We start from the raw sequence: 56225 nt of genomic DNA on the forward strand, positions 1-56225 counted from the left end.
GGCCGGCGGGGTCGGTGCCCAGCGGTGGGAGGGTGCGCAGGGCTGCAGCGGCTTCGGGAGAGAGGTGTGCGAGTTGCCATCGCACCTCTGCGGCACGGGCGTCGGATGCACGGGCGTCGGGGGCGTCCGGGTGTGCCCGCTCGACGGCCCGCGCGGCGTAGGCGGCTGCCCCGAGAGCATGCGCACCCATGTGCGCGACCCCTGCGGCCTGTGCCGCGGAGCGGGCGGCGGCGGTGCCGGCAGGGGTCACGGCGCTGCGAGCAGCCCTGCCCGCGACGAAGCGACGACGGATCTCGCCCGCAGCCGTGAGCTCGCCCCGCGCGAAGGCGCGCGTCCTGGCGATGGCATCGCGCGCACGGTCGTCGTCCGGGGCCTCGGTCTCGAACAGCGGCAGCACGCGCTCGGCGCAGTCGGCCGCCCACACCGCGACGATCCGACGGTCGGTCTCGGTCATGCCCTGAAGAGTCATGCCCTGCGGAGTCGACATGGGGTTCACCTCGTCCGTCGTCCGGTGCGAGCGCGCGCGGCCTCGTGCGCCTCGCGGAGAAGGGCGAGCACGGCACCCTCCGTCGCCGCTGCGGGGTTGATCACGCACACCCAGCCGGCGGTGCCGTACAACGGGTGAGGCTGGAAGACGTCGACCGCCGTCGGGTCGGTGTCGCCGCCCGTGAGAGACCCCGCCGCGATGATCGACTCCGCGATGATCGAGTCCGCGCGCTCGCGTCCGACGTGGATGTTCACCCGGAAGCGCCCTGGAGCGTCCAGCGCGGAGGACGTGTCGTCGGGATAGTCCTTCGTGATGATCGTCCCGTACGGCTGCGTGCGCTCCGGCATCCGGCCGTCGGGCGCGTGGTAGAAGTATGCGTCTCCCCATGACAGTTCGGGGAAGTCGCTGCCTGCCTCCGGGGCGACGACGAGCACGCCGTCGAACGAGCGGACCTCTTCGATGATCTCCTGCATTTCCATCCTTCAATGCTGAGGCTGATGTGCTTATGTGGGCTCAAGGGCAGGAAAGACAAGGAGGCACGTGCAGAACCCTCAAGAGCAGGTGATGACCACTGCGGCGCTCGGACGGCTGGTCGGCTACTCGACGCAGCAGGTGCGCGACCTCGAGCGACTCGGTGTGCTCCCCGCCGCGGAGCGCGGTGCGAACGGGTACCGGCGGTATCGGATGCCGCATGTCCTGGCGCTGCACGCCTATCGGGCGTTGGCGACGGCGCTCGGTCCGGTGCCCGCGCGTCGACTGATGCCCGCTCTCATCGGCGGATCGGTCGAGCAGGCGGCGGAGCGGATCGACACCCTGCACGCGGATCTCGCCCTCGAACGCTCACGGGTGCGCGCGGCCCTGCGCGGACTCGAGGACGCGGTGGCGGAGGCCGACGACCCGTTCGTCGAGGACGATGCCATGGCCATCGGCGAACTCGCCCAGGCGCTCGGCGTCCGCTCCTCCGCACTGCGGCACTGGGAGCGCGAGGGGCTCGTGCGCCCCCTTCGGCGTGCAGGATCGGTCCGCTCCTACGACTCCGCTGGGATCACCGAGGCGCGGATCGCCGCCGCCCTGCGTTCGGGCGGCTACGGCATCCCCGCCGTTTCGCGGATCATCGACGAGGTGCGCGCGCACGGTGACACCGCGCAGGTGCAGCGCATCCTCGCGGAGCGATTGGGCGACCTCACGCGCCGCAGCGTCACGCTCCTCGCGGCGGCAGGAGACGTGCACGCCCTACTGACGGAACACCTCGCGGGGGCCGGATCGGACGGACCATCCTTCACGTCCGAGCGCTGATGTCAGATTAGCCAGCGGCCACGGGCTCGCGACATGATCACGCGCGTGGCTGACTGCTCCCACCTACAGACACGGAGCTTGCGGGTCGGCGAAGCTATAGCTTCCAGTTACTCAGGGAGATAGCTCATGACGAAGAAGTTCTTGACAGTATCGTCACGCGGGGCGAAGGCACTGATAGCCGAGGACGGTCACCAGATCGAAAGTGATACATTTCATTTATGATGGTGTGGATCGTGTACTTGGAAGAAACTCCTGGTTTCATCGGCGTCTTTGACGTCGAAAGCGACGCGTACGAATTCCAGGAAAAGTATGCGGCTGATAGCGGACTCTCAGTTCTGCTTACCCCCGTCTCTGTGCCTTATCGGGTCGCGGGAACAGATGGGCCTCTTTATTCGCAGTAGACGCTACGACTCCCCTACCGCGCGTCGAGCGGCTCGAGTGTCTAGCGGAAGTTTTAGTTGACTAGAAATAGGTATTCAAAGATGAGACACCGTCACCACCACAAGTTCGGTTTTATTTTCGCTGGATCATTGATCCTCGGGATCGTAGCAGCCGGCGGCAGCCCGGCTTACGCGGCATCATCAGGGAACGACGCGCCCGACCTCCCGCCACTCACAGCGGTGAGCTCGGCGGACGTTCCCGACGAGTACCTCGTCTACCCGGATGGAACACCGCTTCCTGCCGATGCGGTGGTGATGACGGACGCGGAGATGGATGCACTTGGGTCGGACACGAGCATCGGCGCTCCTGAATCGACGCCAGGTGCGACCACGAGAGCGACGGTAGTAGGAAATTGTCATTTTGCGGTGGGACAAATGTGGAAGAGATCATCCGGACAAGGATTCCCCTCCGGTTCAGTGGGCGCGAAGCCAGCAATCTCTAGTTGTTGGGGAGCCGTCACCAAGACGTACATCAGGTCCATCGTTTTCATGCATAACGGGTGGCTCTGGGTTCCCGTTACTGAAGCCTTCGAGAGTTTTGGCACGTGGAACATGGTGCAAAAAAGTGTCCAGTACAAATGCAATGGGACCGGGCAGCACACGTTCCGCGTTGTCTCGTATTTCAAAGCCTCTGGGGCCAAGGATGTCACCGCTGCGTCAGCTCAGCTCAGCTCCGGCGATTACAAGCTCCAGTGCGGCTAAAGACTGTCTGATCTCATGACGCGGTGAGCAATCGCTGCACTGAACCGCGAGCTGGCCCGTCACCCTCGAACCCGTCACCGTCATCTCGGACTACGAACGACGACTGCTCTCGAACAAGACGCTCGTCCACGCACTCGAGTCCGCATCAGTGGAAGTCGAGCGAGGCAATTCGTTAAGGGCTCGTGCGCCCCCTTCGGCGTGCAGGATCGGTCCGCTCCTACGACTCCGCTGGGATCACCGAGGCGCGGATCGCCGCCGCCCTGCGTTCGGGCGGCTACGGCATCCCCGCCGTTTCGCGGATCATCGACGAGGTGCGCGCGCACGGTGACACCGCGCAGGTGCAGCGCATCCTCGCGGAGCGATTGGGCGACCTCACGCGCCGCAGCGTCACGCTCCTCGCGGCGGCAGGAGACGTGCACGCCCTACTGACGGAACACCTCGCGGAGGAGGAGGGGTCGTCGCTCACGTCCGCGCCGGGATCTGCGCCAGGACCTCGGGGATCAGCGGATTCTCGTCGAGGGGGTCGGTGATGACCGCGGCGATCGCCTCGAACGGCAGTACCGGGTAGCGCGAGGCGGCGCCGATCTTCTCGTCGCTGGCCAGCACGATGGTCGCGGCGCATCGGGAGGCGATCGCCCGCTTGGTGACGGCATCGTCGAGTTCGCCCGTCGTGAGACCGTGTCGGGGGTCGACGCCCGTGACGCCGACGAAGAACACGTCGGCAGCGAGGTGCTGGATCGCCTCCATCGCGAGTCCTCCGCCGGCGACGAGAGAGTGTCGGGCGAGCTCGCCGCCGATCATGATCACGCGCGCATCCGAGTGCTCGGCGACGGCCAGGGCGACGGCAGGACTCGGGGTGATGACCGTGATGTCGGTGCCGGAGGGAAGCAGTCGCGCCATCGCGAGCGTGGTGGTGCCGGCATCCAGCACGATCGTCGATCCGGGGAGGATGGTCGTGACCGCCTGGCGGGCGACCCGCTCCTTGCTCTGGGTCGCCAGATCGTGGCGCTCGCGCACCGGGCGATCGGCCGCGGCGATGGGCAGCGCGCCGCCGTACACGCGCTGGAGCCTTCCCTCGTCGGCGAGCTCGCGGAGGTCGCGACGGATGGCGTCTTCCGATACTCCGAGTTCATCGGCCGCAGCCTTCGCCACGACCCGTCCCTCGCGGGTGAGCACGTCGAGCAGGTGGTCCTTGCGCTGAGCAGCGAGCATACGTTTCCTCACGAAGTTGCACGTTTATGCATGATTCAGACTACAGTCATCTCCATGATGAAGCCACTCCTGATCCTGATCGCCGGCCCCTACCGTTCCGGCACGAACGGCGACCCCGCCCTGATCGCTCGCAATCTCGCGCGCTTGGAGGAGGCGTCCGGTCCGATCTTCCGCCTCGGCCACGTGCCGATGATCGGGGAGTGGGTCGCATTGCCGGTCCTGCGCACCCTCGAGCCGGGCGACTCCGGCGAGGGCGACGTCATGTACGAGACCGCCCGCCGACTGCTCCTGCACTGCGACGCGGTGCTGCGGCTGCCGGGGGAGTCGTCCGGCGCCGACAAGGACGTCGAGATCGCCCACGAGCTCGGGCTGCCCGTGTACCGGTCGCTCGACGAGATTCCTGCAGCTTCGACTCCGTAGGCTGGAGGCATGACCAAGAACCTCTGGACCATCCTCGGCGTCATCCTCGCCGTCGTGATCGCGTGGTGGATCGTGAGCGCGTTGTTCTCGGTCCTCGCTTTCATCTTCAAGCTCGGGATCGTCGCGGTCGTGGCCGTGGTGGTCTTCCTCGTGCTGCGAGGGATCTTCAGCCGCAGCGACGACTGACCAGACGTCACCGCGGGTAGGTCACGCCGCTCAGCTGCTCCGAGAGGTCCCAGCTGCGCGCGGCATCCGCCGTGCTCCGCAGCGGACGGTACAGGGCCTGCTCGGCCGGAGCGCCGCCCATGTGGCCAGGACCGCGCGGGCCGTACAGGCGGCCGGGCAGAGCGGACGACGACGCTGCCGCGAACAGGGCGGGCAACGCGGCGCTCTCGGCCGTGCCGACGATCAGCCCGCGCTGGGACGCCCACCGGATCACCCTCACCTCGACGGTGTCGTCGGCGCGACCGAGTTCCGGACGGGCGGCGAGCAGGCTCGTGGGGGCGACTCCGGGGTGGGACAGGTTCGACGTGATGCCCCATCCGAGCGCCTGGCTGCGCCGGTCGAGTTCGAGGCCGAACAACCCGAGCGCGATCTTCGACTGCCGGTAAGCCCGCATCCCGTCGTACGACTGCTCCCCGTTCGGATCCTGCCAGTCGATCGTTCCGCGGGCCGCGGCCACGCTCACCTGGGAGGTCACGCGCGCCTGCCCCGCGCTGAGCACGGGAAGAAGGTGTGCGACCAGGGCGAAGTGCCCGAGATGATTCGTCCCGTACTGCACCTCGAACCCGTCGACGGTCGTCTGACGGTCAGGCGGGGTCATCACCCCGGCGTTGTTGATGAGCAGATGCACGGGGCTGCCGTCCCTCCGCATCGCCTCGCCGAACTCCGCCACGGAGTCGAGCGATGAGAGGTCGAGCGGCGCGGTCTGCACCTGCGCACCCGCCGCGGTGTCCCTGATGGTCGCGGCGGCGGCATCCCCCTTCCGCGGATTGCGCACGGGGAGCACGATCTCGGCTCCGGCACGGGCGAGACGCGTGGCGATGTGCAGGCCGATGCCGTCGCTCCCTCCCGTCACCACCGCACGGCGGCCGGCGAGAGAGGGGATGCGGATGTCGGGGATGCGCGGGCTCATGATGTGCTCCTTCGGGTCTTCCTCCAGCGTGCGTGCTGGGCGTCGCCGCAACCAGGACTCCCCATGCAGTGGATACCGGCACGGACGGATGCGAGGATCGGGGCGTCGGGAGGAGGGCCGGATGGCCATCGACAGGACGGCGCTCGCGGGGTTCCTGCGACTGCGGCGAGACAGTCTGCAACCGGAGGACGTGGGGTTGGCGCGGGGGGCGCGACGGCGCACCGAGGGGCTCCGTCGCGAGGAGGTGGCCGCGCTCAGCCACATGTCGGCCGACTACTACGCGCGACTCGAACGCGGCGACGGGCCGCTGCCCTCGGAGCAGATGCTCGCCGCGATCGCCCAGGGGCTGCACCTCACGATCGACGAGCGCGACCACCTGTTCCGCCTCGCCGGACATCAACCGCCCGCACGGGGCGGAGTCGGCGACCACATCGGACCGGGGATGCTGCGGATCCTCGACCGGCTGCAGGACACTCCGGCCGAGATCGTGAGCGAACTCGGAGAGACCCTGCGGCAGACGCCCCTCGGCGTAGCGCTCACCGGCGACACGGCACACCTCACCGGCATGGAGCGGAGCCTCTGTTATCGCTGGTTCCGCGAGCCATCCACGCGGGACCTGTACGACCCCGCCGAGCACGAGTTCCTGTCGCGGCTGTGGGTGTCTGGTCTGCGGGAGGTCATCGCCCGGCGGGGCCCCTCATCGCGCGCTGCCCGCATGGCCGACGCGCTGCAGGAGCACAGCGCGGAGTTCCGCGAGATCTGGGAGCGTCATGAGGTCGGCCTCCGGCCCCGCGAGACGAAGCGCTTCGTGCATCCCAGCCTCGGGCCGCTCGAGCTGACGTGTCAGAGTCTCGTCGATCCCGAGCAGTCGCAGTTCCTTCTCGTCTACACCGCGATCCCGGGGTCGGAGAGCTACGAGAAGCTCGCTCTGCTGTCGACCCTGGCTCCCCGGGTCTTCGTGTAGGGGACTTTCGAATCGCGCAGATGGTGGGGAAACGGCGTCCGCAGCACCCGTTTGCGCGATTCGAAGGCGAGAGGGCTACGCCTTCGCGAAGGAGCCGACGCGGTACTTCGCTGCGCGGTGCGTGTCCTGCACGCGGTCGCCGCGGCCGTGGAGCTTGTTGCGGAGCGTGCCGGGCGCATATTCCTCCGGGTAGGCGCCACGCGCGCGCAGCACCGGGATCACGTGCTCGATGATGTCCTGCCACGTGCCGGGCGTGACCGCATAGGCGAGGTTGAAGCCGTCGATGTCGGTCTCGTCGACCCAGGACTGCAGCTCGTCGGCGATCTCCTCGCCCGAGCCGACGATCGTGGGGCCGAGGCCGCCGATCGCGTTGTGGCGCCCGAAGTCGCCGACAGTCCACTCGCGACCGAGGTCGGCCTCTTCCTTCAGGTGCTGCAGCACCGACTGGATCGCGTTCGACTCGACGTTCCCGACCGGCTCGTCCTCCGCGTACTGGGACAGGTCGACGCCCATCCACCCCGACATGAAGGTGAGTGCGCCCTCCGGGCTGGCGTAGGAGAGGTACTCGGCGTGCTTCGCGGTCGCCTCTTCGCTCGTCGCGGCGGTGATCACGGTGAGCAGCGTGTAGATGCGGGCGTCGTGGCGGTCGCGCCCCGCGGCTTCCAGGGCGTCGCGGATGCGCTTCACCGTGCCGGCGAGCACCTCCTTCGAGGGGGCGGCGACGAAGATGGCCTCGGCGTTCTCGGCGGCGAACTTCACCCCGCGCGGGCTCGCGCCGGCCTGGTAGATCACCGGTGTGCGCTGTGGTGACGGCTCGGAGATGTGGATGCCGGGAACGCTGAAGTGCTTCCCCTCATGCCCGATCGGGTGCACCTTGCCGGGGTCGGTGAAGATGCCGCGCTCGCGGTCTTCGACCACGGCGTCGTCTTCCCAGGAGCCCTCCCAGAGCTTGTAGAGCACCTCGACGTACTCGTCGGCGTGGTCGTAGCGGTCGTCGTGCGCGAGCTGGTCCTCCTGGCCCATGTTGCGCGCGGCGCTGGGCAGGTAACCGGTCACGACGTTCCAGCCGACGCGGCCCTGCGTGAGGTGGTCGAGCGTGCTCAACCGGCGCGCGAACGGGTAGGGGTGCTCGAACGCGGTACCCGCTGTGATGCCGAAGCCCAGGTTCTCGGTGACCGCGGCCATCGCGCTCACCAGCAGGATCGGGTCGTTCACCGGCACCTGGGCGCCGTTGCGGATGGCGGCCTCGTTCGTGCCGCCGTACACGTCGTAGGTGCCGAGCACGTCGGCGATGAAGATGCCGTCGAAGGTCGCACTCTCCAGCAGCTTCGCCAGGTCGGTCCAGTACGAGATGGTGTTGTACTGCCGCGACCGGTCGTCGGGGTGGCGCCACAGCCCGGACGACTGGTGGGCGACGCAGTTCATGTCGAAGGCGTTGAAGCGGATCTGACGGGTCATGGGCTCCATGAAAGGCGAACCGCGCCGGGGAATCCAGGGTCGCCGACACGCGCCGACACATTCGAGGGCAGGCTCGCGGGAGAGCTCAGCGTCCGTAGACGTCCCGGCGGTGGCCGAGCGTGACGACCGCGATGACGAGCACATCGTCGTCGATCGTGTAGATGATCCGATAGTTCCCGACTCGGACTCGGAGCCCATCGCGCCCCTGCAGCGCCTTCGCGCCGGGAGGGCGCGGGTTCTCCCCGAGCAGGGCGATAGCTCCGCGAATGCGGTCGCGATCCTGATGGTCGATCTTCTTCAGGGCTCGAACCGCGGCCGGACGCAGCTCGATCCGGTAGCTCACGTCCAGCCCAGGTCGGCCTTCACCTGATCCCAGGGGAGGTCGGGACCTTCCTCCGCCATCGCCTCGTCGAACGCGGCCACGTCCTCGGCGTCCTCGAGAGCTTCCTGCATTCGCTCGTACTGCTCCGGGCTGACGATCACGGCTGCACGCTGACCGCGACGTTCGATGAACACCGCTTCCTCCTGAGAACGGGCGATGACCGTGGAGAGGTTGTTGCGGGCGTCGGCGACGCTGACAGTGGACATCCCACTATTGTACATCTGGCTCAGTGTGATGTACATGGAAAGGGCGATGCTCCACCCCGGCGGGCTCTACCCTTGACTGGTGACCGACGAGACCGCGACAGCCCAACGTCTGGTGCGGCGCTTCGCCCGCGAGACCAACCTGCTCGTGGCCGGTCGGGATTTCTCCGTCGTCGGGACGGATGGTGTGGCCGACGAGCTGCGTCGACTGCTCCCCGCGTTCGGCGCGCATCTCGGCGACGCTGGCACGGTCGGCCACGGAGTCGTCTTCGCACCGGGTGCGACGCCCGAGATCCTGCTCGACGGCAAGGCTCTCCCTGCGCGTGAGACGGCTCACGACCGTGTCGATGCGGCCGGACGTCACATGCCCGTCGCCACCGATCGCGCGCGACGCCTGCGCGAGGCCGGCACGGTGAAGGGAGTGCGGATCGGCATCGCGATGGTGCTGGAGCCGAAGACCGCCCAGCTCGCCCTGCTGCTGCGGGATGCCGGAGCGACGGTCGCCGTCTACGCCCACCCGGATGAGATCGATGTCGAGGTCGCCCAGGTGCTGCGATCCCGCGGAATCCCCGTCGACGGTGACCCGGCCCTGTCGGCAGCTGCGGAGCGCGCCGCTGCCGTGGCCTTCCTGCGCCGCGGCTTCGACCTGCTGCTCGACGACGGCTCCCACCTGATCCGTCTCGCGCACGAGGAGGGTCTCGCAGCCGCGTTGCGTGGGGCGGCGGAGGAGACCACGAGTGGACTCACGCCCCTGCGGCTCATGGAGCGCGAAGGAGTGCTCGAGATCCCGGTCATCGCGGTGAACGACGCCCAGACCAAGACCTCTTTCGACAACCGCTACGGCACCGGCCAGTCGTGCGTCTTCGCGATCGCCGACGCCCTGGACGACGCCGGCATCGACCTTCGCGACCAGCGGGCCGTGGTCGTGGGCTACGGGCCCGTAGGAGAGGGCGTCGCCGCCCACCTGCGGGCGCTGGGCGTGCAGGTCGGCGTCACCGAGACCGACCCGGTGCGCGCACTTCGCGCCGCGCACGACGGCTACCGCATCGGGCGTCTGCACGACCTCGCCCCCGGAGCGCTCGTCGTCTCGGCCACCGGTGCGCCGCACACGGTCGATGCCGAGGTGCTGCGCACGGCGGCGATCGTCGCGGTCGCCGGCGGTGTTCCGCACGAGGTCGACTTCGATGTGTCGACGTTGCAGTCGTACGCAGGAGCGGACGGGCAGAGATCGCCGTTCGTCGAGCGTGCGGGAGACGGCGCGCTCGTGATCGCGAGGGCCGGATGCGTGAACCTCGCAGCCGGCGAGGGCAACCCGATCGAGATCATGGATCTGTCGTTCGCCGTGCAGTTGTACGCCGTCGAGCACCTGCTCTCGCTCGCGCTGCCCGTCGGAGTGCATGCCCTTCCCGCCGAGGCCGACACCGCCATCGGCACGGCCGCTCTCGCCCTGCGCGGAGAGCGCATCGACCAGCGCAGCGCCGCCCAGATCGACGCGCTGCGCGAATGGCGCTCGCCGCGTTTCCGAGGAGAGTCCGCATGACCGCCGTGACCGTCTACTCCGCGGGGCTCGTCGTGCCGATCACCGCCCCACCGATCGTCGACGGTGCGGTCGCCGTGCGCGACGGACGGATCATGCACGTGGGCGAACGCGAGTGGGTGCTGCGGTCGCTCTCGGAACGCGGGATCGAGGCGGAGGAGGTGCACTGGCACGGCGTGCTCACCCCCGGTCTCGTGAACGCGCACACCCACCTGCAGTACACGGGCATGGCCTCGGTCGGGCGCGGGCAGTACGACGGCTTCGACGACTGGGTGCGCGCGTTCGATCCGGTCTACGAAGGTGGGCGCGACTGGGCGGCGGACGCGGCCGACGGTGCCGCACAGGCACTGCGTTTCGGCACGACGGCCGTTGCGGATGTCGTGACCGACAGGGCGGCAGCGACCGCATTGCACGACGCCCGCCTGCACGGCATCACCTACTGGGAGGTGATGAGCTGGACCAACGCCGACTGGGCTCGCACCGGGCGCGAGCAGGTGGAGCAGGCGCTCGACGCGCTGCCGACGCCGCCGGGGACGGGCCTCTCACCCCACGCTCCCTACTCGCTCGACATCGAGCCGCTGCTGGAGATCCCCGACATCGTGCGCGAGCGCGGCGGACGCATCCACATCCACCTCGGCGAGGCTGCTTTCGAGAGCGAGTTCGCGCACGAGCACCCGCAGGCCTGGCACACGGCAGGGCTCGCGAGCTTCCAGGAGCTGCGCAAGGCCGGATTCGGCACCAGCGCCACCGAGTTCGTCGATCAGCTCGGCGTGCTCGGACCGGACTGCCACATCGCGCACGGGGTGTACATGAGCGCCAGGGACCGTGCCATTCTCCGGGAGCGCCGCACCACCGTGGCGCTGTGCCCGCGATCGAACGCCGTCATCGGGCTCGAGGAACCCCCGATCGCCGCGTACCTGCGCGAGGGCAGCCCGATCGCCGTCGGCACCGACTCGTTGTCGTCGAGCCCCTCGCTCGATGTGCTGGCCGATGTGGCCGAGCTCGCGCGCATCGCCCGCTCGCAGGGGTACACCGACCGCGACCTGCACGCCCGCCTGCTGGGTGCGGCCACCCTCGGAGGAGCGCACGCCATGGGCATCGACGTCGGTCCCGACCGCACCGGGTACCTCGCGGTGGGGGCACTCGCCGACCTCACGTTCTTCGACGTCCCGTCCGGCCCCGATGCCGTGGTCGAACTCGTCGAGCACGGGGCGGGCCGCACGGCCGCCACCATCATCTCCGGCGAGGTCCGCTACGCCGTCGACTCCTTCCCCGAAACCGGAGCACCGGCATGACACAGCGCCCCGCGACCGCCGAACGGCTCGACCTCGCCCCGCACCCCGAGGGCGGCTGGTTCCGTCGCACCTGGACGAGCCCGCTTCCCGTCGAGACGCCGAACGGTCCGCGCCCGGCGGCCACCTGCATCCACTACCTGCTGCTGCCGTCGGAACGGAGTGAGTGGCACGTCGTGACCAGCGACGAGCTGTGGCTGTGGCACGGCCCGGGGCGGCTCGAACTGAGTCTCGGTGGCGACGGCGCGGAGCCGGGGGTGGCGACCCCGGTGGTGCTCGGACCCGACGACGCGGCGCAGGTGCTCGTGCCCGCCGGTGTCTGGCAGGCCGCGCGGCCGCTCGACGCCGACGAGGTGCTGGTGTCGTGCTTCGTGTCGCCAGGTTTCGACTTCGCCGATTGGCGACTCGCCGCATCGCCTACTCTGTAGAGGCAGACCCGCCTCGACACCTGGCGGACCCGCCCTGCCCCGCGCTCTCCTCCCTACCCTTCTTCGCCCTGGAGTCATCGTGCCCTTCGCCCTCTCCCTCCGCCGCGCAGCCGCCGTCACCGCTGCGGCCGCCGCCATCGCGCTCACTCTCTCCGCATGCACCTCGCCGTCCTCCGACTCCGGCAGCGGTGACGGGTCGGGCCTCTCGACCGTGACCGAGGGCAAGCTCACGATCGCCACCGGCGAGCCCAACTACGAGCCGTGGTTCGTCGACGACGACCCCTCCAACGGCGAGGGCTTCGAGGGCGCGGTCGCGAACGCGGTCGCCGAGCAGCTCGGGTACGCGGCCGACGACATCGTCTGGGTGCGCACCACCTTCGACGGCGCCATCGCTCCCGGTCCCAAGGACTGGGACATCAACCTGCAGCAGTTCTCCATCACCGACGACCGCAAGAAGGCCGTCGACTTCTCGTCGCCGTACTACACGACCACGCAGGCCGTTGTGGCCGTGGGTGATTCACCCGCCGCATCCGCGACCACGATCGACGAGCTCAAGGCCACCAAGGTCGGCGTCGCCAGCGGCACCACCAGCTACACGGTCGCGAAGGCTCAGCTCGGCGAAGGCAACCTCAGCGTCTTCAACTCGGTCGACGACGTCGTGCTCGCGCTCAAGGGCGGTCAGATCGACGCCATGATCACCGACCTCCCCGGTGCCTTCTACGTGGTCGGCGCTCAGCTCGACGACGGCGTGGTCACCGGACAGTTCGCCGACGCGAACGGCGGAGACGACTTCGGCATCGTGCTGCCCAAGGGCTCCGCCCTCACAGCCGACGTCACCAAGGCGGTCGACGCCCTACGCGAAGACGGCACGCTCGACGAGCTGCAGCAGAAGTGGCTCAGCGACGCGGTCGACGTCCCCGTCCTGAAATGACCTCGACCTCCGTCGACGTGGAGTGGCAGCCGAGCGAGCTCGAGCTGTCACGCCGCGCTCTGCGGCGCCGGGCCACCACGCGCTCGGTCCTGATCGCCTTCGGCAGCAGCCTCGCGCTCGCCGTGGTGCTGATCGTCGTCGTTGTCAACACTCCCGGTTGGGCGATCGTCAGCCAGACGTTCTTCGACCCGCAGGTGGCGCTCGAGAGCATCGGTCCGATCTTCCAGGGGCTGCTCGTCAACCTGCTCGTGCTCGTCATCGCCGTGGTGTGCGTCGCGATCCTCGGCACGCTCCTGGCCACCCTGCGCTCTTTGCGTGGCCCCGTGTTCTTCCCGCTGCGTGCGCTCGCTGCGGCGTACACCGACTTCTTCCGCGGCATCCCGCTGCTGATCGTGCTGTACCTGGTGGGCTTCGGCATCCCCGCGCTCGGGATCTTCCCGCGCATGCCCGCGATGTTCTGGGGCACGATCGCGCTGGTCCTCACCTACTCCGCGTACGTCGCCGAGGTGCTCAGGGCCGGCATGGAGGCGGTGCACCCCTCGCAGCGCATCGCCGCGCGCTCGCTCGGACTCACGCACGGGCAGACGCTGCGGATCGTCGTGATCCCGCAGGGCGTCCGCAAGGTCGTGCCCGCACTCATGAACGACTTCGTGTCTATGCAGAAGGACGTGGGTCTGATCTCCGTCCTCGGTGCGGTCGATGCCGTCAGGGCCGCGCAGCTGATGGTCGCCGAGACCTACAACTTCACCCCCTACGTCGTGGCCGGCCTCATGTTCATCGTGCTCAGCTGGCCGATGATCCGCCTGACCGACGTCGTCACGGCGCGTCTGAACAAGCGCGAGCAGGCCGGAGGAGTCGTATGAGCGTGCCGGTGATCGAAGCCAAGGGCGTGCGCAAGCGCTTCGGCGACCACGACGTGCTGCGTGGCATCGACCTCTCGGTCGGCACGCATGAGGTCGTCGTGCTCATCGGCGCCTCCGGCTCGGGCAAGTCGACGCTCCTCAAGACCATGAACCTCATCGAGGGGATCGACGACGGGCAGATCTTCCTCTCGGGGGAGGACATCACCGACCCGCGGGTGGATGCCGACGCCGTACGGGGGCGGATCGGGGTCGTGTTCCAGCACTTCAACCTGTTCCCGCATCTCACCGTGCTCGACAACGTTACGCTCGCCGCGGTCCGCGTGCACGGGATGCGCAAGGCCGAGGCGCGGGCTAAGGCGCGCGCGCTGCTCGAGACGCTCGGGCTCGGCGCCAAGGCCGACGAGTACCCCGACCGGCTCTCGGGCGGACAGCAGCAGCGCGTCGCGATCGTGCGGGCGATCCTCACGCAGCCCGAGGTGCTGCTGCTCGACGAGATCACCAGCGCGCTCGACCCGCAGCTGGTCGGCGAGGTGCTCGACCTGGTGCGCGAGCTGAAGGTCCAGGGCGCCACGATCGTGATGGCCACCCACGAGATGTCGTTCGCCCGCGAGGTGGCCGACCGCATCGTGTTCCTCGAGCACGGCGTGGTCGTCGAGCAGGGTCCGCCCTCGCAGGTGTTCGACGCCCCGCAGCACGCAGCCACGACGGAGTTCCTGGCCCGCGTGCGGCACTGACACCCGCCAGGACCCGCACGCGCCGACTTCATCCGCTCGACGGACAGAAGCGGTACTGAGGGTGGATGTGTGCCCTCGGGCGTTCGTGTTGAGCTTGAGGTCTCCGCTGAATCCTCGAGAGGTCTCCTTTGAGCACGCCCCACAACATCCCGTCTTTCCCTGCGCAGACGGAGAACTCTTCTGTCGCAGACTCCGGCGACCGTCCGCGACACGGGGGACCCACCTCCACGGGTAGGCCCCGTATCGTCGGCGTGGATGTCGCGCGTGGACTCGCGCTGGTGGGGATGTTCGGCGCCCACCTGATGGTCGCGAGCGGTCCTGACTTCACTCTCTCGGATCCGTCGACGTGGCTGGACATCGTCAACGGGCGCTCCTCGATCCTGTTCGCCCTGCTGGCAGGGGTATCGCTCGCACTGATGACCGGCGGTGCGCAGAACGCGACTGCGGACGAGCTGCGGAAGATCCGGTTGCGCCTGGTCGGTCGAGGAGCGGCGATCTTCGTGATCGGGCTGCTGGTCGAGCTGTTGGGCTCCGGGATCGCCGTGATCCTCACGCTGTACGGCGTGCTGTACATCCTGGCGGCGTTCACGGTGCACCTTCGCACCAGGGTGCTGGTGATCGCGGGGGCGGCGCTCGGTATCCTCGGTCCTCCGCTGCTCGCTCTGATCGGCACGCTCTCGCCGGATCTGGGTGGTCCTGGGCTGTCGCTGGTGCTGTTCGGCACCTACCCGATCACGGTGTGGGCGGCGCTGCTCTGCGCAGGTCTCGTGATCGGCCGCCTCGATCTGACCCGCGTGAAGACGGCTGTGGTCATGCTCGTCTGCGGCGGCCTGGTGGCGATCGGCGGATACACGCTGGGTGGGCTGCTCACGCCGCCGCAGCAGGATGTCACGACGTCGAGCTCCGCCTCCGACTCGAGTTCGGTTTCGGGCTCGATGAGTATGGTCCCGGGTGACGAGGTCGACATCTCCGGGATGACGTGCCAGACGAGCGACGGCATCGTCGCCTGCTTCACGCCGGAGAAGGCCTCGCTGTTCGCTGGCGACGGCGGTGGTGACGGCGGTGGCGACGTCGACGGCCAGTCGTACTTCGACCGGGTGGCGTCGCAGGACCCGCCCGCGAAGATGCTAGAGGCCGTCACCAACTTCTCCGCCCACTCCGGCGGGGTGCTCGAGATCCTCGCATCCGGCGGATTCGCGGTGGCGATCCTCGGGCTGTGCCTGATCGTCACTCGCTACGCGAGGTGGGCGGTGGTACCACTGGCCGCCTATGGTGCTCTGCCCCTCACCGGCTACGTCATCCAGGCGATCCTCATCCTGGCGGGTGCGGCGACCTGGCTCCCGAACCCGGTGCTTCCCTGGATCGCGTTGTCGCTGCTGATGATGGCCGGCGCACTCGTCTGGACGCGCACGGTCGGCAAGGGTCCGCTCGAACGGCTCACGGCGCGTGCGGCCGATGTCATGGCGCTGACCGTGAAGGGGAAGAGCCGGGCCTGAGGACTGCCTCGTTTCGAGGAGGGGCGACAGCGAGGCGGAGGGGCCGGGGGAGGGCGGAGCTCAGGCGAGCTCTTCCTCCTCCGGCCGTCGGGGGCTCGGATCCGGTGGCAGGATCTCGATCGGATGCGCGGCGGTGCGTTGTGCCCGCCACCAGATCACGAACCCGATCGCGGTGAAGACGCCGTAGAAGACGTACATGAAGCCGGTTGCGTAGTAGCCGGAGCTGAACAGCAGCGGCACGCCGACCACGTCGACGGCGATCCAGATCAGCCAGAACTCGGTCCAGCCCTTGGCCATGCCGTAGGTCGCGAGCAAGGATCCGACGAACGTCCAGGCATCGGCCCACACCGGCTCCCAAGATCCGAGCAGCCGGAAGAGCGGGGTCAGGGCGACCGTGCCGACGATCATCACGAGCACCATGCCGATGCGTGCGCTCGTCGGGGCCCAGCGGGGAACCACTCGCCCGCCGTCGAGATTCCGCCAGCGGATCCAGCCGTAGATGGCCACGGCGATGAACATGATCTGCCGACCGGCCTGCCCGAGCAGGTGCGGCAGCGACGGGTCGGGGCTGAGGGCCGAGCCGAGGAAGACCGTGAGCAGCAGCAGGTTGCCGATGATGCCGACCGGCCACGCCCACACCTTGCGGCGCATCCCGCCGAGGGCGCTCGCGAGGCCGAACGCGTTGCCCACGACTTCGCGCACCAGAAGCGTCTGGCCGCCCGGGAGCATCCACTGCGAGTTGAAGGCGTCGACGAACCACTGCAGCAGGTTCATCGTCAGGATCCGGTGCGGGGTTCGGTGCCGGGTTCGGCGCGATCGTCGAGCATGAGTTGCAGCATGCTCAGATCGAGCCAGCGTCCGAACTTCGCGCCGACCTGCGGCATGCGCCCGACCTCGACGAAGCCCAGTCGCTCGTGCAGGGCGATGGAGGCCGCGTTGCCGCTCTCGACCCCCGCGATCATCACGTGCATCCCGGCCACCCTGGCACGCTCGAGGAGGGCCGTCATCAGCGTGGTGCCGATGCCCCGACCATGCTGGCCGTCCCGCACGTACACCGAGTGCTCGACCGTGTGACGGTATCCGCTGTGCGGGCGCCACTGCGCGTAGGAGGCATAGCCCAGCACCCCGGTGTCGTCGACGGCCACGATGACCGGAAAGCCACGGACGGTGCGATCGGCGAGCCAGGCGGTGCGGTCGGCGAGGTCGACAGCCTCTTCGTTCCAGATCGCGGTGGTGTGCAGCACGGCATGGTTGTGGATCGCGGTGATGGTCTCGAGATCGGTGGTCTCGGCGTCCCTGATTCGCACGGCTGTCATCGGCGGGCGGTCTCTCTTCTTCTGCGCTTCGGGTGCGCATCCTTCGGCGCTCGGGTGCGCATCGCCGACGCTAGCAGGAGGAGCGCTGTTCGGGCGTGCTGCGGCCGAATGGTTGCGGGAGGCGGGGTGCGGGTGTCGCTCTTGTCCCCCGAACGGCCTATAGACGCGCGCAAAGATCATGTCTACTGTGTAGAACGTATTGTTTTAGTAAGCGGGTGCATCGGAGGATCTCATGTCTTTGGAACACGCGCGTCGCGCAACCTGGCGCAAGAGAGTGGCCAGCGCGCTGATCGCACTCGTCCTGTCCGGTGTGGGAGTTCTCGCCTTGGCGGGCCCTGCCGCAGCCGCGCCGGGTGATTGCCCATCCGGGTACACGTGCAGTTACTCGGGTTACAACTATGGGAATGATGCATGGCAGCAGCCGTCTACGCACAAGTTCGCGAACTGTGTGGATGTCATGGCCATCGGCTGGAGGTCCTACGGCGACGTCATCTCCTCCACCTTCAACAACGGGCGCTCCCAGAACTCCTACCTCTACCGAGGTGAGAAGAAGAAGGGAACGTATCTCTTTGTCGCTCGGGGGAGCGGATTTGGCAATGTGGGGAGTTTTAACGACGACATTGAGTCCGGGTATTTTGATACCACTCGAAACAGTGTGGGTTCGGCTCTATGCCAGTGACGTCTCTGCGTGAGGGCGGCCGCCTGTTTGCGTCGGCCGCCCTCGCAGTCGTAGCTGTATTGGGTCTGGCGGGGTGTATAGCGTCCAGCAGTGAGGCCGCCGATGCCAGCCTGAAAAATCAAGCGCTCTGGACGATGCCACTTGATGAGTTCGTTGTGTATTCGCCTGAGTTGGATAACTATACAGAGCAGTTGTTGATTTCGGATTGTCTGGGTGCGCAGGGGTATGAGTGGCCCGTGCCATGGCAGGACACCGACTTCCCCCTTCCGGAAGATATGAATCAGGTCGGCCTGCGGTTGTTCACCTTGGAGCTGGCGAAGAAGTGGGGTTATCACTTCGCGCAGCTGCAGAATCCGGAGAGCGCTGAGCTGTGGCTGGAGTTCACGGAGACGGTCGATTCGTACTTTCCGAATCAGGAGTTGGATGACGCGCTCGTGGCCTGCACCGACAAGATCCGTGCGAAAGACAAGGACTCTCTCTCCAACTTCGACGGACGGAACTACATTTCTGAACTGACGACCCAGGCCATGATCATCGTGGAGCAGGATACCGATGTGGTCAAGGCGGTGAAGGCCTGGCGGGAGTGCTTGACCCCACGGGTGGATTACGCGGTGACTCAGGAGCAGCCTTGGGAAGGGCCTCCGTCCGCTGAGCAAGAGAAGTGGGGTGCGGTGACGGGGTCGTCGTCGGCGCCTTCCGCGGAGGAGCTTGCTGCGGCTGTCGCTGATGCGGAGTGTCAGGAGTCGAGTGGGTGGGCCGCGCTTTGGTATGAGCGGAATTGGGAGGAGCAGGAGAAGCTCGTCGCGGAGAACAGGGACAAGCTCGATCGGATCCGTGCGGACGCGATCGAACGGAAGAAGAAGCTGTTGACGATCGTGGCGGAGAACGCGCCAGCCGCGCCTTAGAGAGGCGGCGCGAGAGTTGGCTCAGCGAGGAGTCGTGGCCGATCAGTGAGCAATGAGAGTTCGATGGATGAAGTAGCTGTGCCGGAAACGGCGAGACGGTCCCGCTGGATCGTCGTGATCGCCGTGGTGTTGATCGCGGCGCTGATTGGGGCGGGATTCTGGTTTGCTGCGCAGTTCCAGTCTTCGGCGCAGCAGGAGGCCAATGCCAAGGCGCCCACCCCCGGGCCGGTCTTCGCGGAGGTCATGCAGGGTTCGCTGGCTGGAGAGGTTGGCTTCACTGGGCAGGCGGGGCCGTCGACGCAGACTCCGGTGACGGTGCTTCCGGTCGCGGATGCGTCGCTCACCGTCGTCACCGGACGGCCATTGGCGGCGGGTGCAACCGCTTCTTCGGGGCAGGTTCTCACCGAGGTCAATGGGCGTCCTCTCTTCGGTGTGCACTCGGCTTTCTCCTTCTACCGCGACCTGGGCGTCGGGGATCGTGGGCCGGATGTCGAGGCACTACAGGCCGCACTGGTGGCGCGGTCGTACCCTCTCAATGCTGATGGGCGGTTCGGAAGCGAGACGGCCACGGCGGTGAAGCGCTGGTATCAGGACAGCGGCTATGAAGCCCCCACTCGCAGTGCTGCTTCGGCGGACAAGACGAGCCAGGGGGAGGGCGAGAAGTCGGCGGATCCGAGCGCGAAGGTGCCGGCTGCCGAGGGGTATGTCCCGGTCGCCGAGATTCTGGCGATGCCTTCGGCGTCCGCGCAGGTCGTGCAGGGCGTTCAGGTCGGACAGCGTCTGGCGGCGGAGGGCGTGCCGGACTTCATCCTCGGGTCGGCGGATCTGGTGGTCACGATCACGGTTCCCGTCACCGATCTCGGGGATGTGGTCGCAGGAGACGCGGCTGTGATCTCGATCGGTGGCACTGAGGTCGAGGGCACCGTGGGAGACATCCGCCCCTCCGGCTCGGCCGAAGGCTCAGGGGGATCGGGCTCGGAAGGGGACGCGGAACAGGCCGCACCCGAGGTCACTTTCGCCGTGATCCCGAAAACAGCACTGCCGGGGTCGGCGGGGCGGACGCGGGTGACGGTGACGAAGCAGATCGTGGCCGAGGACGCGTTGATCGTCCCGGTTCTCGCGGTGTCGGACCGAGGGCCTGACAAGAATGTTGTGACGAAGCAGCAGGCGGACGGAACGCTGGTCGAGGTGCCGGTCGCGGTTCTGGGCACACTGCAGGGCGAGGTCGCCGTCGAGCCGCTCGACGAAGGTGCCCTGAAGGCCGGCGACCTGGTTCGAGTCGGTTGACGTGACGCTGATTCAGTTACGGGGAGTGCGTCGGACGTACTCGTCGGCAGGTCGGCCCGATGTCGATGCACTGCGCGGTATCGACCTGGAGATCGATCAGGGGGAGTTCGTTGCGATCGTCGGGCCATCGGGCGGTGGCAAGACGACGCTGATGAACATTCTGGGGCTCCTCGACGACCCGACGGCGGGTAGCTATGTTCTGGATGGCGAGGAGGCTCGTGCCGGCGACGGCCGCCGTGCCGCCGGTGTACGGGCACGGACGATCGGATTCGTGTTCCAGGCCTTCCATCTTCTCGAGGCCAGACCAGCCGTCGACAGCGTCGAGCTGAACCTGCTCTACCGGGGCGTGCCGCGTGTCGAGCGGCGTGAGAGTGTCCTCCGCGCCATCGACTCTGTCGGGCTCGCGGAACGCGCGTTCCAGAGCACCTCGACGCTGTCGGGCGGGCAGCGTCAACGCATCGCGATCGCCCGGGCGATCGCCGGGGACGCGAAACTGATCCTTGCCGACGAGCCGACCGGAAACCTCGACTCGGTAAACGCCGCTCGTGTTCTGGACGAGCTCGAACGCATCAATCGCGACGGGGCGACGGTCGTCGTCGTCACTCATTCGGCTGAGGTCGCGGCCCGGGCGCGTCGTGTGGTCCGCATCGCCGACGGGGCGATCGTGTCCGACGAGCGACAGCCCGGCACCGGAGCGGATCCGGCACCCAAAGAGTCCGGGGATAGGTCGCTGGCTTCTGCAGTCGACGAGGGGCCCTTCCCTGTTCCGGGCGACGACGAGCAGGCGCAGCTCACCGGGCGCATCCGATTCGCCGACATACTGCGCGACGCCTGGGCGTCGGTGATGTCGAGAAAGTACCCATCGATCGGACAGGGGCTCGCCGTCGCCATTGCCGTGGCATTGACGATCACCACCCTCGGGCTTTCGGCATCGGCACGGGCCCAAGTGTCCGCCACGTTCGATGCTCACCTGAACCGCGAGGTCTCGGCGACGTGGTCGACGGGAGCCAAGCACTCGCTTCCGCCCGAGGAGGTTCCGCGGGCGATCGAGCGACTCAGCGGAGTGGATGCGGCCGCGGTCGTCATCGATCTCAATGTCAGCACGGTCTCGACGTTCGCCGAGGCACGCCAGATCCGGCCGCACGTCGCCATCGGAGACATCGTCGGCGCTGCGCGTCTCACCGTCGACGAGGCACCCTGGCATGAGGGCCCCCTGGCTGCCGGCGAGGCCTACGTCGGAGATCTTCTCGCGAAGGACATGCAACTCAGCAGCATCGATGGCGCTCCCACGATCTCGGTTGATGGCGTCGCCTATGTCGTCGCCGGCATCATCACCACGTCCTCGCGCCTCCCCCTGCTCCGCGGTGAAGTGGTCGTCGGACCCCGCGACGACATCACGGCGAAAGGGGCCGTCGATGTGACGATGTTGGCCGTGACGTCCTCCGGCGCAGCGCAGCAGGTCGCCAAGCAGTTGCCTTCGGCACTGAACCCGTACGAGCCGGACCGGATCGTCGTCGCTGCGCCGACCGATTCTGCACAGTTGAGAGGACAGGTCGAACAAGGGGTGCAGGCCACCCTCACCGCGTTCACGCTGCTCGCGCTGATCGTCGCGATCGCCGCACTCATGAACGCCACGCTCCTCGCTGTCAACGCACGCCGGGGTGAGATCGGCATGCGCAAAGCGCTCGGAGCCCGAGACCGACAGATCGGGGAACTCATCACCCTCGAATCCGCAATCGTCGGTGTCGTCGGAGGGGCCGCAGGTCTCGTGCTCGGCATGGCGGCAATCCTCGTCGTCACAGTGAGCCAACGATGGGCGCCCGTGTTCCATATCGTGCTGCTTCCCATCGCCATTGCCGTCGGCCTGATCGTCGGTGCCGGAGGAGGTGGATTGGCCTCCATCCGCGCCGCGCGACTGCGCCCCGCCGAGAATCTCCGCAGCTGACATCCCTGCTGGACGTCGTGCGGGCGCGCTGCGGCCGAACAGTTACGAGGAGCGGCGCGCCGGTGTCGTGCTGACGGCCTCGCGCACGAGGATCGCTCGCCGCATGTCGGCCATGATCGGGTCGAAGAACCGCTCCCGGTAGCGTGCCTCGCTCACGGCGGAGAACACGAAGGGGAGGGCGGCGATCACGGCGAGCAGAGTGGCGGCCTTGAGCAGGTTGACGGTGAGCGGCAGCTTCGCCCCGAAGAACTCCAGGGGCTGCACCGCGAGCGGCTGGGCTGCGCTGCCCGGACCGAGCCAGATGCCGACGACGCCCTGGGGGATCGCGATGCCTCCGATCACGATCAGCAGCGCCGCGAGGAGCCCGGCGAAGAACAGCGCCTGCACGAGTTGCGCGACGGTCATCGCGAGCAGGATGTTGATGCGCTGCGGAGCGTGCAGGCGCCCCGGCCGCCCGGGTGCGGGACGCCCCTCCGCCGGGGTGCCGACGAGCAGGGCGGCTCGCTGCTCCGCGGTCGGCTCGTGCGCGTGGTCATCGATCTCCGACGCGCTGACGCGCAGCACGACGATGCCGGCGAGCACCGCGACGACGAGGCCGACGAGGGCGATCGATCCCCATGACAGCGCGGAGGCCATCTGCCAGACCTCGGCAGAGAAGAACGAGAAAACCACCAGCATGAGGATCACGGGCAGCGCGATCGACGCCATGTGCCCGATCGCCGACGCATTGCGCACCGCCAGGCGCGAGGCCCAGGAGATCATGGCACCGCCGCCCATGCCGGTCACCAGGATGCAGAGGGCGAGCACGAGCGCCGTGCGGAGGACCGGCCCCACGGTTGAATTCGGGTGGGTGCTGTAGTCGTAGACGATCGTGAAGGCGAGGCTGACGGCGATCAGGACGAGGGCGACCGCCGTGCCGATCCCCGCAGGGAGACGCCGCAGCAGGGCTCGGACGAGGAAGTAGGCGGCCCAGGCGAGGCCCACCGCCAGCAGGAAGATCGTGAGGGCCAGGGGGACGATCAGGAGCTCCCACCCGATCGAGTCGTCGTCGAGGGCGAAGTCGAACACCACCTCGATCCCGTCCTGGAAGAGGTAGGCAGCCACCGCGACCCAGGCGATGAGCGGTGCGACGCGACGGGGGAGGTCGGTGAACCAGCGCCGCAACGGCACGAAGGTCGGAAGCCCCTGCTCGCGGAACCAGCGGTCGGCGTCGCGCTTCGTGCTGCGGGACTTCGGCGACGGCGAGGTGGCGGACATGGCGATGAGACTACGGCACGGCGGCGCATCGACTTATCCACACCCCTCCAATATATCGAAGATATGTTCTAAACTGAGGGCATGACGAACCCGCATCTGAGCCCCCTCCTCGAGGCCGTGGGGTGCCTCGAAGACGTGTGGGCGGATGCGTCGAACGCGGCCGAGCTGACCAGAGCACAGCTGCTCGAGGCGCATCGCACGATGGGGCTGGTGCAGCGTCGACTCGACGGCATCCACGCCGAGATCGCGGCGAGCATCGCGCGGGAGTCGCGCCCCGAGCTGGGAGCGGCGAGCCTGGCGAAGGAGCAGGGGTTCCGCAGCCCTGCGACCATGATCGCGGCGACGACCGGCGGATCGACGGGAGATGCGGTGCGCCTGGTGAAGGTGGGGGAGGCTACGGCTCCCCGGGCGAACCTCCTGGGCGAACCGCTGCCGCCGCGTTATCCCGCGGTGCAACAGGCGATCGGCGCGGGCGCGCTGAGCGCCGCAGCAGCAGCGTCGATCGTGACCCTGCTCGATCGGGCCCGGCTGAAGGTCGGTCTGGAGCGGATCATCGAGGCCGAGCGACTGCTCGTCGAACGCGCCGCGGAGCTGTCGCTCGACGACGTGCGCAAGCTGGTCGTGCACGCCGAGGCCTGGCTCGATCCCGACGGTGTGGCTCCGCGCGAAGACGAGGCTCGTTCACGGCGCTCGCTGACGATGTTCGAGCGCGACGGGTCGCTGCACCTGACGCTGCAGACCGATGTCGCCTCCGGCGCGCCGGTGAAAGCGGCGATCCAGGCCTACGTCACTGCGACGTTCCAGGCCAGGGCGCACGTGCTCGATCCCGAGGCGCCCGATGCCGATCGACGCACGGTCGCGATGCTGCAGGCCGATGCGCTCGTCGAGATCTGCGCACACGCGAGCGGATGCGACAACGGCGGTCTCCCCGTGTCCGGAGCGACGGTCGTCGTGCGGGTGGGGCTCGACGAGCTGACCGGCGGTACCGGGTTCGCGACGGTCGACGGCCTCGGTGGGCCCGTCAGCATCGCCGCCTGTCGTCGGATGGCGGCGGGCGGCGGCATCATCCCCGTCGTGCTCGGCGGTGGAGGCGAGATCCTCGACTGGGGTCGTGAGAAGCGGCTGTTCACCCGTGCTCAGCGCCTCGCGCTGGTGGAGCGTGACGGCGGCTGTGTGATGTGCGGGCTCGCGCCGCAGCTGACCAGGGCGCATCACCTGCGTTGGTGGCAGCGGGATGCCGGGCCGACCGACCTCGACAACGGGGTGCTGCTCTGCGAGAGCTGTCACCACCGCATCCACGACAACGACTGGGAGATCAGGATCGAGGGGGTCGGGGTCGCGGCACGGGTGTGGCTCATCCCACCGCCCAACGTCGATCCGGAACGCAGACCGAGACTCGGGGGTCGAGCGCGCTACGACATCGCAGCGTGACTGCGTGCCGCGCGGGTGTGTGCGTGGAATGAGGCGCGGGCGCGCGGGGTGGGTGTCTTCGGTGGTCGGGGTGGGTGTCTTCGGTGGTCGGGTGCGGTCGGCGAGCTCAGCTGGCCGAGGTTGACGAGGTCTCGATGATCTTCAGCCGGGAGGTGATGGCGGCGAAGCCCGCCGACCAGGCGGCACCCAACGCCGCGGCTGTGGCGCTTGCGGCGCCGAGCTGTCCACCGGATTCACCGACGGCGGCGAAGACGAACCAGATTGCGGCCGCGCCGATGCCCCCGCTCGCGATGGCGGAGATCAGGCGTCGGGTCCGACGCAACTGTGTGGCGCGATCAGTTCTCATGCTCCGATCGAACCGGACTGAGCGGCACGTCGCATCCCCCGCACGGCGGATAGTCGCGAGACGGCCGACTCGGAATCAGACGTGCACATCGGCGGGGGAGGTCTCGCCCTCGTGGAAGCTGGGCGTCTTGCCGAAGAGCCGCGCGATGCCGAGTACGATCACGACGATCAGCAGTCCCAGTGCGAGGCCCGCGATCGCAGACACGAGCGTCTCGACCAGCCAGACCACGAATCCGCCGGCCGGCTCCAGGGCGTGCTCGATCCCGTGCAGCAGGTCGGTGGTGAAGTGCAGCCCCACCTCGCCCAGGTTCACGAGCACCAGGTGGCCGCCGACCCAGAGCATCGCGACCGTGCCGAGGATGCTGATGAAGCGGAACACCGCCGGCATCGAGCGCACGATCCTGGTGCCGGTGTGGCACACGCGCTGCACGGGGTTCTTCGCCATCTTCAGGCCGATGTCGTCGATCTTCACGAGCAGCGCGACCGCACCGTAGACGACGCCCGTCATGAGAAGAGCGATCACGGCGAGGATGGCCAGCGTCGCCCACATGTCGAGCCCCTTCTCGAGGCTCGCGAGCGAGATGAGCATGATCTCGGTGGAGAGGATCAGGTCGGTGCGCACGGCGCCCAGCACGAGCTTCCTCTCGTCGCGCGCGCCCTCGTCGGCGTGGCCGTGCTGCACGCCGAACCACTCCAGCACCTTCTCCGCGCCCTCGAAGCAGAGGTAGGCCCCACCGAGGATCAGCAGATACGGGAGCACCCACGGCGCGAACGCGGTGAGCAGCAACGCCACCGGGATGATGATCAGGAATTTGTTCGCCAGCGAGCCCAGGGCGATCTTGCCGACGACGGGCAGCTCCCTCGCCGGCGTGAGTCCCTGCACGTACTGCGGGGTCACCGCGGCATCGTCGATCACGACGCCCGCCGCCTTCGCCGACGCCTTCATCGCGGCGCTCAGGATGTCGTCGACGACGGCCAGAAGTCCAACGGACATGCGTGGGTTCCCCTCGTGAAGAGTGCAGTGCGGAGGCAACTCTATCGAGGAGGAGGGCCTCCACCGCGTCGCGCGGGGGCTCCGCCTGTGACCTCAGCCCTGAGCGTCACCCGCGGCACTCGCGAGCACGCGCTGCAGCGGCTCGTAGTGCTCGACGACCGCCCGGCGATACCGGTCGACGTCGCCGGAGCGCGCCGCTTCGAGCATGTCGCCGTGCGCCTTCGCCGTCTTGTGGATGTCATCGGGCTGCGGGATCCCCAGCTGGGGGAGCACCGCCGTGTGGACATCCCAGAAGGCGCCGACGAGCTGCCCGACCAGGCGGTTCCCGATCGTACCGAACAGGCGGGTGTGGAAGGCGCGGTCCTCCTCGAGGAAATGCTCGCCGCGCTCGGCCTTGTCGACCATGTCGGCGACCAGCGCGTCGAGCTCGGGGTCGTCATCCGCCTTGGCCGCCTCCACGATGCGTTCGGCCATCGAGAGGTCCAGCGCCAGGCGCACCTCGACGACCTCGCGCAGCGCCTGCAGCGACCCCTCCGGCGACAGCACCCCGCGGAAGACGAGGGCCTCCACCATCGGATCCAGCGACATCGGTCCGACGTACGTTCCGTGGCCGTGACGCACGTCGACGATGTCGAGGGTCGAGAGGGTGCGGATGGCCTCACGCACGGAGGATCGCGAGACGTCGAGCTCGTCGCAGAGCTCCGCCTCCGTCGGCAGCGGGTCGCCCGGGGTGAGCCCGCGCGTCAGGATGAGCTGCTTGATCTGATCCGCCGTGGTCGAGCGCCGCATGCGTGACGCCCTACTCGTGGTGGACTTCATGGGGCTCCCTCTCGTGCCTGGCAGAAACGCTCCGATCATCTCACTCTTGTGATCTGATCGAACCTGTGTTTAGAGTACATCAGACATCAGATGTCCTCAAGATGTTCCCCCCACCACCCTGGAGCACACATGAACCGACACTTCACCCGCCGTCGCGCGGGTCGATTCGCGATGGCGGTCGCCGGCACAGTCGCCGCATCCGTCGCCCTCGCGGGCTGCGGCGCCGGCACCACCGCCACCCCCGACGAGAGCGCGGCCGCGAGCGAGATCGACCCGGACGCCATCATCGAAGCGGGGATCTCGTACACGCTGAACGGCAGCTTCGACCCGATGGTCGCCTCCGGCGCCGTCACGGTCTCGGCGAACTGGCATGTCTTCGAAGGTCTCGTCGACCTCGACCCGGTCACCCAGAAGCCGGCCCCTGCGCTCGCCGCCGACCTCCCGACGAAGATCGACGACACGACATACGAGATCGACGTCCGCGAAGGCGCGACCTTCCAGAACGGCGACCCGGTCACGGCGGACGACGTCGTCTTCAGCTACGACCGCGTGCTCGACCCGGACAACAACTCGCTCTTCCTGTCGTTCGTCGACTTCATCGACACCGTCACCGCGGTCGACGAAGACACCGTGCGCATCACGACGGACTACCCCTTCTCGCTGATCAACGACCGCCTCGGCGTCGTCAAGATCGTCCCGAAGGCGGTCGTCGAGGCCGACCCCGAGGACTTCGCCGCCAACCCGGTCGGCTCCGGCCCGTACTCGCTGGTCTCCGCGGTCCCCGAGGACAAGCTCGTCTTCGAGCGCTACGACGACTACAACGGCCCGCGCCCCGCGCTCGCCGCCGGCATGAACTGGAACCTGCTCGCCGACGCCTCGGCCCGCGTCACCGCGATGTCCACCGGCACCGTGCAGGCGATCGAAGACGTGCCGTACATCGACGTCGACACCCTCGCCTCGTCGGCCGACGTCGAGAGCGTGCAGTCGTTCGGCCTGCTGTTCATGATGTTCAACACCAAGGCGGCGCCGTTCGACGACGTGCGCGTGCGGCAGGCACTGCACTACGCCCTCGACATGGACAAGATCATCGGCACGGGCATGCTCGGCAACGCCACGCCTGCGACCTCGTTCCTGCCCGAGACGTACCCGAACTACCACGAGGCCTCGACGGTCTACACCTACGACCCCGAGAAGGCGAAGGAGTTGCTGGCGGATGCCGGCGTCTCCGACCTGTCGATCACGCTGCTGACGACCGACACCGGATGGGTCAAGGAGGTCGCCCCGCTGATCAAGGAGTCGCTCGACGCGATCGGCATCGACACCACGCTCGACATCGGACAGTCCGCGTCGATGTACGAGAAGGTCGACTCCGGCGACTACACGGTGGCCGTCGCCCCCGGTGACCCCTCGGTCTTCGGCGTCGACCCCGACCTGCTCATGAACTGGTGGTACGGCGAGAACGTCTGGACCCAGACCCGCACCAACTGGGCTGACTCTCCCGAGTACGCCGAGTTGCGCACGCTCCTCGACACCGCCGTCCAGCAGGAAGGCGACGAGCAGCAGAAGACCTGGGACCAGGCGTTCGACCTGCTCTCCGATCAGGCCGTGCTCTACCCGCTGTTCCACCGCAAGCTGCCGACCGCCTGGAGCAGCCAGGAGCTCGTCGGGTTCCAGCCCGTCCCCACCACCGGACTGTCGTTCCTCGACGTCGGCGTGGCCGCGAAGTAGCACCCGCACAGAAGCAGCACCCGAACAGGGGGCGCGCTCACCCGACGAGCGCGCCCCCTGCACCTCCCTCACCCTCGGAAGGAGCGGCACGTGTCCCACACGCTCCGCCTCATCGGCCGGCGACTGCTGCAGTTGCCGCTGATGATCCTCGGCATCACGTTCCTCGTGTTCTTCGTGATGTCCTTCTCGCCCGTCGACCCGGCCCGCACGGCGCTCGGCGAGACGGCGTCGCCCGCAGCCCTCGAGGCCTACCGCGAGGACCACGGCCTCAACCTCCCCCTGCTCGTCCGCTACGTGAACTTCCTGTTCGGACTCGTGCAGGGCGACCTCGGCACCTACTCCGCGCGCAGCCTTCCCGTGATCGATGAGGTCGCCCGTGCCTTCCCGGTCACCCTGGCGCTCACCTTCCTCGGGCTCATCATCGCCGTGATCGTGGCCTTCGTGATCGGCGTCCTCGCCGCCGTCTACCGCGACCGCTGGCCCGACCAGGTGATCCGCGTCTTCGGCGTCGCGGCGCTCTCCACCCCGTCGTTCTGGCTCGCCATCCTGCTCATCCAGGTCTTCACCCTCGGGCTCGGACTGCTCCCCGCCTCCGGCCCGCTCCCCGACTTCTGGACCGACCCCTCCGGATGGCTCGCCCGGATGACCCTCCCTGCGATCGCGCTCGCGGTGCCGGTGATCGGTCAGCTGTCGCGCGTCGTGCGCACCTCGATGGTCGAGGAGCTCGACCGCGACTACGTGCGCACCGCCCTCGGCGCCGGCATCCCGCGGGTGATCGTCGTCGGCCGCAACGTGCTGCGCAACGCCCTCATCACCCCCGTCACGGTGCTGGGGCTGCGCATCGGCTACCTGCTCGGCGGCGCCGTGGTGATCGAGATCATCTTCGCCATCCCGGGGATGGGAACCCTCATCCTCAACGGCGTCACCAACAACGAACCCAACCTCGTGCAGGGAGTGACGCTCGCGGTGGCGCTCGCCTTCGTCGTGATCAACATCATCGTCGACCTCCTGTACGTGCTCATCAATCCTCGAATCCGGGCGGTGTGACATGCGACGCAAACTCACGGAACGGCTTTCCGTCCCGGGCCTCCGCTGGGGCCGCCTGTCCCTCGGGTCGATCATCTGCATCGCCGTGCTGGCGATCATCGCCCTGGCCGCGATCTTCGCGCCTCTCATCGCGCCGTTCGACCCGCTGGCCTCCGGGACTCCCGTGCAGCCGCCGGGAGCGGAGCACTGGTTCGGCACCGACCGTCAGGGCCGCGACATCTTCTCGCGCCTCGTCTACGGCGCCCGCTACTCGCTCGTGATCGGTATCGGGGCGACCCTCGTCGCCCTGGTCGCCGCATGCGTGCTCGGCACGATCGCCGCCACCGCCCCGAAGTGGATCTCCGAGACCCTCATGCGCGTCATGGACGTCGTGATGTCGTTCCCCGGCATCGCGCTCGCCGCGGTGTTCGTGGCGGTGTTCGGCAAGTCGCTGCCCGTGCTGGTGCTGACCATCGCGTTCCTCTACGTGCCGCAGCTCACCCGCATCGTCCGTGCGAACATCCTCGACCAGTACGGGGAGGACTACGTCTCGGCCGTGCGTGTGATGGGAGCGGGCACCCCGCGCATCATCGTGCGACACGTGGCGCGCAACGCGATGGCGCCGGTCCTCGTCTTCGCGACCGTGCTCGTCGCCGACGCGATCGTGTTCGAGGCCTCGCTGTCGTTCCTGCAGGCCGGCGTGCCCGATCCCGAGCCGTCGTGGGGCAACGTCATCGCCGCGGGCCGAAACCTGCTCATGAGCGGAGCGTGGTGGGCGACCTTCTTCCCCGGCATCCTCATCATGATCACGGTGCTGTGCCTCAACATCCTCTCCGAGGGGATGACCGACGCCATGGTGTCGCCGCGGGCGCGCAAGATCACGGCCGACGCCGCGAACACCGAGGAGTCCACGCACGAGCTCGAGGTCGCAGCGATCCCGGACGACACGCACGTGATCCCCACCGTCGACACCGCGGTGAACCTCTCCGTGCCGAGCGGCGTCCCCGACACCCTGGTGCCGCGCGCGGAAGTCGTCCCCCTCGCCGAACGACTCGCCGAGCTGCGACGGCGCGAACTCACCCGCACGGATCGCCTCGAGTTCACGGGCGACGAGAAGCCGCTGCTCGAGGTGCAGGACCTGTGCATCTCGTTCCCCCGGCACGGCGACGTCGACGTGGTCGACCACGTCAGCTTCACGGTGCGCCCCGGCGAGACCATGTCGCTGGTGGGGGAGTCCGGATGCGGCAAGTCGATCACCTCGCTCGCGATCATGGGCCTGCTCGACCCGAAGGCCGACATCCGCGGACGCATCCTGTTCGACGGCAAGGACCTGCTGCAGATGGCGCCGAAGGAGCGCAACGCGCTGCGCGGACACGACATCGCGATGATCTATCAGGACGCGCTGAGCTCGCTCAACCCGGCGATGCTCATCCGCTCGCAGATGAAGCAGCTCACCTCGCGCGGCGGCACCCGCACTGCCGAGGAGCTGCTGACGCTCGTCGGCCTCGACCCGAAGCGCACACTCTCCTCGTATCCGCACGAGCTCTCGGGAGGGCAGCGGCAGCGCGTGCTCATCGCGATGGCCCTGACCCGGGATCCGCGGCTGGTGATCGCCGACGAGCCGACCACCGCGCTCGACGTCACGGTGCAGGCCCAGGTCGTGGAGCTGCTCATGCGGCTGCAGCAGGAGCTCGGCTTCGCGCTCCTGTTCGTCTCGCACGACCTCGCCCTGGTGGCCGAGCTCACCCACCGGATCACGGTGATGTACGCGGGCCAGGTCGTGGAGCAGGGCACCACCCGCGAGGTGCTCACCCAACCTGTGCACGAGTACACGCAGGGCCTCCTGGGCGCTGTGCTCTCGATCGAGGCCGGCTCCGACCGTCTGCATCAGGTCTCGGGAGTCGTGCCCTCACCGCGCGACTTCCCGGCGGGCGACCGCTTCGCCCCGCGGTCCAGCGACCCCTCGCGGTATGCCGGCACCACCCCGGTGCGCCGACACATCGAGGGGACAGAGCACTACTACTCCGCGCATCCGGACGATGCGCCCGTCGAGGCGATCGGAGCAGGACGATGAGCGAATCCGTCATCGAGCTGAAGGACGTGCACGTCCGCTACAAGACCCGTGCGTCCTCACTCTTCCGTCCCGAGTACGTCGATGCGCTCGCGGGCGTCTCGCTCACGGTGAAGCGCGGGCAGACCCTCGGCATCGTCGGCGAGTCCGGTTCGGGCAAGTCGACCTCGGCCAAGGTGCTGATCGGCCTCGAGAAGCCCACGAGCGGGCAGGTCGTGTTCGGCGGCGAGCCGGTGCGATCGTTCACGCCCGCCGTGCGCAAGCGGCTCGGGCGCATCCTGTCCGTCGTCTTCCAAGACCCGGCGACCGCGCTGAACGCCCGGATGACGGTGCGCGATGCGCTCCTCGATCCGCTGCAGGTGCACCGCCTCGGCAGCGCGGCGACCCGGAGCCGCAAGGTGCGCGACCTGGTGGGTCTCGTCGGGCTGCCGCCCTCGGCCCTGGACGCGCTGCCCAGCCAGCTCTCCGGAGGGCAGCGCCAACGTGTCGCCATCGCCAGGGCGCTCGTGCTCGACCCGCAGGTGATCGTCGCCGACGAGCCCACCTCGGCGCTCGACGTCTCGGTGCGGGCGCAGATCCTGAACCTGCTGACCGACCTGAAGGAGCAGCTCGGCCTCGGCATGGTCTTCATCTCCCACGACATCCAGACCGTCCGCTACCTCTCCGACGAGATCGCCGTGATGAACAAGGGGCGGGTCGTCGAGTTCGGCGACGCGGCCCGTGTGTTCGACGCTCCCTCCGACGACTACACCAGAACGCTGCTGGGCGCTGCGCCCTCGCTGCTCGAATCCCACCACTGAAACGACCGGAACACACATGTCTGCTGCCCCCTCCGCCCCCGTCTTCGCGGGCGTCGTCCCGCCCGTCGCCACCCCGTTGCTCGAGGACGGCTCGATCGACCACGCCTCGCTCTCCCGTCTCGTCGACCGTCTCGTCGACGAAGGTGTCTCCGGACTCTTCGCCCTCGGCTCCACGGGCGAGACCGCGTACTTCACCGACGACCAGCGCGTGGAGCTGCTCCGCACGATCGTCGCGGCGAATGCTGGCCGGGTGCCGATCATCGCCGGCGCGATCGAGCTCACGGCTCCCCGCATCATCGAGACCGCCCGCCGTCTGGTCGACGCCGGCGCGCAGGCGATCGTCACGACGGCTCCGCTGTACACGCTGAACTCCGCCGCCGAGGTCGCCGACCACTTCCGCACCATCGCCGCGGCCATCGACGCCCCGCTGTGGGCCTACGACGTCCCGGTCCGCGTGCACTCCAAGCTCGGCATCGATCTGCTCGTGCAGCTCGGCAGCGAGGGCGCGATCCAGGGCGTGAAGGACTCCTCGGGCGACGATGTCTCGTTCCGCCGTCTGATCGCGGCGAACCGGGCGGCGGGGAGTCCGCTGCAGCTGCTCACCGGTCACGAGGTCGTCGTCGACGCCATGGCGCTCGTGGGTGCCGACGGCGTGGTCCCCGGACTCGCGAATGTGGAGGCCGCGGGATACGTGCGGCTGTGGGAGGCGGCCAAGAGCGGCGACTGGGTGACCGCCCGGGCCGAACAAGAACGCATCAACCGTCTGTTCGACATCGTGTTCCAGCCGCAGGGGCTGTCGGGGGATGCGACCGGTGTCGGCGCGTTCAAGGCCGCCATGCACGCCCGCGGCATCATCGATCACGCCACCATGGCTCGCACCGTGCAGGCGCTCGACGACGATGCGGTCTCCAAGATCCGCGACATCCTCGACGAGCTGCACCTGCTCCCTGTCGCCGTCGCCTGATGGGCGAGGTCGTCCTCGCCGTCGACATCGGCGGCACCAAGACGGCCGCAGCGCTCGCCGACCGCCACGACACGCTGCTGCGCACCGAGGTGGCCACGACTCCCGCCGCGGAGGGGCCGATGGCCGTCGTGGCCACCGTCGTCGCCCTCGCCGAGCGGCTGCTTTCCGGCACCGGGCTACGCCTGTCGGGAGTCGGCATCGGCGCGGCCGGGGTCGTCGATGCCGGGAGCGGGACGATCGTCTCGGCCACCGACACCTTCGCGGACTGGCCGGGCACCCCTCTTGCCGCCCTCGTGCGCGCCGGGCTGGGGGCGCACCTGATCACGGATGCTCCCGTGCGGGTGCAGAACGACGTCGATGCGCACGCGGCGGGGGAGTACCGGCACGGGGCGGCGGCCGGGGCGGCGAGTGCGCTCATCGTCGCGGTCGGCACCGGTGTCGGCGCCGGACTGATCCTGGGCGACGATGCCGTGCGCGGAGCGCATCACGTCGCGGGGGAGATCGCGCACCTCCCGGTGCCGGGAGCCGCGCACCTGCGCTGCCCCTGCGGCAGACCCGGACACCTCGAGGCGATCGGCTCCGGCATCGGCATGCACCGGCACTTCCTCTCGCTCGGAGGAGACCCCGGGATCACCGATGCCCGGGGGATCGCGGCGGAATCCGTTGCCGGTGACCCCATCGCCCGCCGCGCCATCGGCGAGTCAGCCGCAGCGGTCGGACGCGCCATCGCGGGAGCGGCCACGATCCTCGATCCCGAGCGCATCGTGGTCACCGGCGGCGTGCCGAACATCGGTGAGGACTGGTGGCGCCCGATGCGCGACGCCTTCCACGCCGAGGCGATCGATGCGCTGCAGAGCACGCCCATCCTGCCGGGTACTCTCGGCGACGACGCCCCGCTGCGGGGAGCTGCGGCATCCGTCTGGAGGAACCCATGAGACTCGCCGACCCCCTCGAGCAGCTGCGTGGCGGCCTGATCGTCTCGTGCCAGGCCTACCCCGGTGAGGCGATGCGCGACCCGCGGACGATGGCCCAGGTGGCCGCGGCTGCCCTCGTCGGGGGTGCCGCGGGCATCCGGGTGCAGGGAATCGGCGACATCCGTGCGACGGCCCACCTCCCCGTGCCCGTCGTGGGTCTGTGGAAGGACGGCGATCGCGACGTGTTCATCACCCCGACGCTCGACCATGCCAGGGCCGTCGCCGACGCGGGAGCCGACATCATCGCGGTCGACGGGACCCGTCGCGATCGTCCGGACGGGTTGACTCTCGGGGAGACGATCCAGGGTCTTCGCACGCACACCGACGCCCTGATCATGGCCGACTGCGGTTCGCTCGACGATGCGCTCGCCGCAGAGGAAGCGGGCGCCGACATCCTCGGCACCACCCTGTCCGGCTACACGGGCGAGCGCCCGAAGACCACCGGCCCCGATCTCGAGCTCATCGAGCTGATGGCGGCCCGCTGCCGTCGTCCGATCGTCGCCGAAGGGCGCATCCACACGCCGGCGCAGGCCGCGGACGCGATCGCCGCCGGTGCCTTCGCCGTCTGTGTCGGCACCGCCATCACGCATCCCTCGACGATCACGACGTGGTTCGCCGATGCGGTCGCGCGAGCCCGCGCATGACTGCGCCCGTCCTCGTCAGCGCCTATCCGGCCTCTCCGGCGCACGCGCGCTGGGACCCGGAGCTCGAAGGGGAGCTGCTGCCCGCGCTGTGTGCGCTTCCCGGGGTCGCCGGGCTCGAAGTGCCGTGGATGGGAGGCATCCACCCGCACGACGAGACCTGGTTCCTCGCGAACGTGCCCGCCGTGCCGCTCGCCGTGACGCCGATCCCCTTCGTGATGGGGCGCCTGGGGAGCGACTCACGATACGGTCTGGCGTCGACCGATGAAACGGGTCGCGCGGCAGCCGTCGACGACCTGCGCCGCGTCGCCGCCGACATCGCGCGCATCGACCGCGAGAGCGGCGCGACCGTGGCCGTGGTGACCCTGCACACCGCCCCGCGGGTGGCAGGAGCCGTGGAACCGTTCGTGCGTTCGCTGCAGGAAGCCGCCGCCCTCGACTGGTCGGGAGCGCGCCTGGTCGTCGAGCACTGCGATGCGTCGGTGCCAGGGCAGATCCCGGAGAAGGGTTTCCTCTCCCTCGACGATGAGATCGCGGCGATCCGGGCGGCCGGGGCATCGGTCGGGCTCTGGCTCAACTGGGGTCGCTCGGCGATCGAGCTGCGCGATGCGGACGCCGTGACCGCGCAGATCGCCGCAGCCACAGCCTCCGGGTTCCTCGTCGGCCTCGCCTTCTCCGGCGCTGCGGCCGTGCAGAGTCCGTACGGTCCTCCGTGGGTGGATGCGCATCTGCCGATCGCCTCGACGCATCCGGAATCGGCCTCGCTCCTCGATGATGCACACGTCGCCGCGGCACTCGCGGCAGCGGGCGACGTCGCCTGGTTGGGGCTGAAGACGGCCCGACGCCCTGACGACGCCAGTGCCCGGGACGCCCTGCGCACCGTCGCGCGGAACCTCGAGGTGCTGCGCCGACCCTTGTTCGACGTCTGACCTCTCGCTAGAGTGACTTGAAATCAGACATCAGACGTCTGATTTCCGCACGAACAGAAAGGTCTGTCCATGCACGTTCCTCTCCCGCCCGCCTCTCGGAATGGCCGTGGCCGCCGTCGCCCGCTGCTGCGATACGGCACGATCGCGGCGCTCGTCCTCGCCCTCACCCTCCCCGCCACCGCAGCTTCGGCGGCCCCCGCCCCCGGGTACCTGACCGATCCGAACGCCGATCCGGGCGACTACCTCGAGCTGAACATCGGTGCCGACCGTACCGCCGCGAACTACTTCTACCGCATCCCCGCGCTCGCCCACCTCGGCGACGGCGTGATCCTCGCGTCGTGGGATGCCCGACCGGGGAGCGCGGCCGACGCCCCCAACCCGAACTCGATCATCCAGCGCCGTTCGACCGACAACGGTCGCACCTGGGGCCCGCTGCAGATCATCGCGGCAGGGAAGACCGGAAGCGGCCAGTACGGCTACTCCGACCCGAGCTACGTCGTCGACCGGGAGAGCGGCCGCGTCTTCGCGTTCTTCGTGCACTCCAAGGACCAGGGATTCCAGGGGAGCGCCTACGGAGACGACGACGCGAACCGGCAGGTCATGGGCGCCGCGGTGATCCACTCGGACGACGGCGGTGCGACATGGAGCGCCCCGCGGCTGATCACCGACGTCGCCAAGACCTCGAACGGCACCACCAGCGCAGGCGTGTACACGCCCGTGGCGGGGGACGTGAAGGGCACGTTCGCGACGTCGGGCGAGGGCATCCAGCTGCGTTACGGCGCCCACGCGGGCCGACTCATCCAGCAGTACGCCGGCACGGTGCGGCAGTCGAACGGATCGACGGCGATCCAGGCGTACTCGGTGTACTCCGACGACGGCGGTGTCACCTGGGAACGCGGCGAGTATGTCGGCACCGGCATGGACGAGAACAAGGTCGTCGAGCTCTCCGACGGCCGCGTCATGCTCAACTCGCGCGACAGCTCCAACGGCCGTCTGCGCAAGGTGGCGATCTCCACGGACGGCGGCCACAGCTACGGGCCGGTCACCCGTGACGCCGAGCTGCCCGACCCCACGAACAACGCCTCGATCACGCGCCTGCACCCGGACGCCCCTGCGGCCAGCGTCGACGCGAGGAAACTGGTCTTCACGAACGCCAACAACGGCGCCGACGGCAACCGCGTGAACGGGGCGGTGCGGCTCTCGTGCGACGACGGCGAGACCTGGCCGGGCCTGCGCACGCTCGAGACCGGCACGTTCGCCTACTCCAGCGCCACGGCGATCGACGACGGCAGGGTGGGGGTGCTGTGGGAGGCCGGATACACGAACACCATGCAGTTCTCCTCGTTCGACGAGGCGTGGATGAACGCGGTGTGCGCCCCGCTGTCGGTGCCGCAGACCGCTCTCACCGCCGGTGCGGCCACCACGGTTCCGGTCACCGTCACGAACCAGGAATCGACAGCGCTCAGCGGTGCCGTCACCTTCCACACTCCGACCGGCTGGACGGCGACCACGGCGCAGGTCACCGGCCTCGCACCGGGCGCGAGCGCCACCGTGAACGTGCAGGTCACCGCACCGCAGGGAGCCGCGGGCGCCCAGCGTCTGCAGGCCGCCTTCACCGCGGCCGACGGACGGCTGAGCCAGACGACCGCGACGCTCACGCTGCCGCAGTCGTCGGTGCTCGGCGCGACGCTCACAGCGACCCACACGTCGGCGGCGCGGAACGTCGTGACGAATCCGTACACCGTCGGCGAGCAGCTGAGCTTCCAGGTGCGGGTCGTGAGCACGGCGGGTATGAACACGGTCGTGACCCCGGCGGCGAACACCTTCACCACCGGCTTCGCCCCCACCGCGTGCCGGTGGCTGAACCTGCCGGCGTACGACGCATACAACTGCAGCACCCCGCGGCGTACGCTCACGCAGGCCGACCTCGACCGCGGCTGGTACACGCCGGAGTTCAGCTTCACCGTCGCGCCGGTCGACGGCTCGGCCCCCGCCGTCACCGTGACCCACGCGGCCGCGCCCGTGTTGCTGCGCGACGGCGTGCTCGCGGCGACGATCACGGGAGCGCGGGCGGATGCCGGGCGAGACCTGGCGGCGACCCCCTACGCGGTGGGTGAACAGGTGCCCTACGGCTTCCGGGTCGACAACCGCAGTCCGGTCACGGTCTCGGCGGTTCCCGCATCCGGTGACTTCTCGCCCTTCCTCCCGCCGGGGGCAGGAAACTGTCGGTATCGGGACCTGCCGGTCGGCGCGGGGTACGACTGCGGGACCGCGCGCCACACGGTGACCCAGGCCGACATCGACCGCGGCTTCTTCGTCGCCGACACGACGTGGACGGTCGAGGCGGCAGGGCAGTCGACGAAACGCATCGCCGTGGCGGGTGGCGAGGTCGATGTGATCGCACGCACCCCCGGGGTGTCCGGCACAGCAGTGGGCGAGTGGGCGGACGGGAACGGGAACGGCGTGGCCGATGCCTCTGACACCGTGACGTGGACCCGCACCGTCGAGAACATCGGCAACGTCGCGCTCGATGCCGTGACCGCTGCCGGAGCGGACGTGGGGGTGCTCGCCCCCGGTGAGAGGACGACCCTCGATCCGATCGTCGTCCGGCTCACGACCGACGACATCGCGCGCGGGTCGATCGATTCGGCCCCCTTCGATGCGGCGGCGGTGAACGGGGCGCACGAGGTGTCCGCCGCCGTGGGCGCCGTGACCCTGCCCCTGACCACCGCCCCGGGCTGGAGTGCGCAGACCGTGTATGCCGAGGGGCAACTCGTCTCGCTCGACGGGCGCCTGTGGCAGGCGTCGTGGTGGACGCGCGACCAGCGCCCAGGCGACCCCGTCGGTCCGTGGCAGGAGCTCGTATCCGACGCGGAGGGAGCGGCCGTGTGGACGGCCACCCGCGTCTTCACCGCCGGCGATACTGTCGTGCACGACGGCATGCGTTTCGAGGCGAAGTGGTGGACCCGCAACCAGCAGCCGGAAGCTGCGACGACCGGCGGCCCGTGGCGGACGCTCGACTGACGCTCCTCCGCAGAGGGGGCAGCCGACGAGCGTCCTGAAAACTCACAGCCCGTTCCCAGGGCTGCGGGACCAAATCGGGCCGCTCGTCGGTTCTTCTCTGAGACGGCGCAGCCAGCGACGTCGGAGAAGGAGCCAGATCATGTCGAACGACTACGGCAAGACCCCCGAGGCCGTCAGCGGCCTCACCCACCTGCAGTACGAGGTGACGCAGCAGGACGCCACAGAGCCGCCGTTCCGCAACGCCTACTGGAACAACCACGACGACGGCATCTACGTCGATGTCGTGTCCGGCGAGCCCCTGTTCTCGTCGACCGACAAGTTCGACAGCGGTACCGGCTGGCCGAGCTTCACGAAGCCCATCGACGCAGACGCGGTGATCACGCGCACCGACCGGTCGCTGTGGATGAAGCGCACCGAGGCCCGTTCCGCCGGTGCGGACAGCCATCTCGGACACGTCTTCGACGACGGACCCCGCGCCGAGGGCGGTCGGCGCTACTGCATGAACTCCGCGGCCCTCCGCTTCATCCCGGCGGACAGCCTGGAGGAAGAGGGGTACGGTCGCTACAGCGCCCTCTTCGCACGCCCCACCACCACCGACACCCCCGACACCGCTGAGGAGCAGTCATGACCGACGACGGAAACATCACCCGCACCCCTGGAACCGAGACGGCCGTGCTCGCCGGCGGCTGTTTCTGGGGCATGGAAGACCTGATCCGCCGTCAGCCCGGCGTGCTGGACACCCGCGTCGGCTACACCGGCGGCTCGAACGACCACGCGACCTATCGCAACCACCCCGGCCATGCCGAGGCGGTCGAGATCGTGTTCGACCCGACGAAGACGACGTACCGCGACATCCTCGCGTTCTTCTTCCAGATCCATGACCCGTCGACCAAGGACCGTCAGGGCAACGACATCGGATCGAGCTATCGTTCCGCGATCTTCCCGCTCACACCGGAGCAGGAGAGGGTCGCGCGCGACACGATCGCCGACGTCGACGCGTCCGGTCTCTGGCCCGCGAAGGCCGTCACCACGATCGAGCCGGCCGGTCCCTTCTGGCAGGCCGAGGAGGAGCACCAGGACTACCTGATCAAGTACCCGAACGGCTACACCTGCCACTTCCCGCGTGCGGGATGGGTGCTGCCGAAGCGCGACGAGGCCGCCGCCGTCTGAGCGCATCCCGACGTGTGGCCCGGTCGTCTGTCGACCGGGTCACACGTGTGTCGGATGGGTCTCTGCGGGCGAGGACTCGGCGGGCTAGGACTCTGCGAGGAAGGCCACGGCCGCTTCTTTGAAGTCGCGGGAACCGGGGGCATTGAAGTGGTTCCGGTTCGGGATCTCGAAGAACCGACCGTCGGGGGCGGCCGCGGCCAGAGCCCGCGAGCCCTCGATGATCGCGTCCTTCGACCCGGTGGCGAAGAGGATCGGTCGAGTCGGCGCGTCCGAGGGGTCGGGGTCGATCATGCCCGATGCCCGCATGCCCTCGGCAAGTGCGACGAGCGCCTGCAGGTCGTTGCCGGGCACCCGCTCGGTCAGCGCGATGTAGTTCTGTGTCGTCCGGTCGGCCACCGGCGTGCCATCGGCGATGTAGGCCCGCACCTGATCGAGGTCGAGCCGCGCGAGAGGGATGCCGTCCGGCACGCCTCCGAGCACCGCCCGTCCGATGCGATGCGGCAGCTCGCGGACGACCTCCCAGCCCACCCGCGCGCCGAGGGAGTACCCGACGTAGAACGCGTCGTCGACGAGGTACGTGTCCATCACGGTCTCGACGTCGGTGACCAGGGTGCGGATGCGATAGCCGTCGGGGTCGTGCGGCTTCTCGCTGAGGCCGTGCCCCCGCTGGTCGAGCGCCAGCACCCGATAGCCCGCACGCGTGAGCTCACGCACCCAGCCCGTGAGCACCCAGTTGTCGCGCGCGTTCGATGCGAAGCCGTGCACGATGACCACGACCGGGGCGTCGAGCTCACCCCAGGTGTAGGTCGCCAGCCGGGTGCCGTCGGCGGCGTACACGTGTTGGGGTGCGGGCATGCTGGTCAGGTCGGAGAGAGGGACGGCCACCTCTCCATCTTGGCCCTGTTCGCGGACGCGGGGCTCAGACGCCTTCGCGAGTCTGGGCGATGGGGCGGGCATCACCGGGCCACGGGGCACTGCGAGAAACGGCCCCCGGGGACCGAAGTCCCCGGGGGCCGTTTCTCGTTCCGACGATCGCGAGGGTCAGACCCGATCGCGCAGGGCGGCACCGAGCTCGGCGTCGACGTTCGTCCAGTACTGGAAGAAGCGCTCGCGGATGGCGTCGACCGTGATCGAACGCCCCTGACCGGTCAGGGTCTCCAGGAAGCGCGCGCGCTGCTCACCGTCGAACACGTCGCGGTAGAGCGTGCCCGGCTGGCCGAAGTCGTCGTCCTCGGCGTGCAGGGTCGCGGCGGAGCGCTGGATCTCGCCGTCGGCTTCCCAGTTCACCTCGATGCCCTTCGACGGGTCGGCCTCCGGTCCGCCTGCGGCTCCGTAGGAGTTCGGCTGGTAGGTGCGGTGCGCGGCATCGTTGAACTGGTAGCGCATCGAGCCCTCGTGCTGGTAGTTGCGCGCCTCGCTCGCGTGCGGCTGGTTCACCGGCAGCTGGTTGTAGTTCGGGCCGATGCGGTGGCGCTGGGCATCCGGGTAGGCGAAGATGCGCCCCATCAGCATCTTGTCCGGGGAGATGCCGGTACCGGGCACCTGATTCCCTGGCGAGAAGGCGGCCTGCTCGATCTGCGCGAAGAAGTTCTCCGGGTTGCGGTTCAGGGTCAGGGTGCCGACCTTGATGCGCGGGTAGTCCTTCTTGGAGATGGTCTTGGTGAGGTCGAACGGGTTGAACCGGTAGTCCTTGGCCTCGTCGTACGGCATGATCTGCACGTAGAGGTCCCACTTCGGGAACTCGCCGTCGGCGATCGAGCGGAACAGGTCGCGACGGTAGTGGTCGGCGTCCGACCCGGCGAGCTGCTCGGCCTCTTCGTTGCTCATCGCCTCGACGCCCTGCTGCGAGATGAAGTGGTACTTCACCCAGAAGACCTCGCCCGCGGCGTTGATCCACGAGTAGGTGTGCGAGCCGTAGCCGTTCATGTGGCGCCAGCTGAGGGGGAGACCGCGGTCTCCCATGAGATACGTGACCTGGTGGGCGCTCTCCGGCGACAGGGTCCAGAAGTCCCACTGCATGTCGGGGTCGCGCAGGCCCGAGTCGGCCAGTCGCTTCTGCGAGTGGATGAAGTCCGGGAACTTGATCGCGTCGCGCAGGAAGAACGTCGGAGTGTTGTTGCCGACGATGTCGAGGTTGCCCTCCTCGGAGTACATGCGGAGCGAGAAGCCGCGCACATCGCGCCAGGTGTCGGGCGAACCCTGCTCGCCGGCGACCGAGGAGAAGCGGATGAGGGTCTCGCTCGTCGCTCCCGGCTGGAAGACGGCTGCCCGCGTGTAGGCGGACACGTCTTCGGTGACGACGAACTCGCCGAACGCGCCGCCGCCCTTCGCGTGCGGGTTGCGCTCCGGCACCCGCTCGCGGTTGAAGGCCGCGATCTTCTCGACCAGGTAGTGGTCGTGCAGGACGGTGGGGCCGTCGGCACCGACGGTGAGCGAATGCGTGTCGCTCGCGATCGGGGCTCCGGCCTGCGTGGTGGTGGCAGGTTTCGTCATGGTGTTCTCCTTCTCCGCGTGGGCGCGACGATCACCCCCATCCGGGGACGGGCGATCGGCGGCCCTGCTACTGCGCGGCGTTCTGGCAACTGGGGCACAGGCCCCAGAAGGTGACTTCGGCTGTCTGGACGGTGAATCCCCCCGTCGAGGACGGGGTGAGACACGGAGCTTCACCGATGACGCAGTCCACATCGCCGATCGCACCGCAGGAGGTGCAGACGACGTGGTGGTGGTTGTCATCGATGCGCCGCTCGTAGAGCGCTGCGGAGCCTGCCGGTTCGATCCGGCGGATGAGACCCGCCGTCGTCAGGTCCGCGAGGATGTTGTGCACCGACTGGATCGACGTGGTCGGCAGCACTTCGGACACGGCGCGGTAGACCCGCTCCGCATCCGTATGGGCCATGGAGTCGAGAGCCTCGAGAACGGCGACGCGGCCCGCGGTCGCCCGAAGCCCAGCGCCGCGAAGCGCCGAGTCGAGTTCTGTCTCCATCCCCCGAGGCTACCTTGTTTTTTGAATAACTCAAAAGAAAGAATTCCGGTATGTCGCCCGTCGGCATCCTGTCGTGCGAGGAGAGCGGCGCCGAAACCCTCGGTCGCCACGCGCGCGCGGGTCTGCTGCCACACCCCCGGCGGCTCGTGGAGGAGGTCGCGCTCCACCTGCCACCGCAGCGCCGGATCGGAATCGAGCAACCATTCTCTGACCGGGGGAGTGAGCGCCATCCAGGCACGGTACTCCGCGGCATCCGTCCCGGGAAGCGTGTCTGCAGTCCGTCGTCTGCAGTCCGGGCCGTGCTCAGACGAAGCGGACGGTCTGCTGCAATCGGGTGCGCACGTCGAACAGCTCGTTGCCGCCGATGGCGCGCGCCTGGGGGACGCCTTGGCGCAGGACCATCGCCAGCGCGCTGCGCCGCACCACGACGACCGGTACTCCGCGACTCGTGCCGAGCGGGGTGACGGCCTGGGCGAGGTCGTCGTCGGGCAGCACGACGATCGCGCCGCCGAACTTGACGCGCGCGGCCTTGGCGACGGCGCGCATCCGGCCCAGGGCCGCGGTGACCGGTGCGCGGGTGCCGACGCTCGGGCCGGTGATCTCTCCGCGACGGAAGCCGACCACTCCGCCGAAGTCCTCCGACATCACGCCGTACAGTCCTGAAGGCCCCAGCACCACGTGATCGAGCTTGTCGTCGGCATCGGTACCGACCGCGACGTCGTGCCACACCGTGTATCCCATGCCGAGGTCGGAGACCGTGCGGGCCGTGGCCTCCTCCGCGAGCGCGTCGGCGAGGAGTCTGCGCAGATCGCGCGGGGCTGACCGCACGAGCGCGGGGTCGTACGGATCGGGGACCTCGACGCCGCGTCCCGCCCATTCGCGGATCAGTGCGAGGTAGCGCTCACGACGCCAGCCGCCGGGGTGACCGTAGGACCGGGCGCGCGGTCGGGTGTCGGTGCGGGCAGCGGGCGGGCGCCATCCGCTCCAGCCCGCGGTCGAGTCGGTGGTGCCTCCTGCGCCGGCGGTGGATGAACCGGCCACTCCGGTGCGGCGGTCGTAGGCGGCACGGCTCTCGACGGTGCCGACCAGTTCCCACGCACGCTGCACCTGGATGAACACCGCCGCATCGCCGCCGGTGTCGGGGTGCGTCTGGCGCAGGCGGAGACGGTAGGCGCGGCGCAACTCGACATCGTCGACGGCGGGGTCGACCTCGAGGATCTCGTAGGCCGAAGCCGAGAGCGGACTGTCGAACATCGCTCTCCCTCCGCGACCGCGGCATCCAGGATATCCGGCGGTTGTTGTGGGTCTGCCCGATTCGAAGGGGGTCAGTCCGGCACGTCGACGATGCGCTCGACGCCGACGACGGGAACGATCGCGCCGGCGGAGGCGGCGGCGATGTCGTCGGTGAGCCGGGGGAGCTCTGCCTCGGGGGCCCACAGCTCGAGCGTGGCCATGGCCGCATACGTGGGATCGCCGAGTGTCGCCCCGTGATGCGCGGCCCAGTCGCGGAGCAGGTTGTCGTACCGGCCGGCATCTGCGTGTGGAACCTCGAGCGTGACCTGGCGGAGCGCGGCCCGCCGCACGAGTGAGGCCCGGTCGAGCGCTTCGGACACGGCGGACGAGTACGCGCGCACCAGCCCTCCGGCGCCGAGCTTCACGCCCCCGAAGTAGCGGGTCACCACCGCGACCACATCGGTGAGCTCTCGCCGCCGCAGAACTTCGAGCATCGGGATGCCCGCGGTGCCCGACGGCTCTCCGTCGTCCGACGACCGGGCCTGATCGCCGAGGAGCCCGGTGACCATGGCTGTGCAGTTGTGGTTGGCATCCCACGCCCGCTTGCGGATCCCGGCGATCACGACCTCGGCCTGCTCGACCGAGGAGACGGGCTCGATGCGGGTGACGAAGCGCGATTTGCGGACGACGCTCTCGTGATCGACCGCAGCCGCGATGGTCGCGGGATAGCTGCGGGCGGAGGTCACCCGCCTCACGATACCGATGCGGCGGAAGGGCTCCGTGATCCGCTCAACGGTCGACGAAGGCCATCTGCTGCGGGTTGTAACGGTCGCCGCTCACTCCGAGGCGCGTCGCGAGGGTCGTGAGATCCGCCATCTCGTCTGCCGACAGGGCGACGGACGTGCTCCCCGCGTTCTCGGCGATGCGCGCGGTGCGTCGGGTGCCGGGGATCGGGACGATCCACGGCTGCCGGGCGAGCAGCCAGGCCAGGGCGATCTGGCCCGGCGTGGCGTCCTTGGCCGCAGCGAGGTCGGCGACGTGCGCGACGAGCGCCTGGTTCGCCGCCCGGTTCTCGGCCGTGAACCGCGGGATCGTGGCGCGGATGTCCCCGACGGCGAAGTCGGCCGCGGTGTCGACGGTGCCGGTCAGGAACCCCTTGCCGAGAGGGCTGAACGGCACGAAACCGATGCCCAGTTCGGCGAGCACCGGCAGGATCTCGGCCTCGGGGTCACGGGTCCACAGCGAGTATTCGCTCTGCAGTGCGGTCACGGGGTGCACGGCGTGGGCGCGGCGGATGGTGTCCGCCGACGCCTCGGAGAGCCCGAAGTGGCGCACCTTGCCTTCCGCGATCAGCTCGCCGACGGTCCCGGCCACGTCCTCGATCGGCACCTCGGGGTCGACGCGGTGCTGGTAGAACAGATCGATCACATCGGTGCGCAGACTCCGCAGCGAGGCCTCGGCCACCCGCCGTATCTGCTCAGGGCGGCTGTTCAGCCCCACGCTCCTGCCGTCCACGATGTCCCACCCGAACTTGGTCGCGAGCACGACCCGGTCGCGGAGGGGTTCGAGAGCCTCGCCGACGAGCTCCTCGTTGACGTACGGGCCGTACACCTCGGCCGTATCGAAGAAGTCGACGCCGTGATCGAGTGCCGACCGCAGCACGGCGATCATGTCGTCGCGGCTGCCGGGGTTGGGTCCGTAGCTCTGCGACATGCCCATGCAGCCGAGGCCGACCGCCGAGACCTGCAGGCCCTGTCCGAGAGTACGCGTGTGCATGGGGTGGTCCTTTCATCGTGGTCGCAGACGGATCGGCGGCGCTGGAGCCGACGTTACGCGCGGGCACGATCGCGAGGGAGTCCCTGACAGAACCCCGCTGACCGGAACCCCCTTTCAGGTGTGGGCGGATCCATCGAACGGTGGAGAGGAGTGTCAGCCCCCTGTCCGATCCCCGCGACGGAGGCGACGGCTGGACTGGATGCATGCTCCGCACCCTCCATTCCCTTCCCCTGTGGCTCACCTCGCGGCGCGGCGGGTGGATATCCCTGCTCGTAGCCTTCGTCGCGTTCACCGCTCTGCTCGGCGCGCTGGGTCGGGCATCGCTCCCCGCGGGGAATGATGTGGCTCCGCCGGACTCCGAATCCGCGCGGGCGGCCGTGCTCGCCGCGGGCTTCGATGATGCGGACGAGGGCACGGTGCTCCTGGTCGCGACCAGAGACGACGGTGCGCAGCTCGGCGATGCCGACCTCGACGCCCTCTCCGGTCTCGCCGCGGACGTCCGAGCCGAGACCGGGCGCGAGCCGCACGGGCCGATCGTCAGCGACGACGGAGAGGCCGCGGCGATCCAGGCGACGCTGACCCTGGAAGACGACGATGCTGCCGCGGACGCCGTGCGCGATCTGCGCGGCACCGTGACGCAGCATCCGATCGACGGGGTGAGCGTGCAGGTCACCGGCGGACCGGCGTTCGGTGTGGACGTCGCCTCGGCGTTCGACGGAGCCGACTTCACGTTGTTGATGGTGACCCTCGGGATCGTGGCGCTGCTGCTCATCGTCACGTACCGCTCGCCTGTGCTGTGGATGATCCCCCTGGTGGTGGTCGCGCTCGCCGATCAACTGGCGAACAAGGCGACGGCGGCGATCGGGGCGGGTCTCGGACTGCAGTTCGACTCCGGCATCGTGAGTGTTCTCGTCTTCGGCGCCGGCACGAACTACGCCCTCCTGCTGATCTCGCGCTATCGCGAGGAGCTCGCGCGCGAGACCGACCACCGCCGTGCCCTCGTGGGCGCATGGCGGGCCACCGCACCGGCGATCGTCGCCTCGAACGTGACCGTGGTGCTCGCTCTGTCGACTCTGGCCCTCGCGGTGATCCCGGGCACACGCGGGCTCGGTATCGCGTCGGCCGTGGGACTCCTGATCGCGCTCGCCGCCGTGCTGCTGGTGCTGCCACCCGCGCTCGCCGTCTGCGGGCGGCGCCTCTTCTGGCCGTTCGCGCCGCGGGTGGGCGACGCCGCCGTGACGGGTCGTGTGTGGGGTGCGGTGGCGCAGCGCGTCTCCCGGCGCCCGTGGGTGCCCCTGGTCGGTGCGCTCGCGTTGCTCGGCGTCTTCGCCGGTGGTCTCGCGGGGGCCACGGTCGGTCTCACGCAGGTCGAGAAGTTCCGTGTCCCTTCCGAATCGGCGGCGGGTCTCACAGCGCTCGGCGAGCACTTCCCGGCGGGCGAGGCCCAGCCGATGATCGTGATCGGCGATGCGGCGGACAGCGATGCGCTGACCGAGACGATCGGCGATGTGCCCGGCGTGCTCCGGGTGTCGACGACCGGGGAGAGCACCGACGGCGCGCTCGTCCGGCTGCTCGTCGTGGGCGATCCGGCGCCGGGCACGGCCGAGAGCCTCGACCTGGTCGGGGCAGTGCGAGAGGCCGCGCACGCCGTGCCCGGTGACGCCGTGGTCGGTGGCCCGGTGGCGGCCGACCTCGACGCGCGCGACGGCAACCAGCGCGACCTGCTCCTGATCGTGCCGCTCGTGCTCGCGGTCAGTCTGCTCGTGCTCATCGTGCTCCTGCGCTCCCTGGTGGCGCCCGTGTTGCTGCTCGCGGTGAACATCCTCAGCGCGGTTGCCGCGATCGGTGCGGGCACCTGGCTGAGCCGAGTCCTGTTCGGATGGGAGGCGCTGGACCTGCAGGTGCCGCTGCTCTCGTTCCTGTTCCTCGTGGCGCTGGGGATCGACTACACGATCTTCCTCGTCCACAGGACGCGCGTGGAGGCACGGACCGTCGGTACCCGTCAGGGGATGGTACGCGCACTCACGGCGACGGGTGGCGTCATCACCAGCGCGGGTGTCGTGCTCGCCGCGGTGTTCGCCGCGCTCGGATTGCTGCCCCTGGTCACGCTCGGGCAGATCGGGCTCATCGTCGGCATCGGAGTGCTGGTCGACACCTTCGTGGTGCGCACACTGGTGGTTCCGGCGATCTTCGCGATCGTCGGCGAGCGGATGTGGTGGCCGGGAACTGCAGGGCGGAGAAGATCCTGCGCGGATCGAGGCGGAGAACGGCCGGACGGGGGAGAATACGAGCATGCCGCCGTCGCCAGCACCCGAGATGCGAGCTGAGTCGTCGCGGCCGGAGTCGTCGCGGCCGGAGTCGTCGCGGCCGGAGCGCGCGGCAGGCTTCCGCGCTCCGCGCACGTGGGCGAGCCTGGTGGGGTCTATCCGGATCGGCCAGGCCGTCATCACCGTGGTGCTGCTCGTGGTCGGAGCCTGGCGCGCGGCGGCGGACGGCGTCCCGCTGCCGTGGGTGCTCGCCCTCTCGCTCGTCTTCCTCGGCTGGTACGGAGGAGGGTTGCTGCTCAGCGAGCGCACCTCCGACCGCCGTCTGGCGACGTGGTGGCTGCTCGGACTCACACTCATCTGGCTCGGCGCGGTCGTGGTGTCGCCGGAGTTCGTCTGGCTCGCGTTCCCCCTGTGGTTGCTCGCCGGGTTCGTGATGCGCCTGCGCTGGGCGCTGCTGCTCAGCGCGGCCGTCCTCGTCGTCGTGGTGACCGCTCCGCTGCTGCACAACGGCACCACGACCTATGCGAACGTGATCGGGCCTCTCGTCGGCGGGGTCTTCGCTCTGGGGATCTCCCGCGGATACCTCGAGCTCGTCCGCGATGGACGGGAGCGACGCCGACTGATCGCCTCGCTCGTGGCCACCCAGGAGGAGATGGCCGCGCTGCAGGACGAGCTTGCCCGCACCCAGCGCGAGTCGGGGGCGAGCGAGGAGCGCACCAGGGTGTCGCGCGACATCCACGACACCGTGGCGCAGAGCCTGTCGTCGATCGGGATGCTCACGCGGTCCGCCCTGGAGGCGGACGACCCGGCGCAGCGTACCCGTGCCCTCAGACAGATCGGTGCGCTCGCCGCGGAGGGGATGGCCGATGCGCGGCGCATCGTGAACGCCCTGATGCCGGCCGAGCTCGAATCCACCGCGCTCGGCGACGCCCTGGCCCGCATGCTCGAGCGCCTCGCCGAGGAGACCGGGATCGAGGCGACGCTGCACGCCGACGACGACCTGCCGTCGCTCGGCATCGACGCCGAGGTCGCCCTGTTGCGCACGGCGCAGTCGGCCCTCGCGAACGTCCGCTCCCACGCATCCGCGACCAGGGTCGTCGTCACCCTCGCGGACGCCGGCGACGCGGTGCGGCTCGACATCGTCGATGACGGGATCGGTTTCGACGCGCGGCAGTGGGACCGGCAGCGGGACGCGCAGGGTGGCGTCGGCAGCACGGGTGGTGGCTACGGTTTGCGTTCGATGCGCGCGCGCCTGCGGGAGCTCGGCGGAGGGCTCGACGTGGAGAGCGCCCCGGGAGACGGCACCGCGCTCTCGGCGCACATCCCCCTCGGCGGCACCGCTCAGGGGCGACGGAACGGAGGGGAGGGATGACCGCGGTGCGCGTGCTGCTCGTCGACGACCACCCCATCGTCCGGGCCGGCGTGCGCTCGCTGTTCGACCATCGCGATGACGTCGAGGTGGTCGGGGAAGCGGCATCCGGTGAGGAGGCCGTGGCCCTTGCGCGGCACCTGCATCCGGACGTCGTGCTGTGCGACCTGCGGCTCGGGGAGGGCATGGACGGCGTGCAGACGACCGCCGCCCTCCGCGCGCAGGAACCGGCGCCCGCGGTGCTGATCCTGACGACGTTCGACCGCGACGCCGAGATCCTGGGAGCCATCGAGGCGGGAGCCGCGGGCTACCTCCTCAAGGATGTGGCGCCGGACGACATCGCGCGCGCGATCCGCCAGGCGGCGTCGGGAGCGCTCGTTCTCACCCCCGAGCTCAGCGAGCGGGTCGTGCGCGTCATGCGTGCGCCGAGGGTGCGCCTGACCGACCGGGAGCTCGAGGTGCTGCGTCTGCTCGACACGGGGGCGTCCAACCGCGAGATCGCGAAGACCCTGTTCGTCACGGAGGCCACCGTGAAGACCCACCTCGTGCACGTGTTCGAGAAGCTCGGTGCCGACAGTCGCGCACGTGCCATCGCCATCGCGCACGACACCGGCCTGCTCTGAGGTCTCGGCCCGGCGCTCTTTCGGGTCAGTTCCAGAACCGCTGCACGCGCGCGGCGAGGTCGCGCATGGCGGAGCCGTCGAGCACCACACTCCGCTCCTCGACACCGAGCGCGGGCCACTGCATGACGAACTCGATCGGGCCCTCCGGTGGAAGCGGCCACAACCACAGTCGGTCCGTCGAAGAGTAGTTGTGGCTCCCGCCTCCGCCGCCGCCGCTGTTGCGTGCCAGCGTGTGCCCCTTCGGCTCGGCCGACGGATCTTCGCCTCCGAAGAACGGGAAGCCTTCGGCGAGGACCTTCTCTCCGTCGCCGAGCACGAGGCCGAAACGCAGCCGGCCGGCCGGGTGCACCGGACCACCCATCTGGCTGTGCCCGATGAAGTCCGCGCACAGCTCGTTCCACTCCCGCACAGGCATCCCGTGCCGGCGGAGCCGCCCTTCCAGACGGAACTCGACCCCGTCGCTGTAGACGGCGACCCCGAACAACCCCAGCGCGAGGTTCTCCGTGGTGGCGAGTGTCTCGGAAACGGGAAGGAGTACGGGCAGCTCGTTCTCCGGAGCCTGCCACCTGGGCTGCCGCTCCGGTTCGCTCTCCTCGTGTTCCGGCATCTCCGGATCGGGCGGGAAGAAGCTCATGCCGACAGGTCATCACACGTCCTGTGGATCGCGCAAGAGTCGCGCCTGTGCGCATCTCAACCCTTCGATGGATCCCCGGAACGGTCACCCCGGCGAGGCTGGGATCAGACCGAAAGGATTCCGATGCGCCGCCTCTTCTCCGCCGCGTTCGCCTACATGCTCGTGGGCGTCGCCTCCGGACTCTTCTACCGAGAGTTCACCAAGATCAACGACTTCCCCGAGGGCGAGTCGACGCAGCTCGGCCTGGTGCACACGCACCTGCTCGTGCTCGGCTTCGTCGTCCTGCTGATCGTCCTGCTCCTCGAGAAAGCGTTCACGCTGTCCGAGAGCCGCCTGTTCGGCTGGTTCTTCTGGCTGTACAACGCGGGCCTCGTGCTCACGACGGCCATGATGATCTGGCACGGCAGCCTCACGGTGCTCGGCCAGGAGTCGAGCGGCATGATCGCCGGCATCGCAGGCCTCGGCCACATCCTCCTCAGCGCCGGCATGATCCTGCTGTTCCTCGCCCTCCGCAAGCGCCTGTTCGTCCCGAAGCCGGCCGTCGCCTGATTCGAAACGGGGAACCGTCAGTCCGCCTCCACCGAATCGTCGCGCAGGTGGGCGATGTGTGCCGCATGCCGCGCCAGGTGGTTCGGTGAGCGGCGCACGAACAGCCACGCCACGAACAGCACCACGAACCAGATCGGTGTCACGAGCAGCGCGGTCAACGTATCGGGCTGGGTCGTGAGCGCCCACAGGATGAACACGAAGAACGCCAGCACGACGTAGACCATGAACACGCCGCCGGGCAGCCGGAACGTCGATGCGGCGACCTTGTCCCTGCGCGTGCGCCGGTACACGAGGTAGCTGCACAGGAAGATCGTCCACACGAACATGAAGCACAGCGCCGAGACCGTGGTCACCATGTCGAAGGCCGTGCCGATGTCCTTGCCCGCATACAGCAGCACCACACCGGAGAGCAGCAGGATGCACGACAGGAACAGCGCGTTCTGCGGCACGCGGCGGCGGGAGAGGCGGGCGAACATGCGCGGGGCGTCGCCGTCCTGTGCGAGTCCGAACACCATGCGCGAGGTCGAGTAGATGCCGGAGTTGGCGCTCGACATGGCCGAGGTCAGCACCACGAGGTTCACGACGGTCGCGGCGATGCCCAGACCCGCGAGGGCGAACATCGCGATGAAGGGGCTCTCGCCTGCCACGTACTCGGTCCACGGGGTGACCGCCATCAGCACGATGAGCGCGCCCACGTAGAACAGCAGCACGCGGATCGGGATCGCGTTGATCGCCTTGGGGAGGTTGCGCTTCGGGTCCTTGGTCTCGGCCGCGGCGGTTCCCACGAGTTCGATGCCGACGAAGGCGAAAACGGCGATCTGGAACCCGGCGACGAAGCCCATGAATCCGTGCGGGAACATGCCGCCCTTGTCCCACAGGTTCGAGAAGCTCGCGGTGCCGGCGTCGTGCTGGAACCCGGTGAAGATCATCACGAGTCCGGTGACGATGAGCGCGACGATCGCGACGATCTTGATCAGCGCGAACCAGAACTCCATCTCGCCGAACGCGGCGACGGTGGGCAGGTTCAGGGCGAGCAGGATCACGATCACGAGGATGCCGGGGATCCACAGCGGGATGCCCGGGATCAGCGCGTCCGTGTAGCCGGCGATCGCGATCACGTCGGCGACTCCGGTGACCACCCAGCAGAACCAATAGGTCCAGCCGGTGAAGAACCCCGCCCACGGGCCGAGCAGATCGCTCGCGAAGTCGCTGAACGACTTGTACTTCAGGTTCGACAGCAGCAGCTCGCCCATCGCCCGCATCACGAAGAAGAGCATGAACCCGATGATCATGTAGACGAAGATCACGGATGGGCCCGCGACCGAGATGGTCTTGCCGCTGCCCATGAACAGTCCGGTGCCGATGGCGCCGCCGATCGCGAGCAGTTGGATGTGGCGGTTGCTCAGTGCGCGCCGCAGGTGCTGTTCCTCTCCGTCCGCGGCGACATCGCGCTCGCGTCCGGTTTCCCCCGTGTACTGCTCGGTCACTTTCTTCCTCCGGTCGTCGTCGACTGCGTCGATCCGAAGGTACCCGTCGACCGCGCGATGCTCGGAATCGAGATCCGCTATTCCGTCGCGCCGAATCGATTCGATAGGCTTGTCGCACCCCCGATCACCCCCCAGTCCTGCGAGCCGCTCCTTCATGGCCACCTCCCTCACCACGGGCCGCCCGTGGCGCGTCATCCTTGCCTTCTCCATCCCCCTCCTGCTCGGGAACGTGGTGCAGCAGCTGTACCAGTTCGCCGATGCCATCGTCGTCGGTCGGCACCTCGGCGTCACCTCCCTCGCGGCGGTCGGCGCGACCGGCAGCCTGCTGTTCCTGCTGCTCGGGTTCGCCTGGGGACTGACGAGCGGTTTCGCGATCCCGATCGCCCAGGCCTTCGGCGCGAGGGATGACGCGGCCGTGCGCCGTTCGGTCGCGACCGGCGTTCTGCTGAGCGCCATCACGAGTGTGATCCTGACGATCGGAGCGCCCCTCCTCGCCGGTCCGATCCTCGCGCTGCTGCAGACGCCGCCCGAGTTGATGGCCGAGGCCACGATCTTCACCCAGATCAGCTTCCTCGGTGCGAGCGCGACGATGTTCTTCAACTACCTCTCCGCGATCATCCGTGCGATCGGAGATTCCAAGACCCCGCTGGTGTTCCTCACCGTGTCGTGCGCCCTGAACGTCGGGCTCGTCGTCCTGATGGTCGGGCCGCTGGAGTGGGGTGTGGGCGGAGCCGCGCTCGCGACCGTGGTCGCCCAGGCGGTCTCGGTCGCCCTGTGCCTCGAGTTCGTGCGTCGTCGGCTGCCCATGCTCCACCTGCGCCGTGCGGACTGGCGGATCACCAGCGGTGACGTCGCTGAGCACCTGCGCCTCGGTCTGCCCATGGGATTCCAGGCGTCGATCATCGCGATCGGCACGCTGACCGTACAGGTCGCGCTCAACACCCTGGGGGCGGATGCGGTCGCGGCCTACACGACCGGATCCCGCGTCGACAGTCTCGCGGTGGCCCTGCTGTCATCGCTCGGACTCGCTGTCTCGATGTACGCCGCGCAGAACCACGGGGGTCGGCGTCCCGATCGCATCCGTCGCGGTGTGGTCGAGGCGACCTGGATGGCCGTCGTCGCCGGCTTGGTACTCGGTGGACTGCTCATCGCCTTCGGTGCGCCGATGGTGCGTCTGTTCATCGGCGAGGGGTCGGACGACGTCGTCGACGAGGCGCATCGGATGCTCATCATCAACGGATGCGGGTACTGGGCGCTGGGCATGCTGTTCGTCCTGCGGGGAGCCCTGCAGGGACTCGGTCACACGCTCGTCCCCACGGTCACCGGCGTGATCGAGCTCGTGATGCGCGTGGGAGCGGCCATCGTGCTGGGCGCGTGGATCGGATTCGACGGAGTCGCCCTCAGCAACCCGCTCGCCTGGCTCGGCGCTATCGTCCTGCTCGTCCCCGCGTACGTCCGCGCGCACCGCGCCCTCGGTCGGCTGCCCATCGACCCGGCGGAGGCCACCGAGACCTCGGCCATCGCGATCGTCGGGCCGACCGACGGGTCGATGGTCGTGGACGCCGTGGTCACCCAGCCTGTCCGCGTCCACCGCGCGCGCCGCCTGCGCTGGCCGCGCCGTCGCTGACGATCTCGTCGCTTTGTCCGCAGTGCACGGATATCCCTCTCCAGGATGATGCGGATCGCACTTGAGACGGATGCCCTCCCCGGGAGACACTTCTAATGTCGAATGAGTGGAGTAACCACTGACGGGGGGTCGTCATGACGACATTGAGAGTGGCCAGCGATCTGGCTGCGGTGATGGTGCCGATCGGTTACGTGGGTGCGGCGCTCGCCGCCATCTTCGCGATCGTCGCGGCGGTCGCCATCGTCCGGGGAGCCGGTGGGCTCGCCGGGGGCGCGGTGGGACTGTGGATCGTGGGAGCGCTGATGAGCTTCGCGGCGTCGTTCGCGCGCGACTGGACGCCGCTGATCCTGGCGGGCGGATCGCTCGTGGCGATGCTGATCGTCGGGAGCATCGTGCGTGCCATCGTCGACGCAGGCGGTGTCGGGCGCACCGACCGCACGGTCGAGGAGGCACTGCCGACCGCGATCCCGGCCTCGAAGGCTCCCCCCGCTCCGACGTCGAAGCCGGTGCTCACCAAGACCGGACCGGCGACGGCCTCGATCGCCATCGTCCGCTGAGCGCTCAGCGGTAGTCGCGGTCGCGGTGCTGTCCGCTCTCGTCGCCCGACTGCACCCGCTCCGCTTCGCGCGCCCTCAGCTCCACGCGGCGGATCTTTCCTGAGATCGTCTTCGGCAGCTCGGGCACGAACTCGATGATCCGCACCCACAGATGCGATGACAGGCGCTCGTGCGCGTACGCGAAGATCGCACGCGCCGCCTCGGTCTCGGTGTTCGTGGAGTCCGGAGTAAGGCAGACGTAGGCCTTCGGCACGGCCAGGCGCGTGGGATCGGGGCTCGGGATCACGGCCGCCTCGACCACGAGCTCATGCTCGAGCAGCACCGACTCGAGCTCGAAGGGCGAGATCTTGTAGTCCGAGGCCTTGAACACGTCGTCGGAGCGACCCACGTAGGTGAGGTACCCCTCGTCGTCGCGCACGGCGATGTCGCCGGTGTGGTGGTAGCCGCCCGCCCGGGACTCCGCGGTCTTCTCAGGGTCGTCGTAGTACCCGGCCATGAGCCCGAGCGGCGGGTGCGCCAGGTCGAGCGCGATCTCGCCCTCTCCGTCGACGACCTCTCCTGTGACGGGGTCCAGCAGCACGACCGGGTACCCGGGCAGAGGTCGTCCCATGGACCCGACCTTGACGGTCTGCCCGGGGGAGTTCCCGATGCAGGCCGTCATCTCGGTCTGTCCGAAACCGTCGCGGATCGTTCCGCCCCAGGCTTCCCGCACCCTGTCGATGACTTCGGGGTTCAGGGGTTCTCCCGCGCCCACGAGCTCGCGTGGCGGGTGCGTCAGGCGGGCGAGGTCGGCCTGGATCAGCATGCGCCACACCGTCGGCGGCGCGCAGAAGGT

The 56225-nt window shown here is 68.9% G+C and carries 56 protein-coding genes and 1 pseudogene (1 of these 57 running past the window's edge); 34 read left to right on the top strand and 23 right to left on the bottom strand.

The window, feature by feature from the left end:
* Together FFS56_RS16365 and FFS56_RS16370 are read right to left on the bottom strand one after the other, a co-directional pair.
* On the bottom strand, window positions 1-487 hold a 487-nt coding region (locus FFS56_RS16365), incomplete at its 3' end, for a putative immunity protein (protein WP_212742675.1).
* Window positions 488-492: 5 nt separating this feature from the next.
* On the bottom strand, window positions 493-966 hold the full coding sequence (locus FFS56_RS16370) for a DUF6194 family protein (protein ID WP_127012829.1): 474 nt from the start codon (window positions 964-966) through the stop codon (window positions 493-495).
* 61 nt (window positions 967-1027) lie between these two features.
* Here FFS56_RS16370 and FFS56_RS16375 point away from each other — a divergent pair, with 61 nt between their 5' ends.
* The gene (locus FFS56_RS16375; protein ID WP_233437345.1) at window positions 1028-1783 is read left to right on the top strand and encodes a MerR family transcriptional regulator; all 756 of its coding nucleotides are present in this window, start codon (window positions 1028-1030) and stop codon (window positions 1781-1783) included.
* Between the two features lie 1324 nt (window positions 1784-3107).
* Window positions 3108-3455, top strand: coding sequence for a hypothetical protein (locus FFS56_RS20710; RefSeq protein WP_212742676.1), 348 nt, complete (start codon window positions 3108-3110; stop codon window positions 3453-3455).
* Here FFS56_RS20710 and FFS56_RS16380 read toward each other — a convergent pair.
* Window positions 3388-4137 (bottom strand): DeoR/GlpR family DNA-binding transcription regulator, encoded by a 750-nt coding sequence (locus FFS56_RS16380; RefSeq protein WP_046748558.1) that lies wholly within the window; start codon window positions 4135-4137, stop codon window positions 3388-3390. The genes FFS56_RS20710 and FFS56_RS16380 overlap by 68 nt on opposite strands.
* A gap of 54 nt (window positions 4138-4191) precedes the next feature.
* On the opposite strand from FFS56_RS16380, the gene FFS56_RS16385 reads away from it, so the two are divergent.
* Complete coding sequence (locus tag FFS56_RS16385) at window positions 4192-4557, top strand: NUDIX hydrolase (protein WP_046748559.1); 366 nt, start codon at window positions 4192-4194, stop codon at window positions 4555-4557.
* A gap of 9 nt (window positions 4558-4566) precedes the next feature.
* Window positions 4567-4743, top strand: coding sequence for a hypothetical protein (locus FFS56_RS20615; RefSeq protein WP_046748560.1), 177 nt, complete (start codon window positions 4567-4569; stop codon window positions 4741-4743).
* A gap of 7 nt (window positions 4744-4750) precedes the next feature.
* Here the strand turns inward: FFS56_RS20615 and FFS56_RS16390 are convergent, their stop codons facing one another.
* A complete protein-coding gene (locus FFS56_RS16390) occupies window positions 4751-5692 on the bottom strand; it encodes an SDR family oxidoreductase (RefSeq protein WP_127012828.1) in 942 nt (313 codons plus the stop codon).
* Window positions 5693-5813: 121 nt separating this feature from the next.
* Between FFS56_RS16390 and FFS56_RS16395 the strand changes: the two genes are divergently transcribed.
* Window positions 5814-6656, top strand: coding sequence for a helix-turn-helix transcriptional regulator (locus FFS56_RS16395; RefSeq protein WP_127012827.1), 843 nt, complete (start codon window positions 5814-5816; stop codon window positions 6654-6656).
* Between the two features lie 75 nt (window positions 6657-6731).
* Here FFS56_RS16395 and FFS56_RS16400 read toward each other — a convergent pair whose 3' ends face one another.
* From FFS56_RS16400 to FFS56_RS16410, 3 genes are all read right to left on the bottom strand, one after another.
* Window positions 6732-8114 carry an LLM class flavin-dependent oxidoreductase gene (locus FFS56_RS16400; RefSeq protein ID WP_046748563.1) on the bottom strand — a complete coding sequence of 461 codons (1383 nt, stop codon included), beginning with the start codon at window positions 8112-8114 and terminating at the stop codon, window positions 6732-6734.
* 85 nt (window positions 8115-8199) lie between these two features.
* Window positions 8200-8457, bottom strand: coding sequence for a type II toxin-antitoxin system RelE/ParE family toxin (locus FFS56_RS16405; protein ID WP_127012826.1), 258 nt, complete (start codon window positions 8455-8457; stop codon window positions 8200-8202).
* Window positions 8454-8702 carry a type II toxin-antitoxin system Phd/YefM family antitoxin gene (locus FFS56_RS16410; RefSeq protein ID WP_052748764.1) on the bottom strand — a complete coding sequence of 83 codons (249 nt, stop codon included), beginning with the start codon at window positions 8700-8702 and terminating at the stop codon, window positions 8454-8456. The genes FFS56_RS16405 and FFS56_RS16410 overlap by 4 nt, the downstream gene beginning before the upstream one ends.
* A 79-nt stretch (window positions 8703-8781) precedes the next feature.
* Between FFS56_RS16410 and FFS56_RS16415 the strand changes: the two genes are divergently transcribed.
* From FFS56_RS16415 to FFS56_RS16445, 7 genes are all read left to right on the top strand, one after another.
* Window positions 8782-10239 (top strand): adenosylhomocysteinase, encoded by a 1458-nt coding sequence (locus FFS56_RS16415; protein WP_208644281.1) that lies wholly within the window; start codon window positions 8782-8784, stop codon window positions 10237-10239.
* The gene (locus FFS56_RS16420; protein ID WP_046748565.1) at window positions 10236-11531 is read left to right on the top strand and encodes an amidohydrolase family protein; all 1296 of its coding nucleotides are present in this window, start codon (window positions 10236-10238) and stop codon (window positions 11529-11531) included. Before FFS56_RS16415 ends, FFS56_RS16420 begins: the two co-directional genes overlap by 4 nt.
* Complete coding sequence (locus FFS56_RS16425; RefSeq protein WP_046748566.1) at window positions 11528-11956, top strand: cupin domain-containing protein; 429 nt, start codon at window positions 11528-11530, stop codon at window positions 11954-11956. Before FFS56_RS16420 ends, FFS56_RS16425 begins: the two co-directional genes overlap by 4 nt.
* Window positions 11957-12035: 79 nt before the next feature.
* Window positions 12036-12887, top strand: coding sequence for an ABC transporter substrate-binding protein (locus tag FFS56_RS16430; protein WP_046748567.1), 852 nt, complete (start codon window positions 12036-12038; stop codon window positions 12885-12887).
* Window positions 12884-13750 carry an amino acid ABC transporter permease gene (locus FFS56_RS16435; RefSeq protein WP_127012824.1) on the top strand — a complete coding sequence of 289 codons (867 nt, stop codon included), beginning with the start codon at window positions 12884-12886 and terminating at the stop codon, window positions 13748-13750. The genes FFS56_RS16430 and FFS56_RS16435 overlap by 4 nt, the downstream gene beginning before the upstream one ends.
* A complete protein-coding gene (locus FFS56_RS16440; protein WP_046748569.1) occupies window positions 13747-14484 on the top strand; it encodes an amino acid ABC transporter ATP-binding protein in 738 nt (245 codons plus the stop codon). The genes FFS56_RS16435 and FFS56_RS16440 overlap by 4 nt, the downstream gene beginning before the upstream one ends.
* Window positions 14485-14735: 251 nt before the next feature.
* Window positions 14736-15980, top strand: coding sequence for a heparan-alpha-glucosaminide N-acetyltransferase domain-containing protein (locus tag FFS56_RS16445; protein WP_127012823.1), 1245 nt, complete (start codon window positions 14736-14738; stop codon window positions 15978-15980).
* 60 nt (window positions 15981-16040) lie between these two features.
* Here FFS56_RS16445 and pnuC read toward each other — a convergent pair whose 3' ends face one another.
* Together pnuC and FFS56_RS16455 are read right to left on the bottom strand one after the other, a co-directional pair.
* Entirely contained in the window at window positions 16041-16754 is a 714-nt protein-coding gene (pnuC, locus tag FFS56_RS16450) for a nicotinamide riboside transporter PnuC (RefSeq protein WP_046748570.1), read from the bottom strand.
* A gap of 2 nt (window positions 16755-16756) precedes the next feature.
* Window positions 16757-17296 (bottom strand): GNAT family N-acetyltransferase, encoded by a 540-nt coding sequence (locus FFS56_RS16455; RefSeq protein ID WP_127012822.1) that lies wholly within the window; start codon window positions 17294-17296, stop codon window positions 16757-16759.
* Between the two features lie 232 nt (window positions 17297-17528).
* Here FFS56_RS16455 and FFS56_RS16460 point away from each other — a divergent pair, with 232 nt between their 5' ends.
* The 4 genes from FFS56_RS16460 to FFS56_RS16475 all read left to right on the top strand — a co-directional run bounded on the left by FFS56_RS16460 (window position 17529) and on the right by FFS56_RS16475 (window position 22112).
* On the top strand, window positions 17529-17975 hold the full coding sequence (locus tag FFS56_RS16460; RefSeq protein WP_127012821.1) for a peptidase inhibitor family I36 protein: 447 nt from the start codon (window positions 17529-17531) through the stop codon (window positions 17973-17975).
* Window positions 17972-18880 (top strand): hypothetical protein, encoded by a 909-nt coding sequence (locus FFS56_RS16465; protein WP_127012820.1) that lies wholly within the window; start codon window positions 17972-17974, stop codon window positions 18878-18880. Before FFS56_RS16460 ends, FFS56_RS16465 begins: the two co-directional genes overlap by 4 nt.
* A gap of 63 nt (window positions 18881-18943) precedes the next feature.
* Window positions 18944-20167 (top strand): peptidoglycan-binding protein, encoded by a 1224-nt coding sequence (locus FFS56_RS16470; RefSeq protein ID WP_082108668.1) that lies wholly within the window; start codon window positions 18944-18946, stop codon window positions 20165-20167.
* A 1-nt stretch (window position 20168) separates the two neighbouring features.
* Window positions 20169-22112 (top strand): ABC transporter ATP-binding protein/permease, encoded by a 1944-nt coding sequence (locus FFS56_RS16475; protein WP_137772217.1) that lies wholly within the window; start codon window positions 20169-20171, stop codon window positions 22110-22112.
* Between the two features lie 42 nt (window positions 22113-22154).
* Here the strand turns inward: FFS56_RS16475 and FFS56_RS16480 are convergent, their stop codons facing one another.
* Window positions 22155-23369 (bottom strand): hypothetical protein, encoded by a 1215-nt coding sequence (locus tag FFS56_RS16480; protein ID WP_127012818.1) that lies wholly within the window; start codon window positions 23367-23369, stop codon window positions 22155-22157.
* Between the two features lie 81 nt (window positions 23370-23450).
* Here FFS56_RS16480 and FFS56_RS16485 point away from each other — a divergent pair, with 81 nt between their 5' ends.
* The gene (locus tag FFS56_RS16485) at window positions 23451-24800 is read left to right on the top strand and encodes an HNH endonuclease signature motif containing protein (RefSeq protein WP_127012817.1); all 1350 of its coding nucleotides are present in this window, start codon (window positions 23451-23453) and stop codon (window positions 24798-24800) included.
* A gap of 106 nt (window positions 24801-24906) precedes the next feature.
* Here the strand turns inward: FFS56_RS16485 and FFS56_RS16490 are convergent, their stop codons facing one another.
* The 3 genes from FFS56_RS16490 to FFS56_RS16500 form a co-directional block, all read right to left on the bottom strand.
* The gene (locus FFS56_RS16490) at window positions 24907-25146 is read right to left on the bottom strand and encodes a hypothetical protein (RefSeq protein ID WP_046748578.1); all 240 of its coding nucleotides are present in this window, start codon (window positions 25144-25146) and stop codon (window positions 24907-24909) included.
* Window positions 25147-25221: 75 nt separating this feature from the next.
* Window positions 25222-26139: a DUF808 domain-containing protein gene (locus FFS56_RS16495; protein ID WP_137772218.1), complete on the bottom strand. Its 918-nt coding sequence runs from the start codon at window positions 26137-26139 to the stop codon at window positions 25222-25224.
* A gap of 93 nt (window positions 26140-26232) precedes the next feature.
* Window positions 26233-26958 (bottom strand): FadR/GntR family transcriptional regulator, encoded by a 726-nt coding sequence (locus tag FFS56_RS16500; RefSeq protein ID WP_046748580.1) that lies wholly within the window; start codon window positions 26956-26958, stop codon window positions 26233-26235.
* Between the two features lie 129 nt (window positions 26959-27087).
* Between FFS56_RS16500 and FFS56_RS16505 the strand changes: the two genes are divergently transcribed.
* The 11 genes from FFS56_RS16505 to msrA all read left to right on the top strand — a co-directional run bounded on the left by FFS56_RS16505 (window position 27088) and on the right by msrA (window position 40285).
* Complete coding sequence (locus tag FFS56_RS16505; protein ID WP_127012816.1) at window positions 27088-28686, top strand: ABC transporter substrate-binding protein; 1599 nt, start codon at window positions 27088-27090, stop codon at window positions 28684-28686.
* A gap of 90 nt (window positions 28687-28776) precedes the next feature.
* Window positions 28777-29733, top strand: coding sequence for an ABC transporter permease (locus FFS56_RS16510; protein ID WP_045262486.1), 957 nt, complete (start codon window positions 28777-28779; stop codon window positions 29731-29733).
* A gap of 1 nt (window position 29734) precedes the next feature.
* Window positions 29735-31786, top strand: a complete 2052-nt coding sequence (locus FFS56_RS16515) for a dipeptide/oligopeptide/nickel ABC transporter permease/ATP-binding protein (RefSeq protein WP_046748581.1) — start codon at window positions 29735-29737, stop codon at window positions 31784-31786.
* The gene (locus FFS56_RS16520; RefSeq protein ID WP_046748582.1) at window positions 31783-32583 is read left to right on the top strand and encodes an ATP-binding cassette domain-containing protein; all 801 of its coding nucleotides are present in this window, start codon (window positions 31783-31785) and stop codon (window positions 32581-32583) included. Before FFS56_RS16515 ends, FFS56_RS16520 begins: the two co-directional genes overlap by 4 nt.
* Before the next feature lie 16 nt (window positions 32584-32599).
* Entirely contained in the window at window positions 32600-33547 is a 948-nt protein-coding gene (locus tag FFS56_RS16525) for a dihydrodipicolinate synthase family protein (RefSeq protein ID WP_127012815.1), read from the top strand.
* A complete protein-coding gene (locus FFS56_RS16530) occupies window positions 33547-34482 on the top strand; it encodes an ROK family protein (protein WP_046748584.1) in 936 nt (311 codons plus the stop codon). Before FFS56_RS16525 ends, FFS56_RS16530 begins: the two co-directional genes overlap by 1 nt.
* Window positions 34479-35165, top strand: a complete 687-nt coding sequence (locus FFS56_RS16535) for an N-acetylmannosamine-6-phosphate 2-epimerase (protein WP_046748585.1) — start codon at window positions 34479-34481, stop codon at window positions 35163-35165. The genes FFS56_RS16530 and FFS56_RS16535 overlap by 4 nt, the downstream gene beginning before the upstream one ends.
* Window positions 35162-36091 carry a DUF4862 family protein gene (locus tag FFS56_RS16540; RefSeq protein WP_127012814.1) on the top strand — a complete coding sequence of 310 codons (930 nt, stop codon included), beginning with the start codon at window positions 35162-35164 and terminating at the stop codon, window positions 36089-36091. Before FFS56_RS16535 ends, FFS56_RS16540 begins: the two co-directional genes overlap by 4 nt.
* Window positions 36092-36160: 69 nt before the next feature.
* A complete protein-coding gene (locus FFS56_RS16545; RefSeq protein ID WP_127012813.1) occupies window positions 36161-39115 on the top strand; it encodes an exo-alpha-sialidase in 2955 nt (984 codons plus the stop codon).
* Window positions 39116-39254: 139 nt separating this feature from the next.
* Entirely contained in the window at window positions 39255-39743 is a 489-nt protein-coding gene (msrB, locus tag FFS56_RS16550) for a peptide-methionine (R)-S-oxide reductase MsrB (protein ID WP_127012812.1), read from the top strand.
* Window positions 39740-40285 carry a peptide-methionine (S)-S-oxide reductase MsrA gene (gene msrA / locus FFS56_RS16555; RefSeq protein ID WP_046748588.1) on the top strand — a complete coding sequence of 182 codons (546 nt, stop codon included), beginning with the start codon at window positions 39740-39742 and terminating at the stop codon, window positions 40283-40285. The genes msrB and msrA overlap by 4 nt, the downstream gene beginning before the upstream one ends.
* An 84-nt stretch (window positions 40286-40369) precedes the next feature.
* Here msrA and FFS56_RS16560 read toward each other — a convergent pair whose 3' ends face one another.
* The 7 genes and pseudogenes from FFS56_RS16560 to FFS56_RS16590 all read right to left on the bottom strand — a co-directional run bounded on the left by FFS56_RS16560 (window position 40370) and on the right by FFS56_RS16590 (window position 46277).
* Window positions 40370-41170 carry an alpha/beta hydrolase gene (locus tag FFS56_RS16560; protein WP_171011042.1) on the bottom strand — a complete coding sequence of 267 codons (801 nt, stop codon included), beginning with the start codon at window positions 41168-41170 and terminating at the stop codon, window positions 40370-40372.
* A gap of 156 nt (window positions 41171-41326) precedes the next feature.
* Complete coding sequence (locus FFS56_RS16565) at window positions 41327-42778, bottom strand: catalase (protein ID WP_046748589.1); 1452 nt, start codon at window positions 42776-42778, stop codon at window positions 41327-41329.
* A gap of 67 nt (window positions 42779-42845) precedes the next feature.
* Window positions 42846-43268, bottom strand: a complete 423-nt coding sequence (locus FFS56_RS16570; protein ID WP_046748590.1) for a Fur family transcriptional regulator — start codon at window positions 43266-43268, stop codon at window positions 42846-42848.
* Window positions 43269-43321: 53 nt separating this feature from the next.
* Window positions 43322-43498 (bottom strand): annotated as a pseudogene (locus FFS56_RS20875) (squalene cyclase); the annotation flags it as partial.
* Between the two features lie 73 nt (window positions 43499-43571).
* Window positions 43572-44522: a DnaJ domain-containing protein gene (locus tag FFS56_RS16580; protein WP_046748591.1), complete on the bottom strand. Its 951-nt coding sequence runs from the start codon at window positions 44520-44522 to the stop codon at window positions 43572-43574.
* A 71-nt stretch (window positions 44523-44593) separates the two neighbouring features.
* Window positions 44594-45247 carry a YigZ family protein gene (locus FFS56_RS16585; RefSeq protein WP_046748592.1) on the bottom strand — a complete coding sequence of 218 codons (654 nt, stop codon included), beginning with the start codon at window positions 45245-45247 and terminating at the stop codon, window positions 44594-44596.
* Window positions 45248-45290: 43 nt separating this feature from the next.
* Window positions 45291-46277 carry an aldo/keto reductase gene (locus FFS56_RS16590; protein WP_127012811.1) on the bottom strand — a complete coding sequence of 329 codons (987 nt, stop codon included), beginning with the start codon at window positions 46275-46277 and terminating at the stop codon, window positions 45291-45293.
* 203 nt (window positions 46278-46480) lie between these two features.
* Here FFS56_RS16590 and FFS56_RS16595 point away from each other — a divergent pair, with 203 nt between their 5' ends.
* From FFS56_RS16595 to FFS56_RS16605, 3 genes are read left to right on the top strand one after another with little or no spacing between them, the layout of a single operon-like run.
* A complete protein-coding gene (locus tag FFS56_RS16595; RefSeq protein ID WP_127012810.1) occupies window positions 46481-48604 on the top strand; it encodes an MMPL family transporter in 2124 nt (707 codons plus the stop codon).
* Window positions 48570-49916: a sensor histidine kinase gene (locus tag FFS56_RS16600; RefSeq protein WP_127012809.1), complete on the top strand. Its 1347-nt coding sequence runs from the start codon at window positions 48570-48572 to the stop codon at window positions 49914-49916. The genes FFS56_RS16595 and FFS56_RS16600 overlap by 35 nt, the downstream gene beginning before the upstream one ends.
* Window positions 49913-50536 carry a response regulator transcription factor gene (locus tag FFS56_RS16605; RefSeq protein WP_046748595.1) on the top strand — a complete coding sequence of 208 codons (624 nt, stop codon included), beginning with the start codon at window positions 49913-49915 and terminating at the stop codon, window positions 50534-50536. Before FFS56_RS16600 ends, FFS56_RS16605 begins: the two co-directional genes overlap by 4 nt.
* A gap of 25 nt (window positions 50537-50561) precedes the next feature.
* Here FFS56_RS16605 and FFS56_RS16610 read toward each other — a convergent pair whose 3' ends face one another.
* Window positions 50562-51170 carry a hypothetical protein gene (locus tag FFS56_RS16610; protein ID WP_052748771.1) on the bottom strand — a complete coding sequence of 203 codons (609 nt, stop codon included), beginning with the start codon at window positions 51168-51170 and terminating at the stop codon, window positions 50562-50564.
* Between the two features lie 123 nt (window positions 51171-51293).
* Here FFS56_RS16610 and FFS56_RS16615 point away from each other — a divergent pair, with 123 nt between their 5' ends.
* The gene (locus FFS56_RS16615; protein WP_046748596.1) at window positions 51294-51719 is read left to right on the top strand and encodes a DUF2871 domain-containing protein; all 426 of its coding nucleotides are present in this window, start codon (window positions 51294-51296) and stop codon (window positions 51717-51719) included.
* A gap of 17 nt (window positions 51720-51736) precedes the next feature.
* On the opposite strand, the gene cycA is transcribed toward FFS56_RS16615, so the two are convergent.
* Window positions 51737-53206, bottom strand: coding sequence for a D-serine/D-alanine/glycine transporter (gene cycA / locus FFS56_RS16620; RefSeq protein WP_127012808.1), 1470 nt, complete (start codon window positions 53204-53206; stop codon window positions 51737-51739).
* A 154-nt stretch (window positions 53207-53360) separates the two neighbouring features.
* Here cycA and FFS56_RS16625 point away from each other — a divergent pair, with 154 nt between their 5' ends.
* Together FFS56_RS16625 and FFS56_RS16630 are read left to right on the top strand one after the other, a co-directional pair.
* On the top strand, window positions 53361-54833 hold the full coding sequence (locus FFS56_RS16625) for an MATE family efflux transporter (protein WP_127012807.1): 1473 nt from the start codon (window positions 53361-53363) through the stop codon (window positions 54831-54833).
* A 134-nt stretch (window positions 54834-54967) separates the two neighbouring features.
* The gene (locus FFS56_RS16630; protein ID WP_127012806.1) at window positions 54968-55390 is read left to right on the top strand and encodes a hypothetical protein; all 423 of its coding nucleotides are present in this window, start codon (window positions 54968-54970) and stop codon (window positions 55388-55390) included.
* 4 nt (window positions 55391-55394) lie between these two features.
* Here the strand turns inward: FFS56_RS16630 and FFS56_RS16635 are convergent, their stop codons facing one another.
* Window positions 55395-56225: the 3' portion of an AMP-binding protein gene (locus FFS56_RS16635; RefSeq protein ID WP_046748600.1), read on the bottom strand. 879 nt of this gene lie beyond the right edge of the window; only the last 831 of its 1710 coding nucleotides appear in the window; the start codon falls outside the window, past its right edge; it ends in the stop codon at window positions 55395-55397.

The sequence above is a fragment of the Microbacterium sp. Beta genome, assembly GCF_005502545.1.
In the GTDB taxonomy this organism is placed as follows: domain Bacteria; phylum Actinomycetota; class Actinomycetes; order Actinomycetales; family Microbacteriaceae; genus Microbacterium; species Microbacterium oxydans.

Bases quoted from the DNA above. Each gene is read 5' to 3' on its own strand.
- FFS56_RS16370 (WP_127012829.1), bottom strand. From the start codon at position 966: ATGGAAATGCAGGAGATCATCGAAGAGGTCCGCTCGTTCGACGGCGTG.
- FFS56_RS16380 (WP_046748558.1), bottom strand. From the start codon at position 4,137: ATGCTCGCTGCTCAGCGCAAGGACCACCTGCTCGACGTGCTCACCCGC.
- FFS56_RS16385 (WP_046748559.1), top strand. From the start codon at position 4,192: ATGATGAAGCCACTCCTGATCCTGATCGCCGGCCCCTACCGTTCCGGC.
- FFS56_RS20615 (WP_046748560.1), top strand. From the start codon at position 4,567: ATGACCAAGAACCTCTGGACCATCCTCGGCGTCATCCTCGCCGTCGTG.
- FFS56_RS16390 (WP_127012828.1), bottom strand. From the start codon at position 5,692: ATGAGCCCGCGCATCCCCGACATCCGCATCCCCTCTCTCGCCGGCCGC.
- FFS56_RS16395 (WP_127012827.1), top strand. From the start codon at position 5,814: ATGGCCATCGACAGGACGGCGCTCGCGGGGTTCCTGCGACTGCGGCGA.
- FFS56_RS16400 (WP_046748563.1), bottom strand. From the start codon at position 8,114: ATGACCCGTCAGATCCGCTTCAACGCCTTCGACATGAACTGCGTCGCC.
- FFS56_RS16410 (WP_052748764.1), bottom strand. From the start codon at position 8,702: ATGTCCACTGTCAGCGTCGCCGACGCCCGCAACAACCTCTCCACGGTC.
- FFS56_RS16420 (WP_046748565.1), top strand. From the start codon at position 10,236: ATGACCGCCGTGACCGTCTACTCCGCGGGGCTCGTCGTGCCGATCACC.
- FFS56_RS16425 (WP_046748566.1), top strand. From the start codon at position 11,528: ATGACACAGCGCCCCGCGACCGCCGAACGGCTCGACCTCGCCCCGCAC.
- FFS56_RS16435 (WP_127012824.1), top strand. From the start codon at position 12,884: ATGACCTCGACCTCCGTCGACGTGGAGTGGCAGCCGAGCGAGCTCGAG.
- FFS56_RS16440 (WP_046748569.1), top strand. From the start codon at position 13,747: ATGAGCGTGCCGGTGATCGAAGCCAAGGGCGTGCGCAAGCGCTTCGGC.
- pnuC (WP_046748570.1), bottom strand. From the start codon at position 16,754: ATGAACCTGCTGCAGTGGTTCGTCGACGCCTTCAACTCGCAGTGGATG.
- FFS56_RS16455 (WP_127012822.1), bottom strand. From the start codon at position 17,296: ATGACAGCCGTGCGAATCAGGGACGCCGAGACCACCGATCTCGAGACC.
- FFS56_RS16460 (WP_127012821.1), top strand. From the start codon at position 17,529: ATGTCTTTGGAACACGCGCGTCGCGCAACCTGGCGCAAGAGAGTGGCC.
- FFS56_RS16470 (WP_082108668.1), top strand. From the start codon at position 18,944: ATGGATGAAGTAGCTGTGCCGGAAACGGCGAGACGGTCCCGCTGGATC.
- FFS56_RS16480 (WP_127012818.1), bottom strand. From the start codon at position 23,369: ATGTCCGCCACCTCGCCGTCGCCGAAGTCCCGCAGCACGAAGCGCGAC.
- FFS56_RS16485 (WP_127012817.1), top strand. From the start codon at position 23,451: ATGACGAACCCGCATCTGAGCCCCCTCCTCGAGGCCGTGGGGTGCCTC.
- FFS56_RS16490 (WP_046748578.1), bottom strand. From the start codon at position 25,146: ATGAGAACTGATCGCGCCACACAGTTGCGTCGGACCCGACGCCTGATC.
- FFS56_RS16495 (WP_137772218.1), bottom strand. From the start codon at position 26,139: ATGTCCGTTGGACTTCTGGCCGTCGTCGACGACATCCTGAGCGCCGCG.
- FFS56_RS16500 (WP_046748580.1), bottom strand. From the start codon at position 26,958: ATGAAGTCCACCACGAGTAGGGCGTCACGCATGCGGCGCTCGACCACG.
- FFS56_RS16505 (WP_127012816.1), top strand. From the start codon at position 27,088: ATGAACCGACACTTCACCCGCCGTCGCGCGGGTCGATTCGCGATGGCG.
- FFS56_RS16515 (WP_046748581.1), top strand. From the start codon at position 29,735: ATGCGACGCAAACTCACGGAACGGCTTTCCGTCCCGGGCCTCCGCTGG.
- FFS56_RS16520 (WP_046748582.1), top strand. From the start codon at position 31,783: ATGAGCGAATCCGTCATCGAGCTGAAGGACGTGCACGTCCGCTACAAG.
- FFS56_RS16525 (WP_127012815.1), top strand. From the start codon at position 32,600: ATGTCTGCTGCCCCCTCCGCCCCCGTCTTCGCGGGCGTCGTCCCGCCC.
- FFS56_RS16530 (WP_046748584.1), top strand. From the start codon at position 33,547: ATGGGCGAGGTCGTCCTCGCCGTCGACATCGGCGGCACCAAGACGGCC.
- FFS56_RS16535 (WP_046748585.1), top strand. From the start codon at position 34,479: ATGAGACTCGCCGACCCCCTCGAGCAGCTGCGTGGCGGCCTGATCGTC.
- FFS56_RS16540 (WP_127012814.1), top strand. From the start codon at position 35,162: ATGACTGCGCCCGTCCTCGTCAGCGCCTATCCGGCCTCTCCGGCGCAC.
- FFS56_RS16545 (WP_127012813.1), top strand. From the start codon at position 36,161: ATGCACGTTCCTCTCCCGCCCGCCTCTCGGAATGGCCGTGGCCGCCGT.
- msrB (WP_127012812.1), top strand. From the start codon at position 39,255: ATGTCGAACGACTACGGCAAGACCCCCGAGGCCGTCAGCGGCCTCACC.
- msrA (WP_046748588.1), top strand. From the start codon at position 39,740: ATGACCGACGACGGAAACATCACCCGCACCCCTGGAACCGAGACGGCC.
- FFS56_RS16565 (WP_046748589.1), bottom strand. From the start codon at position 42,778: ATGACGAAACCTGCCACCACCACGCAGGCCGGAGCCCCGATCGCGAGC.
- FFS56_RS16570 (WP_046748590.1), bottom strand. From the start codon at position 43,268: ATGGAGACAGAACTCGACTCGGCGCTTCGCGGCGCTGGGCTTCGGGCG.
- FFS56_RS16580 (WP_046748591.1), bottom strand. From the start codon at position 44,522: ATGTTCGACAGTCCGCTCTCGGCTTCGGCCTACGAGATCCTCGAGGTC.
- FFS56_RS16590 (WP_127012811.1), bottom strand. From the start codon at position 46,277: ATGCACACGCGTACTCTCGGACAGGGCCTGCAGGTCTCGGCGGTCGGC.
- FFS56_RS16595 (WP_127012810.1), top strand. From the start codon at position 46,481: ATGCTCCGCACCCTCCATTCCCTTCCCCTGTGGCTCACCTCGCGGCGC.
- FFS56_RS16600 (WP_127012809.1), top strand. From the start codon at position 48,570: ATGCCGCCGTCGCCAGCACCCGAGATGCGAGCTGAGTCGTCGCGGCCG.
- FFS56_RS16605 (WP_046748595.1), top strand. From the start codon at position 49,913: ATGACCGCGGTGCGCGTGCTGCTCGTCGACGACCACCCCATCGTCCGG.
- FFS56_RS16610 (WP_052748771.1), bottom strand. From the start codon at position 51,170: ATGAGCTTCTTCCCGCCCGATCCGGAGATGCCGGAACACGAGGAGAGC.
- FFS56_RS16615 (WP_046748596.1), top strand. From the start codon at position 51,294: ATGCGCCGCCTCTTCTCCGCCGCGTTCGCCTACATGCTCGTGGGCGTC.
- FFS56_RS16625 (WP_127012807.1), top strand. From the start codon at position 53,361: ATGGCCACCTCCCTCACCACGGGCCGCCCGTGGCGCGTCATCCTTGCC.
- FFS56_RS16630 (WP_127012806.1), top strand. From the start codon at position 54,968: ATGACGACATTGAGAGTGGCCAGCGATCTGGCTGCGGTGATGGTGCCG.